This is a genomic window from Streptomyces sp. NPDC041796, from assembly GCF_055590785.1.
This window is the reverse complement of the sequence record NZ_JBVJAH010000020.1, coordinates 57,046-110,380: the sequence shown is the minus strand read 5'-3', so window position 1 is coordinate 110,380 and position 53,335 is coordinate 57,046. Positions and strand designations below refer to the sequence as shown.

At 70.7% G+C, this 53,335-nt stretch carries 67 protein-coding genes (1 of these 67 cut by a window edge); 58 read left to right on the top strand and 9 right to left on the bottom strand.

Features of this window, described 5'->3' with window-relative positions:
* From rplC to truA, 30 genes are all read left to right on the top strand, one after another.
* A protein-coding gene (gene rplC / locus ACZ6C1_RS31435) for a 50S ribosomal protein L3 (protein WP_361421414.1) crosses the window boundary here: on the top strand, positions 1–331 show its 3' portion. 314 nt of this gene lie to the left of the window's left edge; 331 of the gene's 645 nt are visible here — the last part of the coding sequence; its start codon lies beyond the left edge, outside the window; its stop codon occupies positions 329–331.
* Positions 332–339: 8 nt separating this feature from the next.
* A complete protein-coding gene (rplD, locus tag ACZ6C1_RS31430) occupies positions 340–990 on the top strand; it encodes a 50S ribosomal protein L4 (protein ID WP_031076661.1) in 651 nt (216 codons plus the stop codon).
* Positions 990–1,307 carry a 50S ribosomal protein L23 gene (gene rplW / locus ACZ6C1_RS31425; RefSeq protein ID WP_064069950.1) on the top strand — a complete coding sequence of 106 codons (318 nt, stop codon included), beginning with the start codon at positions 990–992 and terminating at the stop codon, positions 1,305–1,307. Before rplD ends, rplW begins: the two co-directional genes overlap by 1 nt.
* Before the next feature lie 41 nt (positions 1,308–1,348).
* Positions 1,349–2,185: a 50S ribosomal protein L2 gene (gene rplB / locus ACZ6C1_RS31420; RefSeq protein ID WP_018847502.1), complete on the top strand. Its 837-nt coding sequence runs from the start codon at positions 1,349–1,351 to the stop codon at positions 2,183–2,185.
* A 12-nt stretch (positions 2,186–2,197) separates the two neighbouring features.
* A complete protein-coding gene (gene rpsS, locus ACZ6C1_RS31415) occupies positions 2,198–2,479 on the top strand; it encodes a 30S ribosomal protein S19 (protein WP_041665437.1) in 282 nt (93 codons plus the stop codon).
* A 50-nt stretch (positions 2,480–2,529) separates the two neighbouring features.
* Positions 2,530–2,877: a 50S ribosomal protein L22 gene (rplV, locus tag ACZ6C1_RS31410; RefSeq protein WP_030685471.1), complete on the top strand. Its 348-nt coding sequence runs from the start codon at positions 2,530–2,532 to the stop codon at positions 2,875–2,877.
* The gene (rpsC, locus tag ACZ6C1_RS31405) at positions 2,877–3,707 is read left to right on the top strand and encodes a 30S ribosomal protein S3 (RefSeq protein WP_469245570.1); all 831 of its coding nucleotides are present in this window, start codon (positions 2,877–2,879) and stop codon (positions 3,705–3,707) included. Before rplV ends, rpsC begins: the two co-directional genes overlap by 1 nt.
* A 5-nt stretch (positions 3,708–3,712) precedes the next feature.
* Positions 3,713–4,132, top strand: a complete 420-nt coding sequence (rplP, locus tag ACZ6C1_RS31400) for a 50S ribosomal protein L16 (protein WP_030494257.1) — start codon at positions 3,713–3,715, stop codon at positions 4,130–4,132.
* Entirely contained in the window at positions 4,132–4,356 is a 225-nt protein-coding gene (gene rpmC / locus ACZ6C1_RS31395; RefSeq protein ID WP_031076670.1) for a 50S ribosomal protein L29, read from the top strand. Before rplP ends, rpmC begins: the two co-directional genes overlap by 1 nt.
* Positions 4,356–4,640 carry a 30S ribosomal protein S17 gene (rpsQ, locus tag ACZ6C1_RS31390; RefSeq protein ID WP_392223000.1) on the top strand — a complete coding sequence of 95 codons (285 nt, stop codon included), beginning with the start codon at positions 4,356–4,358 and terminating at the stop codon, positions 4,638–4,640. The genes rpmC and rpsQ overlap by 1 nt, the downstream gene beginning before the upstream one ends.
* A 103-nt stretch (positions 4,641–4,743) precedes the next feature.
* Positions 4,744–5,112, top strand: a complete 369-nt coding sequence (gene rplN, locus ACZ6C1_RS31385; RefSeq protein ID WP_003956455.1) for a 50S ribosomal protein L14 — start codon at positions 4,744–4,746, stop codon at positions 5,110–5,112.
* A 2-nt stretch (positions 5,113–5,114) separates the two neighbouring features.
* The gene (rplX, locus tag ACZ6C1_RS31380) at positions 5,115–5,438 is read left to right on the top strand and encodes a 50S ribosomal protein L24 (protein ID WP_019888758.1); all 324 of its coding nucleotides are present in this window, start codon (positions 5,115–5,117) and stop codon (positions 5,436–5,438) included.
* Positions 5,438–5,995 (top strand): 50S ribosomal protein L5, encoded by a 558-nt coding sequence (rplE, locus tag ACZ6C1_RS31375; protein ID WP_073753487.1) that lies wholly within the window; start codon positions 5,438–5,440, stop codon positions 5,993–5,995. Before rplX ends, rplE begins: the two co-directional genes overlap by 1 nt.
* Before the next feature lie 5 nt (positions 5,996–6,000).
* Positions 6,001–6,186, top strand: a complete 186-nt coding sequence (locus ACZ6C1_RS31370) for a type Z 30S ribosomal protein S14 (protein WP_003956452.1) — start codon at positions 6,001–6,003, stop codon at positions 6,184–6,186.
* 208 nt (positions 6,187–6,394) lie between these two features.
* Positions 6,395–6,793 (top strand): 30S ribosomal protein S8, encoded by a 399-nt coding sequence (gene rpsH, locus ACZ6C1_RS31365; protein ID WP_006347222.1) that lies wholly within the window; start codon positions 6,395–6,397, stop codon positions 6,791–6,793.
* 21 nt (positions 6,794–6,814) lie between these two features.
* On the top strand, positions 6,815–7,354 hold the full coding sequence (rplF, locus tag ACZ6C1_RS31360; protein WP_064069946.1) for a 50S ribosomal protein L6: 540 nt from the start codon (positions 6,815–6,817) through the stop codon (positions 7,352–7,354).
* Between the two features lie 3 nt (positions 7,355–7,357).
* Positions 7,358–7,741, top strand: a complete 384-nt coding sequence (rplR, locus tag ACZ6C1_RS31355) for a 50S ribosomal protein L18 (RefSeq protein ID WP_031076680.1) — start codon at positions 7,358–7,360, stop codon at positions 7,739–7,741.
* A 43-nt stretch (positions 7,742–7,784) separates the two neighbouring features.
* Positions 7,785–8,390, top strand: coding sequence for a 30S ribosomal protein S5 (rpsE, locus tag ACZ6C1_RS31350; RefSeq protein WP_006376045.1), 606 nt, complete (start codon positions 7,785–7,787; stop codon positions 8,388–8,390).
* Positions 8,390–8,572 carry a 50S ribosomal protein L30 gene (gene rpmD, locus ACZ6C1_RS31345; RefSeq protein ID WP_041130781.1) on the top strand — a complete coding sequence of 61 codons (183 nt, stop codon included), beginning with the start codon at positions 8,390–8,392 and terminating at the stop codon, positions 8,570–8,572. The genes rpsE and rpmD overlap by 1 nt, the downstream gene beginning before the upstream one ends.
* A 1-nt stretch (position 8,573) precedes the next feature.
* On the top strand, positions 8,574–9,029 hold the full coding sequence (rplO, locus tag ACZ6C1_RS31340) for a 50S ribosomal protein L15 (RefSeq protein WP_344363065.1): 456 nt from the start codon (positions 8,574–8,576) through the stop codon (positions 9,027–9,029).
* 459 nt (positions 9,030–9,488) lie between these two features.
* Complete coding sequence (secY, locus tag ACZ6C1_RS31335; protein ID WP_469245564.1) at positions 9,489–10,808, top strand: preprotein translocase subunit SecY; 1,320 nt, start codon at positions 9,489–9,491, stop codon at positions 10,806–10,808.
* Positions 10,808–11,467 carry an adenylate kinase gene (locus ACZ6C1_RS31330; RefSeq protein WP_469245562.1) on the top strand — a complete coding sequence of 220 codons (660 nt, stop codon included), beginning with the start codon at positions 10,808–10,810 and terminating at the stop codon, positions 11,465–11,467. Before secY ends, ACZ6C1_RS31330 begins: the two co-directional genes overlap by 1 nt.
* A 116-nt stretch (positions 11,468–11,583) precedes the next feature.
* The gene (gene map, locus ACZ6C1_RS31325; RefSeq protein WP_469245560.1) at positions 11,584–12,435 is read left to right on the top strand and encodes a type I methionyl aminopeptidase; all 852 of its coding nucleotides are present in this window, start codon (positions 11,584–11,586) and stop codon (positions 12,433–12,435) included.
* A gap of 175 nt (positions 12,436–12,610) precedes the next feature.
* On the top strand, positions 12,611–12,832 hold the full coding sequence (gene infA, locus ACZ6C1_RS31320) for a translation initiation factor IF-1 (protein ID WP_003956442.1): 222 nt from the start codon (positions 12,611–12,613) through the stop codon (positions 12,830–12,832).
* Positions 12,833–12,889: 57 nt separating this feature from the next.
* On the top strand, positions 12,890–13,003 hold the full coding sequence (rpmJ, locus tag ACZ6C1_RS31315) for a 50S ribosomal protein L36 (RefSeq protein ID WP_003956441.1): 114 nt from the start codon (positions 12,890–12,892) through the stop codon (positions 13,001–13,003).
* Positions 13,004–13,187: 184 nt separating this feature from the next.
* Positions 13,188–13,568, top strand: a complete 381-nt coding sequence (rpsM, locus tag ACZ6C1_RS31310) for a 30S ribosomal protein S13 (protein ID WP_064069941.1) — start codon at positions 13,188–13,190, stop codon at positions 13,566–13,568.
* Between the two features lie 64 nt (positions 13,569–13,632).
* Positions 13,633–14,037 carry a 30S ribosomal protein S11 gene (gene rpsK / locus ACZ6C1_RS31305; RefSeq protein WP_003956432.1) on the top strand — a complete coding sequence of 135 codons (405 nt, stop codon included), beginning with the start codon at positions 13,633–13,635 and terminating at the stop codon, positions 14,035–14,037.
* A gap of 222 nt (positions 14,038–14,259) precedes the next feature.
* Positions 14,260–15,282 (top strand): DNA-directed RNA polymerase subunit alpha, encoded by a 1,023-nt coding sequence (locus ACZ6C1_RS31300; RefSeq protein WP_003956430.1) that lies wholly within the window; start codon positions 14,260–14,262, stop codon positions 15,280–15,282.
* A gap of 80 nt (positions 15,283–15,362) precedes the next feature.
* Complete coding sequence (gene rplQ / locus ACZ6C1_RS31295) at positions 15,363–15,851, top strand: 50S ribosomal protein L17 (protein ID WP_064069940.1); 489 nt, start codon at positions 15,363–15,365, stop codon at positions 15,849–15,851.
* 90 nt (positions 15,852–15,941) lie between these two features.
* Complete coding sequence (gene truA, locus ACZ6C1_RS31290; RefSeq protein WP_469245557.1) at positions 15,942–16,808, top strand: tRNA pseudouridine(38-40) synthase TruA; 867 nt, start codon at positions 15,942–15,944, stop codon at positions 16,806–16,808.
* Here the strand turns inward: truA and ACZ6C1_RS31285 are convergent.
* Entirely contained in the window at positions 16,770–17,669 is a 900-nt protein-coding gene (locus tag ACZ6C1_RS31285; protein WP_469245556.1) for a hypothetical protein, read from the bottom strand. The genes truA and ACZ6C1_RS31285 overlap by 39 nt on opposite strands.
* 54 nt (positions 17,670–17,723) lie before the next feature.
* Here ACZ6C1_RS31285 and ACZ6C1_RS31280 point away from each other — a divergent pair, with 54 nt between their 5' ends.
* From ACZ6C1_RS31280 to glmM, 5 genes are all read left to right on the top strand, one after another.
* Positions 17,724–19,343, top strand: coding sequence for an ABC-F family ATP-binding cassette domain-containing protein (locus tag ACZ6C1_RS31280; RefSeq protein ID WP_469245554.1), 1,620 nt, complete (start codon positions 17,724–17,726; stop codon positions 19,341–19,343).
* 51 nt (positions 19,344–19,394) lie between these two features.
* On the top strand, positions 19,395–20,948 hold the full coding sequence (locus tag ACZ6C1_RS31275) for a serine/threonine-protein kinase (protein ID WP_469245552.1): 1,554 nt from the start codon (positions 19,395–19,397) through the stop codon (positions 20,946–20,948).
* A gap of 251 nt (positions 20,949–21,199) precedes the next feature.
* Positions 21,200–21,643: a 50S ribosomal protein L13 gene (gene rplM / locus ACZ6C1_RS31270; RefSeq protein ID WP_064069935.1), complete on the top strand. Its 444-nt coding sequence runs from the start codon at positions 21,200–21,202 to the stop codon at positions 21,641–21,643.
* 42 nt (positions 21,644–21,685) lie between these two features.
* Positions 21,686–22,204 (top strand): 30S ribosomal protein S9, encoded by a 519-nt coding sequence (gene rpsI / locus ACZ6C1_RS31265; RefSeq protein WP_031076704.1) that lies wholly within the window; start codon positions 21,686–21,688, stop codon positions 22,202–22,204.
* A 109-nt stretch (positions 22,205–22,313) separates the two neighbouring features.
* Complete coding sequence (glmM, locus tag ACZ6C1_RS31260; protein WP_469245549.1) at positions 22,314–23,672, top strand: phosphoglucosamine mutase; 1,359 nt, start codon at positions 22,314–22,316, stop codon at positions 23,670–23,672.
* Between the two features lie 67 nt (positions 23,673–23,739).
* Here glmM and ACZ6C1_RS31255 read toward each other — a convergent pair whose 3' ends face one another.
* Positions 23,740–24,678 (bottom strand): DUF389 domain-containing protein, encoded by a 939-nt coding sequence (locus ACZ6C1_RS31255; RefSeq protein ID WP_469245547.1) that lies wholly within the window; start codon positions 24,676–24,678, stop codon positions 23,740–23,742.
* Between the two features lie 30 nt (positions 24,679–24,708).
* Entirely contained in the window at positions 24,709–25,686 is a 978-nt protein-coding gene (gene coaA / locus ACZ6C1_RS31250; protein WP_469245545.1) for a type I pantothenate kinase, read from the bottom strand.
* A gap of 155 nt (positions 25,687–25,841) precedes the next feature.
* Here coaA and ACZ6C1_RS31245 point away from each other — a divergent pair, with 155 nt between their 5' ends.
* The 9 genes from ACZ6C1_RS31245 to ACZ6C1_RS31205 all read left to right on the top strand — a co-directional run bounded on the left by ACZ6C1_RS31245 (position 25,842) and on the right by ACZ6C1_RS31205 (position 34,914).
* Positions 25,842–26,843 carry an ATP-binding cassette domain-containing protein gene (locus ACZ6C1_RS31245; RefSeq protein WP_469245544.1) on the top strand — a complete coding sequence of 334 codons (1,002 nt, stop codon included), beginning with the start codon at positions 25,842–25,844 and terminating at the stop codon, positions 26,841–26,843.
* Complete coding sequence (locus ACZ6C1_RS31240; RefSeq protein ID WP_469245543.1) at positions 26,840–27,649, top strand: ABC transporter permease; 810 nt, start codon at positions 26,840–26,842, stop codon at positions 27,647–27,649. The genes ACZ6C1_RS31245 and ACZ6C1_RS31240 overlap by 4 nt, the downstream gene beginning before the upstream one ends.
* A gap of 308 nt (positions 27,650–27,957) precedes the next feature.
* Positions 27,958–29,805 (top strand): glutamine--fructose-6-phosphate transaminase (isomerizing), encoded by a 1,848-nt coding sequence (gene glmS / locus ACZ6C1_RS31235; RefSeq protein WP_469245542.1) that lies wholly within the window; start codon positions 27,958–27,960, stop codon positions 29,803–29,805.
* Positions 29,802–30,170 (top strand): holo-ACP synthase, encoded by a 369-nt coding sequence (locus ACZ6C1_RS31230; RefSeq protein ID WP_469245541.1) that lies wholly within the window; start codon positions 29,802–29,804, stop codon positions 30,168–30,170. Before glmS ends, ACZ6C1_RS31230 begins: the two co-directional genes overlap by 4 nt.
* Before the next feature lie 4 nt (positions 30,171–30,174).
* Positions 30,175–31,590, top strand: a complete 1,416-nt coding sequence (locus ACZ6C1_RS31225; protein WP_469245539.1) for an NAD(P)H-hydrate dehydratase — start codon at positions 30,175–30,177, stop codon at positions 31,588–31,590.
* Positions 31,591–31,647: 57 nt separating this feature from the next.
* Positions 31,648–32,793, top strand: a complete 1,146-nt coding sequence (alr, locus tag ACZ6C1_RS31220; protein WP_469245537.1) for an alanine racemase — start codon at positions 31,648–31,650, stop codon at positions 32,791–32,793.
* Between the two features lie 23 nt (positions 32,794–32,816).
* Complete coding sequence (locus ACZ6C1_RS31215) at positions 32,817–34,052, top strand: alpha/beta fold hydrolase (RefSeq protein ID WP_469245535.1); 1,236 nt, start codon at positions 32,817–32,819, stop codon at positions 34,050–34,052.
* Complete coding sequence (gene tsaE, locus ACZ6C1_RS31210; RefSeq protein WP_469245533.1) at positions 34,024–34,539, top strand: tRNA (adenosine(37)-N6)-threonylcarbamoyltransferase complex ATPase subunit type 1 TsaE; 516 nt, start codon at positions 34,024–34,026, stop codon at positions 34,537–34,539. The genes ACZ6C1_RS31215 and tsaE overlap by 29 nt, the downstream gene beginning before the upstream one ends.
* Before the next feature lie 174 nt (positions 34,540–34,713).
* A complete protein-coding gene (locus ACZ6C1_RS31205; protein WP_469245531.1) occupies positions 34,714–34,914 on the top strand; it encodes a hypothetical protein in 201 nt (66 codons plus the stop codon).
* Positions 34,915–35,320: 406 nt separating this feature from the next.
* Here the strand turns inward: ACZ6C1_RS31205 and ACZ6C1_RS31200 are convergent, their stop codons facing one another.
* Positions 35,321–35,884 (bottom strand): hypothetical protein, encoded by a 564-nt coding sequence (locus tag ACZ6C1_RS31200; RefSeq protein WP_469245529.1) that lies wholly within the window; start codon positions 35,882–35,884, stop codon positions 35,321–35,323.
* 105 nt (positions 35,885–35,989) lie between these two features.
* Between ACZ6C1_RS31200 and tsaB the strand changes: the two genes are divergently transcribed.
* The 7 genes from tsaB (at position 35,990) to ACZ6C1_RS31165 (ending at position 40,936) form a co-directional block, all read left to right on the top strand.
* Positions 35,990–36,646 (top strand): tRNA (adenosine(37)-N6)-threonylcarbamoyltransferase complex dimerization subunit type 1 TsaB, encoded by a 657-nt coding sequence (gene tsaB / locus ACZ6C1_RS31195; RefSeq protein ID WP_469245528.1) that lies wholly within the window; start codon positions 35,990–35,992, stop codon positions 36,644–36,646.
* Between the two features lie 26 nt (positions 36,647–36,672).
* A complete protein-coding gene (rimI, locus tag ACZ6C1_RS31190; RefSeq protein WP_469245589.1) occupies positions 36,673–37,158 on the top strand; it encodes a ribosomal protein S18-alanine N-acetyltransferase in 486 nt (161 codons plus the stop codon).
* Entirely contained in the window at positions 37,151–38,251 is a 1,101-nt protein-coding gene (tsaD, locus tag ACZ6C1_RS31185; RefSeq protein ID WP_469245526.1) for a tRNA (adenosine(37)-N6)-threonylcarbamoyltransferase complex transferase subunit TsaD, read from the top strand. Before rimI ends, tsaD begins: the two co-directional genes overlap by 8 nt.
* Positions 38,248–38,505, top strand: a complete 258-nt coding sequence (locus ACZ6C1_RS31180; protein ID WP_469245524.1) for a hypothetical protein — start codon at positions 38,248–38,250, stop codon at positions 38,503–38,505. Before tsaD ends, ACZ6C1_RS31180 begins: the two co-directional genes overlap by 4 nt.
* 191 nt (positions 38,506–38,696) lie before the next feature.
* Positions 38,697–39,053, top strand: coding sequence for a YciI family protein (locus ACZ6C1_RS31175; protein WP_469245523.1), 357 nt, complete (start codon positions 38,697–38,699; stop codon positions 39,051–39,053).
* A 43-nt stretch (positions 39,054–39,096) separates the two neighbouring features.
* Positions 39,097–40,335: an RNA polymerase sigma factor gene (locus ACZ6C1_RS31170; RefSeq protein ID WP_469245521.1), complete on the top strand. Its 1,239-nt coding sequence runs from the start codon at positions 39,097–39,099 to the stop codon at positions 40,333–40,335.
* A complete protein-coding gene (locus ACZ6C1_RS31165; protein WP_469245519.1) occupies positions 40,322–40,936 on the top strand; it encodes a hypothetical protein in 615 nt (204 codons plus the stop codon). Before ACZ6C1_RS31170 ends, ACZ6C1_RS31165 begins: the two co-directional genes overlap by 14 nt.
* On the opposite strand, the gene ACZ6C1_RS31160 is transcribed toward ACZ6C1_RS31165, so the two are convergent.
* Positions 40,933–42,108: a class I SAM-dependent methyltransferase gene (locus ACZ6C1_RS31160; protein WP_469245517.1), complete on the bottom strand. Its 1,176-nt coding sequence runs from the start codon at positions 42,106–42,108 to the stop codon at positions 40,933–40,935. The two genes, ACZ6C1_RS31165 and ACZ6C1_RS31160, sit on opposite strands and share 4 nt — an antisense overlap.
* 91 nt (positions 42,109–42,199) lie before the next feature.
* On the opposite strand from ACZ6C1_RS31160, the gene ACZ6C1_RS31155 reads away from it, so the two are divergent.
* The 3 genes from ACZ6C1_RS31155 (at position 42,200) to groL (ending at position 45,430) form a co-directional block, all read left to right on the top strand.
* A complete protein-coding gene (locus tag ACZ6C1_RS31155; protein WP_469245515.1) occupies positions 42,200–43,135 on the top strand; it encodes a polysaccharide deacetylase family protein in 936 nt (311 codons plus the stop codon).
* A gap of 239 nt (positions 43,136–43,374) precedes the next feature.
* Positions 43,375–43,683: a co-chaperone GroES gene (gene groES, locus ACZ6C1_RS31150; RefSeq protein ID WP_010471835.1), complete on the top strand. Its 309-nt coding sequence runs from the start codon at positions 43,375–43,377 to the stop codon at positions 43,681–43,683.
* 118 nt (positions 43,684–43,801) lie between these two features.
* Entirely contained in the window at positions 43,802–45,430 is a 1,629-nt protein-coding gene (gene groL / locus ACZ6C1_RS31145; RefSeq protein WP_469245513.1) for a chaperonin GroEL, read from the top strand.
* Between the two features lie 107 nt (positions 45,431–45,537).
* Here the strand turns inward: groL and ACZ6C1_RS31140 are convergent, their stop codons facing one another.
* The 3 genes from ACZ6C1_RS31140 to ACZ6C1_RS31130 all read right to left on the bottom strand — a co-directional run bounded on the left by ACZ6C1_RS31140 (position 45,538) and on the right by ACZ6C1_RS31130 (position 48,240).
* Positions 45,538–46,566 carry a hydroxyacid dehydrogenase gene (locus tag ACZ6C1_RS31140; protein WP_469245511.1) on the bottom strand — a complete coding sequence of 343 codons (1,029 nt, stop codon included), beginning with the start codon at positions 46,564–46,566 and terminating at the stop codon, positions 45,538–45,540.
* 111 nt (positions 46,567–46,677) lie between these two features.
* The gene (locus ACZ6C1_RS31135) at positions 46,678–47,451 is read right to left on the bottom strand and encodes an SDR family NAD(P)-dependent oxidoreductase (RefSeq protein ID WP_469245509.1); all 774 of its coding nucleotides are present in this window, start codon (positions 47,449–47,451) and stop codon (positions 46,678–46,680) included.
* Positions 47,452–47,571: 120 nt separating this feature from the next.
* Positions 47,572–48,240 carry an MOSC domain-containing protein gene (locus ACZ6C1_RS31130; protein WP_469245507.1) on the bottom strand — a complete coding sequence of 223 codons (669 nt, stop codon included), beginning with the start codon at positions 48,238–48,240 and terminating at the stop codon, positions 47,572–47,574.
* A gap of 80 nt (positions 48,241–48,320) precedes the next feature.
* On the opposite strand from ACZ6C1_RS31130, the gene ACZ6C1_RS31125 reads away from it, so the two are divergent.
* A complete protein-coding gene (locus ACZ6C1_RS31125; protein ID WP_469245506.1) occupies positions 48,321–49,214 on the top strand; it encodes a LysR family transcriptional regulator in 894 nt (297 codons plus the stop codon).
* Between the two features lie 176 nt (positions 49,215–49,390).
* On the opposite strand, the gene ACZ6C1_RS31120 is transcribed toward ACZ6C1_RS31125, so the two are convergent.
* Entirely contained in the window at positions 49,391–49,708 is a 318-nt protein-coding gene (locus tag ACZ6C1_RS31120; RefSeq protein WP_469245504.1) for a WhiB family transcriptional regulator, read from the bottom strand.
* Positions 49,709–50,098: 390 nt separating this feature from the next.
* Here ACZ6C1_RS31120 and ACZ6C1_RS31115 point away from each other — a divergent pair, with 390 nt between their 5' ends.
* The 3 genes from ACZ6C1_RS31115 (at position 50,099) to guaB (ending at position 53,197) form a co-directional block, all read left to right on the top strand.
* Positions 50,099–50,710, top strand: coding sequence for a response regulator transcription factor (locus ACZ6C1_RS31115; protein ID WP_003948568.1), 612 nt, complete (start codon positions 50,099–50,101; stop codon positions 50,708–50,710).
* Between the two features lie 233 nt (positions 50,711–50,943).
* Complete coding sequence (locus tag ACZ6C1_RS31110) at positions 50,944–51,531, top strand: sigma-70 family RNA polymerase sigma factor (RefSeq protein WP_064069910.1); 588 nt, start codon at positions 50,944–50,946, stop codon at positions 51,529–51,531.
* A 163-nt stretch (positions 51,532–51,694) separates the two neighbouring features.
* Complete coding sequence (gene guaB, locus ACZ6C1_RS31105; RefSeq protein WP_469245502.1) at positions 51,695–53,197, top strand: IMP dehydrogenase; 1,503 nt, start codon at positions 51,695–51,697, stop codon at positions 53,195–53,197.
* Positions 53,198–53,335: the final 138 nt, after the last annotated feature.

The window sequence follows — 53,335 nt, the reverse complement described above, 5'->3', positions numbered from 1 at the left end:
CGAGGCGGGCGTCAAGGTCGACGTCACCGGCAAGAGCAAGGGCAAGGGCTTCGCCGGTGTCATGAAGCGCCACAACTTCCGTGGCCTGGGCGCCGGACACGGTACCCAGCGCAAGCACCGCTCGCCCGGTTCCATCGGTGGCTGCGCCACCCCGGGCCGTGTGTTCAAGGGCCTCCGCATGGCGGGCCGCATGGGCAACGAGCGGGTCACCACCCAGAACCTGACCGTCCACGCCGTTGACGCGGAGAAGGGCCTGCTCCTGATCAAGGGTGCGGTTCCTGGTCCGAACGGCGGCCTCGTCCTGGTCCGTACCGCGGCCAAGGGGGCCTGAGGTAACCGATGAGCACCATTGACATCCTTTCGCCGGCAGGCGACAAGGCCGGGACCGTCGAGCTCCCCGCGGAGATCTTCGACGCGAAGACCAGCGTTCCGCTGATCCACCAGGTCGTCGTCGCACAGCTGGCCGCTGCCCGTCAGGGCACGCACAAGACCAAGACCCGTGGCGAAGTCCGCGGTGGTGGCAAGAAGCCGTACCGCCAGAAGGGCACCGGCCGCGCCCGTCAGGGTTCGACCCGTGCGCCGCAGTTCGCCGGCGGTGGCGTCGTCCACGGCCCCGTGCCGCGTGACTACTCGCAGCGCACCCCGAAGAAGATGAAGGCCGCCGCCCTGCGCGGTGCCCTCTCCGACCGGGCGCGTCACTCCCGCATCCACGTCGTCTCCGGCGTGGTCGAGGGCGCGGTGTCCACCAAGGCCGCCAAGACGCTGTTCGGCAAGATCTCGGAGCGCAAGAACCTGCTCCTGGTCGCCGAGCGCTCGGACGAGGCCGCGTGGCTGTCCGCCCGCAACCTGCCCCAGGTGCACATCCTGGAGCCGGGCCAGCTGAACACGTACGACGTGCTCGTCTCCGACGACGTGGTCTTCACCAAGGCCGCCTTCGAGTCCTTCGTGTCTGGCCCCAAGGCCGCTGACAACGAGGGGAGCGAGGCCTGATGGCCGAGATCACCAGCAAGACCTTCTCCGACCCGCGCGACGTTCTCGTCAAGCCGGTTGTCTCCGAGAAGAGCTACGCGCTGCTCGACGAGAACAAGTACACGTTCATCGTGGCGCCCACCGCGAACAAGACCCAGATCAAGCAGGCCGTCGAGGCGGTCTTCTCGGTCAAGGTCACGTCGGTGAACACGATCAACCGTCAGGGCAAGCGCAAGCGCACCCGCACCGGTTTCGGTAAGCGCGCGAACACCAAGCGCGCCATCGTGACCCTTGCTGAGGGCAACCGTATCGACATCTTCGGCGGTCCGACCGCCTAACGGCGGTCTGGATCGTCCGAATATCGGACGAGGACTGAGAAATGGGTATCCGCAAGTACAAGCCGACGACTCCGGGCCGTCGTGGCTCCAGCGTCGCCGACTTTGTCGAGATCACGCGGTCCACGCCGGAGAAGTCGCTGGTCCGCCCCCTGCACAGCAAGGGCGGCCGTAACAACACCGGTCGTGTGACCGTCCGTCACCAGGGCGGTGGCCACAAGCGCGCCTACCGCGTGATCGACTTCCGTCGTCACGACAAGGACGGCGTGCCGGCCAAGGTCGCTCACATCGAGTACGACCCGAACCGCACCGCGCGCATCGCGCTCCTCCACTACGTGGACGGCGAGAAGCGCTACATCATCGCCCCGCGTGGCCTGAACCAGGGCGACCGGGTCGAGAACGGCCCCGGCGCCGACATCAAGCCCGGCAACAACCTGGCGCTCCGCAACATCCCGGTCGGTACCACGATCCACGCGATCGAGCTCCGTCCCGGCGGTGGCGCCAAGTTCGCCCGCTCCGCGGGTGCCTCCGTGCAGCTGCTCGCGAAGGAGGGCCAGATGGCCCACCTGCGCATGCCGTCCGGTGAGATCCGCCTGGTCGACGTCCGCTGCCGCGCCACCATCGGCGAGGTCGGCAACGCCGAGCAGTCGAACATCAACTGGGGCAAGGCCGGCCGCAAGCGCTGGCTGGGCGTTCGCCCGACCGTCCGCGGTGTGGCCATGAACCCGGTCGACCACCCGCACGGTGGTGGTGAGGGCAAGACCTCCGGTGGTCGCCACCCGGTCTCCCCCTGGGGTCAGAAGGAGGGTCGTACTCGTTCTCCCAAGAAGGCGAGCAACAAGTACATCGTCCGCCGCCGCAAGACGAACAAGAAGCGCTAGGAGCGGGTTTAGATGCCGCGCAGTCTCAAGAAGGGGCCCTTCGTCGACGACCACCTGATCAAGAAGGTGGATTCTCAGAACGAAGCAGGCACCAAGAACGTCATCAAGACCTGGTCCCGTCGCTCGATGATCGTCCCGGCCATGCTCGGCCACACGATCGCGGTGCACAACGGCAAGACCCACATCCCGGTGTTCGTCACCGAGTCGATGGTCGGCCACAAGCTCGGCGAGTTCTCGCCGACGCGCACCTTCCGGGGTCACGTCAAGGAAGACCGGAAGTCGAAGCGCCGCTAGTAGCGGGGTGAAAGACCATGACGAACGTGTCAGACACTGAAGGGACAACCATGGAAGCCAGGGCCCAGGCGCGGTACATCCGCGTCACGCCCATGAAGGCCCGCCGCGTGGTGGACCTCATCCGTGGCATGGACGCCACGGAGGCTCAGGCGGTCCTGCGTTTCGCCCCGCAGGCCGCGAGCGTGCCGGTGGGCAAGGTGCTGGACAGCGCCATTGCCAACGCCGCGCACAACTACGACCACACGGACGCCTCTTCGCTGTACATCAGCGAGGCGTACGTCGACGAGGGCCCGACCCTGAAGCGGTTCCGTCCGCGTGCCCAGGGCCGTGCCTACCGGATCCGCAAGCGGACCAGCCACATCACCGTGGTCGTCAGCAGCAAGGAAGGAACCCGGTAATGGGCCAGAAGGTAAACCCGCACGGGTTCCGGCTCGGCATCACCACCGACTTCAAGTCGCGCTGGTACGCCGACAAGCTGTACAAGGACTACGTCAAGGAAGACGTCGCCATCCGTCGGATGATGACGTCCGGCATGGAGCGCGCCGGCATCTCGAAGGTTGAGATCGAGCGCACCCGTGACCGCGTGCGGGTGGACATCCACACCGCGCGTCCCGGCATCGTCATCGGCCGCCGTGGCGCCGAGGCCGACCGCATCCGCGGTGACCTCGAGAAGCTCACGGGCAAGCAGGTCCAGCTGAACATCCTCGAGGTCAAGAACCCCGAGGTCGACGCTCAGCTGGTCGCCCAGGCCGTTGCCGAGCAGCTGTCCTCCCGCGTCTCCTTCCGCCGCGCCATGCGTAAGAGCATGCAGTCGGCCATGAAGGCGGGCGCCAAGGGCATCAAGATCCAGTGTGGTGGCCGTCTCGGCGGTGCCGAGATGTCCCGCTCGGAGTTCTACCGCGAGGGTCGTGTGCCGCTGCACACGCTGCGCGCGAACGTCGAGTACGGCTTCTTCGAGGCCAAGACCACCTTCGGCCGCATCGGCGTGAAGGTCTGGATCTACAAGGGCGACGTCAAGAACATCGCCGAGGTCCGCGCCGAGAACGCCGCTGCCCGCGCCGGCAACCGCCCGGCCCGTGGTGGCGCTGACCGCCCCGCCGGCCGTGGTGGCCGCGGTGGCGAGCGTGGCGGTCGCGGTCGCAAGCCGCAGCAGGCTGCCGGCGCCGAGGCCCCCAAGGCCGAGGCCGCCGCTGCCGCTCCGGCTGAGAGCACCGGAACGGAGGCCTGACCGAAATGCTGATCCCCCGTAGGGTCAAGCACCGCAAGCAGCACCACCCCAAGCGCAACGGTATGTCCAAGGGTGGCACGCAGGTTGCGTTCGGCGAGTACGGCATTCAGGCCCTCACCCCGGCCTATGTGACCAACCGCCAGATCGAGGCCGCGCGTATCGCGATGACCCGTCACATCAAGCGTGGCGGCAAGGTCTGGATCAACATTTACCCGGACCGTCCGCTCACGAAGAAGCCTGCCGAGACCCGCATGGGTTCCGGTAAGGGTTCTCCGGAGTGGTGGATCGCGAACGTCAAGCCCGGTCGGGTGATGTTCGAGCTGTCCTACCCGAACGAGAAGATCGCGCGTGAGGCCCTGACTCGTGCCGCCCACAAGCTGCCGATGAAGTGCAAGATCGTCAAGCGCGAGGCAGGTGAGCTGTGATGTCGGCCGGTACCAAGGCGTCCGAGCTGCGCGAGCTGGGCAACGAGGAGCTTGTCGCCAAGCTCCGCGAGGCCAAGGAAGAGCTGTTCAACCTCCGTTTCCAGGCGGCGACCGGGCAGCTCGAGAACCACGGTCGGCTCAAGTCCGTCCGTAAGGACATCGCCCGGATCTACACCCTGATGCGCGAGCGCGAGCTGGGCATCGAGACGGTGGAGAGCGCCTGATGAGCGAGAGCAACGTGACTGAGAACAAGGAAGCGCGCGGTTTCCGCAAGACCCGTGAGGGTCTGGTCGTCAGCGACAAGATGGACAAGACCGTCGTCGTCGCCGTCGAGGACCGTGTCAAGCACGCGCTGTACGGCAAGGTCATCCGCCGTACGAACAAGCTCAAGGCGCACGACGAGCAGAACGCCGCGGGTGTCGGCGACCGTGTCCTCCTCATGGAGACCCGGCCGCTGTCCGCGAGCAAGCGCTGGCGCGTCGTCGAGATCCTCGAGAAGGCCAAGTAATCGCTTGGGGGGTTTCCCCCAAGTTCGTTCCGCCAGGCTCGGCAGGGGCTGACCTCGTCAGAGGCGCCCCTGCCGGGAACCGGCAGACAATCAGGAGATAGACGTGATCCAGCAGGAGTCGCGACTGCGTGTCGCCGACAACACTGGTGCCAAGGAGATCCTTTGCATCCGTGTTCTCGGTGGTTCCGGTCGCCGCTACGCGGGCATCGGTGACGTCATCGTCGCCACCGTCAAGGATGCGATCCCCGGTGGCAACGTGAAGAAGGGTGACGTCGTCAAGGCGGTCATCGTTCGCACCGTCAAGGAGCGCCGCCGCCAGGACGGCTCGTACATCCGCTTCGACGAGAACGCCGCCGTCATTCTGAAGAACGACGGCGACCCTCGCGGCACCCGTATCTTCGGCCCGGTGGGCCGTGAGCTGCGCGAGAAGAAGTTCATGAAGATCATCTCGCTCGCGCCGGAGGTGCTGTAAGCATGAAGATCAAGAAGGGCGACCTGGTCCAGGTCATCACCGGTAAGGACAAGGGCAAGCAGGGCAAGGTCATCGCGGCCTTCCCCCGCGAGGACCGTGTCCTGGTCGAGGGTGTCAACCGGGTCAAGAAGCACACCAAGGCCGGTCAGACCGCTCGCGGTTCCCAGACCGGTGGCATCGTGACCACCGAGGCCCCCATCCACGTGAGCAACGTTCAGCTCGTCGTGGAGAAGGACGGCAACAAGGTCGTCACGCGCGTCGGTTACCGCTTCGACGACGAGGGCAACAAGATCCGCGTTGCCAAGCGGACGGGTGAGGACATCTGATGGCTACCACCACCACTCCGCGTCTCAAGACGAAGTACCGCGAGGAGATCGCGGGCAAGCTGCGTGAGGAGTTCTCGTACGAGAACGTCATGCAGGTTCCCGGCCTCGTGAAGATCGTGGTCAACATGGGTGTGGGCGACGCCGCCCGCGACTCCAAGCTGATCGAGGGCGCCATCAAGGACCTCACCACGATCACCGGTCAGAAGCCGGCCGTCACGAAGGCCCGCAAGTCCATCGCGCAGTTCAAGCTGCGTGAGGGCCAGCCGATCGGTGCCCACGTCACGCTCCGTGGCGACCGCATGTGGGAGTTCCTGGACCGCACCCTGTCGCTCGCGCTCCCGCGCATCCGCGACTTCCGCGGCCTGTCCCCCAAGCAGTTCGACGGCCGTGGCAACTACACCTTCGGTCTCACGGAGCAGGTCATGTTCCACGAGATCGACCAGGACAAGATCGACCGTGTCCGGGGTATGGACATCACCGTGGTGACCACGGCGACCAACGACGAAGAGGGCCGTGCGCTCCTCCGTCACCTCGGCTTCCCGTTCAAGGAGGCGTAAGCGAGATGGCGAAGAAGGCTCTCATCGCGAAGGCTGCCCGCAAGCCCAAGTTCGGCGTGCGCGCGTACACCCGTTGCCAGCGCTGCGGTCGTCCGCACTCCGTCTACCGCAAGTTCGGCCTGTGCCGCGTGTGCCTCCGTGAGATGGCTCACCGTGGCGAGCTGCCGGGCGTGACCAAGAGCTCCTGGTAACAGCCCTTTCGGGTTGATCCAGGACTCTCGGTAAGCATCTGGTCGGCAGGAGCCCCGCCCCGCATGTCGTAGGCTTGTGGGGTTGGGCGCCTGCCGCCCGTACGACTTACTACGCCGTAGGTCCCCGCACCGCACCCGTCCCGCCCATGAGTGGGGAGAGGGATGGCGCATACAGGAAACCCCGGCGAGAGAGGCCGAAGGCCAATTCATGACCATGACTGATCCCATCGCAGACATGCTTACGCGTCTGCGGAACGCGAACTCGGCGTACCACGACTCCGTGACGATGCCGCACAGCAAGATCAAGTCTCACATCGCGGAAATCCTCCAGCAGGAGGGCTTCATCACGGGCTGGAAGGTCGAGGACGCCGAGGTCGGCAAGAACCTCGTCCTCGAGCTGAAGTTCGGTCCGAACCGTGAGCGCTCCATCGCGGGCATCAAGCGGATCTCGAAGCCCGGTCTGCGGGTTTACGCGAAGTCCACCAACCTGCCGAAGGTCCTCGGCGGTCTGGGCGTGGCGATCATCTCCACGTCCCACGGCCTCCTGACCGGCCAGCAGGCGCAGAAGAAGGGCGTGGGTGGGGAAGTCCTCGCCTACGTCTGGTAGTCGGGAACGGAGGAAAAGCTAATGTCGCGTATTGGCAAGCTCCCCATCACGGTTCCCGCCGGCGTGGACGTCACCATCGAGGGCCGCACGGTCACGGTGAAGGGTTCCAAGGGCACCCTGAGCCACACCGTCGCCGCGCCGATCGAGATCGTTAAGGGCGAGGACGGCGTTCTCAACGTCACCCGTCCGAACGACGAGCGTCAGAACAAGGCCCTCCACGGCCTGTCCCGCACGCTGGTGGCCAACATGATCACCGGTGTGACCCAGGGGTACACGAAGGCGCTCGAGATCAGCGGTGTCGGTTACCGCGTGGCCGCGAAGGGCTCCAACCTGGAGTTCCAGCTCGGCTACAGCCACCCGATCCTGGTGGAGGCCCCCGAGGGCATCTCCTTCAAGGTCGAGTCGCCGACCAAGTTCTCGGTCGAGGGCATCGACAAGCAGAAGGTCGGCGAGGTCGCCGCGAACATCCGCAAGCTTCGCAAGCCCGACCCCTACAAGGCCAAGGGCGTGAAGTACGCGGGTGAGGTCATCCGCCGCAAGGTCGGAAAGGCTGGTAAGTAAGCCATGGCATACGGCGTAAAGATTGCCAAGGGCAAGGCCTACAAGGGCGCTGCTCTGAAGCGTCGCCACATCCGCATCCGCAAGAAGATCGCGGGTACGACCGAGCGTCCGCGCCTGGTCGTCACGCGCTCCAACCGCGGGATCACCGCTCAGGTCATCGACGACATCGCGGGTCACACCCTCGCGTCGGCGTCCACCCTGGACGCGTCCATCCGCGGCGGCGAAGGCGACAAGTCGGCGAAGGCGAAGCAGGTCGGCCAGCTCGTGGCCGAGCGTGCCAAGGCCGCCGGCATCGAGGCTGTCGTGTTCGACCGTGGCGGCAACCAGTACGCCGGGCGCATCGCTGCCCTGGCGGACGCCGCCCGCGAAGCCGGGCTCAAGTTCTGAGCCGGTTCCGTAGCTCAGCGGAAAACGAAGAGAGGTAATTCCAATGGCTGGACCCCAGCGCCGCGGAAGCGGTGCCGGTGGCGGCGAGCGGCGGGACCGGAAGGGCCGTGACGGCGGCGCTGCTGCCGCCGAGAAGACCGCGTACGTTGAGCGCGTCGTCGCGATCAACCGCGTCGCCAAGGTTGTGAAGGGTGGTCGTCGCTTCAGCTTCACCGCGCTGGTCGTGGTGGGCGACGGTGACGGCACCGTGGGTGTCGGTTACGGCAAGGCCAAGGAGGTGCCGGCCGCCATCGCCAAGGGTGTTGAGGAGGCCAAGAAGCACTTCTTCAAGGTCCCCCGTATCCAGGGCACCATCCCGCACCCGATCACGGGCGAGAAGGCCGCGGGCGTCGTCCTGCTCAAGCCTGCTTCCCCCGGTACCGGTGTTATCGCCGGTGGCCCGGTGCGTGCCGTGCTCGAGTGCGCCGGCGTTCACGACATCCTGTCGAAGTCGCTCGGCTCGTCCAACGCGATCAACATCGTGCACGCGACCGTGGCGGCCCTCAAGGGCCTGCAGCGTCCCGAGGAGATCGCGGCTCGCCGTGGTCTGCCCCTCGAGGACGTCGCCCCCGCGGCTCTCCTCCGTGCGCGTGCAGGGGCGGGTGCGTAATGGCTCGCCTCAAGGTCACGCAGACGAAGTCGTACATCGGCAGCAAGCAGAACCACCGCGACACCCTGCGTTCCCTGGGCCTCAAGCGCCTGGGCGACGTGGTTGTCAAGGAGGACCGCCCCGAGTTCCGCGGAATGGTGCACACCGTCCGCCACCTCGTGACGGTCGAGGAGGTCGACTGACATGGCGGAGCAGAACCCGCTGAAGGTCCACAACCTCCGTCCCGCCCCGGGCGCCAAGACCGCCAAGACCCGTGTGGGTCGTGGTGAGGCGTCGAAGGGTAAGACGGCCGGTCGTGGTACCAAGGGCACGAAGGCCCGTTACCAGGTTCCGGAGCGCTTCGAGGGTGGGCAGATGCCCCTCCACATGCGCCTTCCGAAGCTGAAGGGCTTCAAGAACCCGTTCCGCACCGAGTACCAGGTCGTGAACCTGGACAAGCTCGCCTCCCTCTACCCCGAGGGTGGCGAGGTCACGGTGGCCGACCTGGTCGCCAAGGGCGCGGTGCGCAAGAACAGCCTCGTCAAGGTCCTGGGCCAGGGCGAGATCTCCGTGGCGCTGCAGGTTTCGGTTGACGCCGTCTCCGGCTCCGCCAAGGAGAAGATCACCGCCGCTGGCGGTACCGTCACCGAGCTCGTCTGAGCTCTGTCCTGACGGACACTGACGGAAAAGAGCCTGGCCGGCACCCCCTCGTGGGGCGTCGGCCAGGCTCTTTCGCGTTCCCGTGCCCGGTCGGCTCCCCCCGGGGGCGTGAGGGCGGGGCCGCGGCGCGTACGAACCGGCGTCCGGGGCGGCCGATCGGAGGGCGGCAGGGGCGGGTTTCGGACATGTTGGCCACCTGCGGCGCGAGCCGGGTGTCAATCCGGGCCGCTCGGTCGTTGCCCCGGGAGGGGCCGGTCGACCGGTTGCCCGAGGGGTTTCGCCCAACCCGCGGTTGACGTGCCTCAGCGACGTTTCACGCGGGCGTGGCGGCCGGGTATGGTAGCCGCTGTTAGTGTCCCGGCAGTCTGCCCCCGTGGCGTAAGGCTGCCGTGTTTGTATCTACTCACTTACTAAAACCGTCACCCTCACGCGCGTAACGCGGGGGTCGCAGGAGGCACCGTGCTCACCGCGTTCGCCCGGGCGTTCAAGACGCCCGACCTGCGCAAGAAGCTGCTCTTCACGCTGGGCATCATCGTGATCTACCGGCTCGGGGCCCACATCCCCGTACCCGGTGTCGACTACCAGTCCGTCCAGCAGTGCGTGGACGAGGCCAGCAAGGGCGGCAACAGCCTGCTCGGCCTGGTGAACCTGTTCAGCGGCGGGGCGCTTCTGCAGATCACCATCTTCGCGCTCGGCATCATGCCGTACATCACGGCGAGCATCATCCTGCAGCTGCTGACCGTCGTCATTCCGCGCCTCGAGGCCCTCAAGAAGGAGGGACAGGCGGGCACGGCCAAGATCACGCAGTACACGCGTTACCTGACGATCGCCCTCGCGATCCTCCAGGGCACCGGCCTGGTGGCCACCGCCCGTACCGGCGCCCTCTTCAGCGGCTGCACGGTGGCGGGTCAGGTCGTCCCGGACCGGTCGATCTTCGTGACGATCCTGATGGTCATCACCATGACCGCCGGCACCGCCGTCGTGATGTGGCTCGGCGAGCTCGTCACCGACCGCGGCATCGGCAACGGCATGTCGATCCTGATGTTCATCTCGATCGCCGCCGGCTTCCCGGGCGCCCTGTGGGCCATCAAGGTGAGCGGCAAGCTCGCCCAGGGCTGGATCGAGTTCGGCACCGTCATCCTGATCGGCTTCGTGATGGTGGCCCTGGTCGTCTTCGTCGAGCAGGCCCAGCGCCGCATCCCGGTGCAGTACGCGAAGCGCATGATCGGCCGCAGGTCCTACGGCGGTACGTCCACTTACATCCCGCTCAAGGTGAACCAGGCAGGTGTGATTCCTGTCATCTTCGCCTCGTCGCTGCTCTACATCCCGGCCTTGATCGCCCAGTTCTCGAACTCGACGTCCGGCTGGAAGACCTGGATCGAAGCCCACTTCGTCAAGGGTGACCACCCCTACTACATCACCGTGTACTTCCTGTTGATCGTGTTCTTCGCCTTCTTCTACGTGGCGATCTCGTTCAACCCCGAGGAAGTCGCGGACAACATGAAGAAGTATGGTGGCTTCATCCCGGGTATCCGGGCTGGTCGACCTACTGCCGAGTACCTGAGCTACGTGCTCAACCGGATCACTTGGCCGGGCTCGCTGTATCTGGGTCTGATCGCTCTTGTGCCGACGATGGCGTTGGCAGGCTTCGGTGGCGCCAATGCCAACTTCCCGTTCGGCGGGACGAGCATCCTCATCATCGTGGGTGTGGGGCTGGAGACCGTGAAGCAGATCGAGAGCCAGCTCCAGCAGCGCAATTACGAAGGGTTCCTCCGCTGATGCGTATCGTCCTCGTCGGACCGCCCGGTGCGGGCAAGGGAACGCAGGCCGCGTTCCTTGCCAAGAACCTGTCGATCCCGCACATCTCCACGGGCGACCTGTTCCGCGCCAACATCAGTCAGGGCACGGAGCTGGGCAAGCAGGCCAAGGCGTACATGGACGCCGGCAACCTCGTACCCGACGAGGTCACCATCGGTATGGCCAAGGACCGCATGGAGCAGCCGGACGCCGTGAACGGCTTCCTGCTGGACGGCTTCCCGCGGAACGTGGCCCAGGCCGAGGCGCTGGACGCCATGCTCGACGGCGAGGGCATGAAGCTGGACGCCGTCCTCGACCTGGAGGTCGAGGAGGACGAGGTCGTGAAGCGGATCGCGGGCCGCCGCATCTGCCGCAACGACAGCGCCCACGTCTTCCACGTGACGTACGCGCCGCCGAAGACCGAAGGTGTCTGCGACGTCTGCGGTGGCGAGCTGTACCAGCGCGACGACGACTCCGAGGGGACCGTCCGCAAGCGGCTGGAGGTCTACCACACGCAGACCGAGCCGATCATCGACTACTACCGGGCCCAGGGCCTGGTGGTCACCATCTCCGCGCTCGGCAAGGTCGACGAGGTCACCGGGCGGGCGATGGAGGCACTGCGGGGCGAGAAGGCCGCGTAGTACCACGTTGCTGCCGTACTTCGGCCGCGGTGCCCCTCGGGGCGCCGCGGCCGCTGTCGTACCGCCGTATCGTTGTGAGGTCACCCCGTTCTCCCTTTGGAAAGGCGTCAGCCGTCATGGTGCAGATCAAGACTCCCGAGCAGATCGCGAAGATGCGCGAGGCGGGGCTGGTCGTCGCCGCCATCCACGCGGCTACGCGTGAGGCCGCGGTGCCGGGCGCGACGACCAAGGACCTGGACGAGGTCGCGCGGAAGGTGATCGCCGACCACGGGGCGAAGTCGAACTTCCTGGGGTACGGCGGGTTCCCCGCGACGATCTGCACGTCGGTGAACGAGGTCGTCGTCCACGGCATCCCGAGCGACGACGTCGTCCTGAAGGACGGCGACATCATCTCCATCGACTGCGGGGCGATCGTCGACGGCTGGCACGGTGACGCCGCCTACACGGCCTTCGTGGGCTCGGGCCACGCCCCGGAGCTGATCGAGCTCTCCCGGGTGACCGAGGAGTCCATGTGGGCCGGCATCGCCGCCATGAAGAACGGCAACCGGCTGGTGGACATCTCCAAGGCGATCGAGTCCTACATCCGCCGCCAGCCGCGCCCGGCCACGGGTGAGCACAGCCTGGGCAAGTTCGGGATCATCGAGGACTACGGCGGCCACGGCATCGGCACCGAGATGCACATGGACCCGCACCTGCTGAACTACGTCTCGCGCAAGCGCGGCAAGGGCCCGAAGCTGGTGCCCGGCTTCTGCCTCGCGATCGAGCCCATGGTGTCGCTCGGTACGCCTCGCACGGAGGTCCTGGAGGACGACTGGACCGTCATCACGACGGACGGCACCTGGTCCTCCCACTGGGAGCACTCGGTCGCCCTCACGGAGGAGGGCCCGCTCGTCCTGACGGCCCCGGACGGCGGCAGGGCGAAGCTCGCGGAGCTGGGTGTCACGGCGGCCCCGGACCCGCTGGCCTGACGGTCGCGTCGGCCCGGGCCGCCGGGATGGGGTAACGATCTCCGGCGGTGGGCAAGCTCTCCGGATTCGTGTTTTCCAGGGGCCTGACGTAGACTGATGCGTCGGCTCTCGTGTACCCGTGTGTCCGCACACGGCGACGAGAGTCGATCAAGGTAGCCGATTCGAAGGGCGAAGCGTGGCCAAGAAGCAAGGTGCCATCGAAATTGAGGGCACCGTGATCGAGTCCCTGCCGAACGCCATGTTCAAGGTGGAGCTCCAGAACGGTCACAAGGTCCTCGCGCACATCTCCGGCAAGATGCGGATGCACTACATCCGTATCCTCCCGGACGACCGGGTCGTCGTGGAGCTGTCTCCGTACGACCTGACGCGTGGGCGGATCGTCTACCGATACAAGTAGATCTTGTCGCGCCCCACCTGTGGGGCGGTGGCACTGACCCGGAGAACCTCACATCCCATGAAGGTCAAGCCGAGCGTCAAGAAGATCTGCGACAAGTGCAAGGTGATCCGCCGTCACGGCCGGGTCATGGTCATCTGCGACAACCTGCGCCACAAGCAGCGCCAGGGCTGACGCACGCCGACCTGCACCTCCGCAGTTCTTCGCGCGACGCGAGCAAATTCGTACATACGCAGTGCCCGCCAAGCCCTGACAGGGCCGGCGACACCTCCGGCGGGGGCCGGGGACCCGGAACGTACCTCGTACGGCGGCCGGGAACGGCACTGCGGAAGACCCCCGAACACACAGGAGCCATTGAATGGCACGCGTTTCCGGTGTTGACATCCCGCGCGACAAGCGCGTGGAGGTCGCACTCACCTACGTCTTCGGTATCGGCCGCACCCTGGCGAAGGAGACCCTCGCCTCCACCGGTGTGAACCCGAACACCCGCGTTCGTGACCTGTCCGAGGAGGACCTGGTCAAGATCCGCGAGTACGTGGACGCCAACCTCAAGACCGAGGGTGACCTCCGCCGCGAGATCCAGGCCGACATCCGCCGCAAGGTCGAGATCGGCTGCTACCAGGGTCTGCGCCACCGTCGCGGTCTGCCGGTCCACGGCCAGCGCACCAGCACGAACGCTCGTACCCGCAAGGGCCCGCGTCGCGCCATCGCCGGCAAGAAGAAGCCGGGCAAGAAGTAGTCCGCAGCGGACGACTGTCCACGGTCTTCGCTGTAGGACCGACCACCTCCCGTAGGAGTAAGACATGCCCCCCAAGGGTCGTCAGGGCGCTGCCAAGAAGGTGCGCCGCAAGGAAAAGAAGAACGTCGCTCACGGGCACGCCCACATCAAGAGCACGTTCAACAACACCATCGTTTCGATCACCGACCCCTCGGGCAACGTGATCTCCTGGGCCTCCGCCGGCCACGTCGGCTTCAAGGGCTCGCGCAAGTCCACCCCCTTCGCCGCGCAGATGGCCGCCGAGTCGGCCGCCCGCCGCGCGCAGGAGCACGGCATGCGCAAGGTCGACGTCTTCGTCAAGGGTCCCGGCTCCGGCCGTGAGACCGCGATCCGCTCCCTCCAGGCCACCGGCCTCGAGGTGGGTTCGATCCAGGACGTCACCCCCACGCCGCACAACGGCTGCCGTCCGCCGAAGCGCCGCCGCGTCTGACGCACGGCTGCGGACGGGCCGGCAGTCTGCTGGGGGTCCGGGGGTCGTCCCCCGGGAATTCGCAGCACGGCTGCCGTCCGCCGAAGCGCCGCCGCGTCTGACGCACGGCTGCTTTTCGCAGGGATTCTCGGGCGGTACGGCTCTTCGGGGGCGTGCCGCCCGTACCCTTGCACTATCCGAGGACGTCAAATAGCGGGCGTCCACGACTGAAGGAAACACACCATGCTTATCGCTCAGCGTCCCTCGCTGACCGAAGAGGTTGTTGACGAGTACCGCTCGCGGTTCGTCATCGAGCCGCTGGAGCCGGGCTTCGGCTACACGCTCGGCAACTCGCTTCGCCGTACGCTCCTCTCCTCGATCCCGGGTGCGGCCGTCACGTCCATCCGCATCGACGGTGTCCTGCACGAGTTCACCACCGTGCCGGGCGTCAAGGAGGACGTCACCGACCTCATCCTCAACATCAAGCAGCTGGTCGTGTCCAGCGAGCACGACGAGCCGGTCGTGATGTACCTGCGCAAGCAGGGCCCGGGCCTCGTGACCGCGGCCGACATCGCCCCGCCGGCCGGTGTCGAGGTGCACAACCCCGACCTGGTGCTCGCCACGCTGAACGGCAAGGGCAAGCTGGAGATGGAGCTGACCGTCGAGCGCGGTCGCGGCTACGTCTCCGCCGTCCAGAACAAGCAGGTGGGTCAGGAGATCGGCCGCATCCCGGTCGACTCGATCTACTCGCCGGTCCTGAAGGTCACGTACAAGGTCGAGGCCACGCGTGTCGAGCAGCGCACCGACTTCGACAAGCTGATCGTCGACGTCGAGACCAAGCAGGCCATGCGTCCCCGCGACGCCATGGCGTCGGCCGGTAAGACCCTGGTCGAGCTGTTCGGTCTGGCCCGCGAGCTCAACATCGACGCCGAGGGCATCGACATGGGCCCGTCCCCCACGGACGCCGCCCTGGCCGCCGACCTGGCGCTGCCGATCGAGGAGCTCGAGCTCACCGTTCGTTCGTACAACTGCCTCAAGCGCGAGGGCATCCACTCCGTGGGTGAGCTCGTGGCGCGTTCCGAGGCCGACCTGCTCGACATCCGCAACTTCGGTGCGAAGTCGATCGACGAGGTCAAGGCGAAGCTGGCCGGCATGGGCCTGGCCCTCAAGGACAGCCCGCCCGGATTCGACCCGACCGCCGCCGCCGACGCCTTCGGCGCCGACGACGACGCGGACGCGGGCTTCGTCGAGACCGAGCAGTACTGATTGCTGCCCGTAGGCGACCGCCTGCGGGGCCCTGACCCCGGTACCTGATACGGCCGGGGCAGATCACAAGGAGAAACACCATGCCGAAGCCCGCCAAGGGTGCCCGTCTGGGCGGCAGCGCCGCGCACGAGAAGCTGCTCCTCGCGAACCTCGCGAAGTCGCTCTTCGAGCACGGCCGCATCACCACGACCGAGGCCAAGGCCCGCCGCCTGCGTCCGGTCGCCGAGCGCCTGATCACCAAGGCGAAGAAGGGCGACATCCACAACCGTCGCCTGGTGCTGCAGACGATCACGGACAAGGGCATCGTCCACACGCTCTTCACCGAGATCGCTCCGCGCTACGCCGAGCGCCCGGGTGGCTACACCCGCATCACCAAGATCGGCAACCGTCGTGGCGACAACGCCCCGATGGCTGTGATCGAGCTGGTCGAGGGCGAGATCGCCAAGAAGGCGACCGTCGCCGAGGCCGAGGCCGCCACCAAGCGCGCCGTCAAGGAGTCCGACGAGGCCGCCAAGGCCGAGGACACCAAGGCCGACGAGGCTCCGGCCGAAGAGTCCAAGGACGCCTGAACCGCGTTCTGAAGGCGTAACCACGGGCCCGTCCCCCTCGCGGGGGGCGGGCCCGTTCGGCTTGAGAGGCCACTTGAGAGGATGGGTCGCGTGAGCGATGAGGTGAAGCCCGGCTTCGTACGGGTGCGGCTGGATCTGTCGTACGACGGCAAGGACTTCCACGGCTGGGCCAAGCAGGCCGGCGGGCAGCGGACCGTGCAGGGGGAGATCGAGGACGCGCTGCGCACGGTGACACGGTCGTCCGAGACGTACGAGCTGACCGTCGCGGGGCGGACGGACGCGGGCGTGCACGCGCGCGGGCAGGTCGCCCATGTCGATCTGCCGGAGGGCGTGTGGGCCGAGCACCGGGACAAGCTGCTGCGGCGGCTGGCCGGGCGGCTGGGGCACGACGTACGGGTGTGGAAGGTCGAAGAGGCGCCGAGCGGGTTCAACGCGCGGTTCTCGGCGATCTGGCGGCGGTACGCCTACCGGGTCACCGATGAGCCGGGCGGCGTCGACCCGCTGCTGCGCGGGCACATCCTGTGGCACGACTGGCCGCTGGACGTGGACGCCATGAACGCGGCCGCCGAGCGGCTGGTGGGCGAGCACGACTTCGCCGCGTACTGCAAGAAGCGGGACGGGGCGACGACCATCCGCACGCTCCAGGAGCTGCGGTGGGAGCGGCTGCCGTCCGGCGTGCTGGAGGCCACGGTGAAGGCGGACGCCTTCTGCCACAACATGGTCCGCTCGCTGGTCGGCGCGCTGCTGTTCGTCGGGGACGGGCACCGGCCGGTGGACTGGCCCGGGAAGGTGCTGGCGGCGGGCGTGCGGGACTCGGCCGTCCACGTCGTACGGCCGCACGGGCTCACGCTCGAGGAGGTCGGCTACCCGGCCGACGAGCTGCTCGCCGCCAGGAACCTGGAGGCCCGCAACAAGCGGTCACTCACCGCCCGCGGCGGGAGCGGTGGCTGCTGCTGAGGCCTGGGCGCGGCCACGGGCGTAGATCTGGTTGAAGGCGAACGTCCCGAGGTCGTCGCTGCTCTTGAACACCGCCCCGTCGCTCTTCGTGACCTTCTTGCCGTTGGTGAAACCGGCCTGCGTGAAGTAGGCGTACCGGCCGATGGAGTTCGCGCGGCGCAGGCACACCGTCTGCGCCTGGCAGAAGCCGTTGACCCCCGCGCCGGCGAGCGGGGTGACACCGCCCACCGCCTGCTCCTTCGCCTTGAGGGCGGCCGCCTTGGTGTCGAAGAGCGCGACGCCGACCGTGATGGCGACGCCGTCCCTCTCGTACGTGGCACGGATCACACGCGTGCAGCCGTTCCGCTCCAGGACCGCGCCGAGGCCGTCCTCCGCCGCCGCCGCGCAGTCGGTGGTGGAGGTGGTGGCGCCCTTCTTGTAGACGCGATCGCCCACCGTGAGCTTCTTGCCGGGGAAGAGGGACTCCGCGCTGAGCGGCGCCTTGTCCTTCTCGGCGCTGGAGATGAAGTCCATCGGGTTCGGCGGGGGCGGGGGAGCGACCGAGGAGAAGGACGGCTGCGGCTTCGCCGTGTCGGTGGGCAGCTCCGGAGCTCCGCTGGTGGTGTCGGCGAGGTTGGCGCCGTCGTCGTCCTTCTTGTTGGTGGAGACGATCGCCGCCGCGATCACGGTGCCCACGAGCGCGGTGGCGAGCGCGGCGCCGCCGATGAGCAGCAGGCGCTTACGGCGCGTGCGGGCGGCCGAGGCCTCCGCGAGGGCGCTCCAGTCCGGCGTCTGCGCCGTGTACGGCTGGTTCTGCCGGTACGGGTCCTGCTGGTACGGATCGTGCGGCTGCTGCGGCCACTGGGGTCCCCCAAAGCTCATGCCGCGCATCCTAAACCGGTTGGGGCGGGGGCGGCCCCCGGAGACAATGCGGCCATGGGACATGTAGAGGTCGCGCATCTGGAGTACTACCTGCCGGACGGGCGGGTGCTGCTCGGCGACGTGTCGTTCCGGGTCGGCGAGGGTGCGGTCGTGGCGCTCGTCGGCGCGAACGGGGCCGGCAAGACCACGCTGCTGCGGCTGATCTCGGGGGACCTGCAGCCGCACGGGGGCACGGTGACCGTGTCGGGCGGGCTGGGCGTGATGCCGCAGTTCGTCGGGTCGGTACGGGACGAGCGGAGCGTGCGGGACCTGCTGGTGTCGGTCTCCCCGGCGCGGATCCGGGAGGCGGCGGCCGCGGTGGACGCCGCCGAGCACCTGATCCTGACGGTCGACGACGAGGCCGCGCAGATGGCGTACGCGCAGGCACTGAGCGACTGGGCGGAGGCGCGGGGGTACGAGGCCGAGACCGCCTGGGACATGTGCACCATGGCGGCGCTGGGCGTGCCGTACGACAAGGCGCAGTTCCGTGAGGTGCGCACGCTCAGCGGCGGGGAGCAGAAGCGGCTGGTGCTGGAGGCGCTGCTGCGCGGCCCGGAGGAGGTGCTGCTGCTCGACGAGCCGGACAACTACCTCGACGTGCCCGGCAAGCGCTGGCTGGAGGAGCGGCTGGCCGAGACCCGCAAGACCGTGCTGTTCGTGTCGCACGACCGGGAGCTGCTGGCGCGGGCCGCCGAGAAGATCGTGGCCGTGGAGCCGGGCCCGGCCGGGTCGGACGTGTGGGTGCACGGTGGTGGCTTCGGGACGTTCCACGAGGCGCGGCGGGAGCGGTTCGCCCGGTTCGAGGAGTTGCAGCGGCGCTGGGAGGAGAAGCACGCGCAGCTCAAGCAGCTGGTCCACACCCTGAAGAACAAGGCCGCGTACAACGACGGGCTGGCCTCCCGCTACCAGGCCGCCCAGACCCGGCTGCGGAAGTTCGAGGAGGCCGGTCCGCCGCCGGAGCCGCCGCGCGAGCAGGACATCCGGATGCGGCTGCGGGGCGGGCGCACGGGCGTGCGGGCCGTCACCTGCGCGGATCTGGAGCTCACGGGCCTGATGAAGCCCTTCTCCCTGGAGGTCTTCTACGGGGAGCGGGTCGCCGTGCTCGGCTCGAACGGCTCCGGGAAGTCCCACTTCCTGCGGCTGCTGGCCGGGGAGGACGTCGCGCACAGCGGGTCGTGGAAGCTGGGCGCGCGGGTGGTGCCCGGGCACTTCGCCCAGACGCACGCCCACCCGGAGCTGCTGGGCCGCACCCTGGTCGACATCCTGTGGACCGAGCACGCCAAGGACCGGGGCGGGGCGATGTCGGCGCTGCGGCGGTACGAGCTGGAGCGGCAGGGCGACCAGGTCTTCGACCGGCTGTCGGGCGGGCAGCAGGCCCGGTTCCAGATCCTGCTGCTGGAGCTGGCGGGGACCACCGCGCTGCTGCTGGACGAGCCGACGGACAACCTGGACCTGGAGTCGGCGGAGGCCCTCCAGGTGGGGCTGGAGGCGTACGAGGGGACGGTGCTGGCGGTCACGCACGACCGCTGGTTCGCGCGCTCGTTCGACCGCTACCTGGTCTTCGGCTCCGACGGGGTCGTGCGGGAGACGCCGGAGCCGGTGTGGGACGAGCGTCGCGTGGAACGGGCGCGATAGCCGGGTGCGGCGGGGCGAGCCCGGGTAGGGTGCCGCCCGGGGGTGGGGCCGATGCGTCCGGGGTACAGATTCGGGCCGTTCACCGTGCTCGCGGAGCTCGCCAGTGGCGGGATGGGGCGGATCTATCTCGCCCGCTCTCCGGGCGGGCGGCTGGTGGCGGTCAAGACGCTGCTCAACGTGGGCGAGGACGACCGGCGGCGGTTCGCCCGGGAGGTGGGCCTCGCCCAGCGGGTACGGGGCGTCTACACCGCGAGTGTGGTGGAGGCGGACGCCGCAGCCGAGGTCCCGTGGATGGCGACGGAGTACGTCCCCGCGCCCTCGCTGAAGGACCTCGTGGAGCGCTGTGGACCGCTCGACCCAGTGGCCCTGTACTGGGTCGCGGCCGGTATGGCGGAGGCGCTGGTCTCCCTGCACACGGCGGGCCTGGTGCACCGCGACGTCAAACCGTCCAACGTGCTGCTGCCGCTGGACGGCCCCCGGGTGATCGACTTCGGTATCTCGCAGGCCCATGACGTGACCCGGACCGAGGTGGCCCTGGGCACCGTCGCCTACGCGGCGCCCGAGCAGGCGCGCGGCGAGCCGACGACCACGGCGTCGGACGTCTTCTCGCTGGGCGCGACCCTGTTCCACCTCGCCGTCGGCCGGGCGCCCTACCGCGACGGCGGCGTGGGCCCGGCGCTGGAACAGCTGGTACGGGCCGCCACCGGCGACCTGGACGTGTCGGGGCTGCCGGGCGAGCTGGAGCCCCTGGTGCTGCCCTGCCTGGCCCTGGACCCGGCGGACCGGCCCGCCCCGGCCGACCTCCTGGCGTACTGCTCGGCCCGGCTGGACGGAGGAGCGGAGGCGCGCCGCGAGTGGCTGAGCCCGGCGTGGACGGCGGAGATCGAACGCCACCGGGCGGAGCGGCTCCGGGCGGTCGAGGAGGCCCGGCGCCAGGTGGACCCGGACGCGCCGACAGGCCCGGTGCCGGCACCGGCGCGGACGGCCGCGCTGGCCACGGCCGGGGACGGCCGGGAGGCCCGGCCCGGCCCGTGGGCGCGGCGCCCCCGGCTGCCGTGGGCGGTCGCGGCGGCGGTAGTGGGCGTGACGGGGGCGCTGCTCGCGGTCGTACGGCCCTGGGAGGCGGACGCCCGGACGATCGGCGCGCCGGTCGAGCCGCTGCGGATCCTGGAGGTGGAGAGCGTCCGGCAGGGACTGTGCTACCCGGACAAGGAGTGGGCGCAGCTGCCCGTCGGTGAGTCTCCGCCCCCGGAGGGACGGTCCTTCACCTCCGACAACCGGGACGAGTGCGTCGTGGCCAAGGAATCGGGCGGCATGTCCGTCGCGCGTTTCCAGGACGTGCGGGTCGTGGAGGCCGAGGGAGGCGGCGGCTGGAAGGTGGCCGTCACCTTCCGGGACGCCGACCGGGCCGCTTTCGCGAAGCTGACCGGAAAGGTCGCCGCCCAGCCGGAGCCGGAGAACCAGCTGGCCTTCGTGCTCGGCGAGGACCGGCTGGTCAGCAGCTTCCTCATCATGAGTCCGCTGACCGGCGGGAACGCCGAGATCACCGGGAAGTTCACCCGCAACCAGGCGCTGGCCCTCGCCCGTGCCCTGGGCGCACCCTGACCGGTTACGGCCGGTCCACGTGCCGTGCGGGACGGACCCGGTTTTGACCCGTCGGGGGCGGCGCGGGTACTGTTGCGGTTTGTTATGCGTATTGGCTTCGTCGTTCTTGCGCGAAGAGCCCTTACGCAAGTTCCCTGGAGCAGTTACCAGTGGCTCGCATACGGGCGGTGTTCCCGGCAGTGTGGGCCCCAGCTGCATGATCGCTTCAGGTGTGTCTGGACTCCATCCACTGAAGAAGCGAAGGCTACGAAGTGCGTACGTACAGCCCCAAGCCCGGCGACGTGACTCGCCAGTGGCACATCATCGACGCGCGGGACGTTGTCCTGGGCCGTCTGGCGACGACGGCTGCGAACCTCCTGCGAGGCAAGCACAAGCCCGTCTACGCGCCGCACATGGACATGGGCGACTTCGTCATCATCATCAACGCTGACAAGGTCCACCTGTCCGGCAACAAGAAGACCCAGAAGATGGCCTACCGCCACTCCGGCTACCCGGGTGGTCTGCGCTCCGTCCGTTACGACGAGCTGCTGGACAAGAACCCCGAGAAGGCCGTCGAGAAGGCCATCAAGGGCATGATCCCCAAGAACTCCCTCGGCCGTCAGATGCTCTCGAAGCTGAAGGTGTACGCGGGCGAGAACCACCCGCACGCTGCCCAGCAGCCGGTCCCGTTCGAGATCACCCAGGTCGCGCAGTAGTTCCGGCCACCCCCTAAGAACGAAAGAAATCTGAGGAGCATCGTGGCCGAGACCACTGTTGAGAACCCCATCGAGGGCGAGGAGACCTACGCCGAGGTCACCACCTTCGAGTCCGAGGTCCCCGTCGAGGGTGAGTACACCTCGGAGTCCCTCGCGTCCCGCTTCGGCGAGCCGCAGCCGGCCGCCGGCCTGGGCCGCCGCAAGAACGCCATCGCCCGCGTCCGGATCGTTCCGGGCACCGGCAAGTGGAAGATCAACGGGCGTACGCTCGAGGACTACTTCCCGAACAAGGTCCACCAGCAGGAAGTCAACGAGCCCTTCAAGGTGCTCGAGCTCGACAACCGCTACGACGTCATCGCCCGCATCTCGGGTGGCGGCGTCTCCGGCCAGGCCGGCGCCCTGCGCCTCGGTGTGGCCCGCGCCCTGAACGAGGCGGACGTGGACAACAACCGCGGCCCGCTGAAGAAGGCCGGCTTCCTGAGCCGCGACGACCGTGCCGTCGAGCGCAAGAAGGCCGGTCTCAAGAAGGCCCGTAAGGCCCCGCAGTACAGCAAGCGTTAATCACGCCTGCTCGGTCTGCTCAACGTACGCCCCGGCGGCACCTCCGTGCTGCCGGGGCGTACGTCTATACGCTTCACCTTGCTTTTTCGGAGTAACTCGGAGGACAGCTGTGGGACGACTCTTCGGCACGGACGGTGTGCGCGGTGTCGCCAACGCGGATCTGACGGCGGAGCTGGCGCTCGGTCTGTCGGTCGCGGCGGCGCACGTGCTCGCCGAAGCGGGGACCTTTGCAGGACACCGGCCGACCGCCGTGGTCGGGCGTGACCCCCGTGCGTCGGGAGAGTTCCTGGAGGCCGCCGTCGTGGCGGGCCTCGCGAGCGCCGGTGTGGACGTCATGCGGGTCGGCGTGCTGCCGACGCCGGCCGTGGCGTACCTGACGGGCGCGCTCGGCGCCGACCTGGGCGTGATGCTCTCCGCCAGCCACAACGCCATGCCGGACAACGGCATCAAGTTCTTCGCGCGCGGCGGCCACAAGCTGGCCGACGAGCTGGAAGACCGCATCGAGGCCGTGTACGACCAGCACCGCACCGGTGAGCCGTGGGACCGGCCGACCGGCGCCGGTGTCGGCCGGATCGCCGACTACCACGAGGGCTTCGACCAGTACGTCGCCCACCTGCTGAGCGTCCTGCCGAACCGGCTCGACGGGCTGAAGATCGTGCTCGACGAGGCGCACGGCGCCGCGTCCGGCGTGTCGCCCGCCGCCTTCCAGCAGGCCGGGGCCGAGGTCGTCACCATCGGCGCCACCCCCGACGGGCTCAACATCAACGACGGCTGCGGCTCCACCCACCTGGAGATGCTGAAGGCCGCCGTCGTCGAGCACGGCGCGGACCTCGGCATCGCCCACGACGGTGACGCCGACCGCTGCCTGGCAGTGGACCACACGGGTGCCGAGGTCGACGGCGACCAGATCCTGGCCGTGCTCGCCCTCGCCATGCGCGAGGCCGGCACCCTGCGCGGCGACACCGTCGTCGCGACCGTCATGTCGAACCTGGGCTTCAAGCTCGCCATGGAGCGCGAGGGCCTCCAGCTCGTCCAGACGGCGGTCGGCGACCGTTACGTACTGGAGTCGATGAAGGAGCACGACTACGCCCTGGGCGGCGAGCAGTCCGGGCACGTCATCGTCCTGGACCACGCCACCACCGGCGACGGCACCCTGACCGGTCTGATGCTCGCCGCGCGTGTCGCGGCGACCGGACGGTCGCTGGCCGACCTCGCCGGGGTCATGGAGCGGCTGCCGCAGGTCCTGATCAACGTCAAGGACGTCGACAAGGCCCGTGTGAAGTCCTCCGCGGAGCTGCGCACCGCCGTCGCGGACGCCGAGCGCCGGCTGGGCAGCACCGGCCGTGTCCTGCTCCGTCCCTCGGGCACCGAGCCGCTGGTGCGCGTCATGGTCGAGGCCGCCGACATCGAGCAGGCCCGCTCGGTCGCCGGTGAGCTCGCCGACGTGGTGAAGTCCGCGCTGGGCTGACCACTGACGCGACAGGGGCGCCCCACCGTTCGCCGGTGGGGCGCCCCTGTCGCGTACGTACGTACCGTCAGGCCTTCCGCGTACGGCGGCGCCGGCGCGCCCAGAAGTACTTCTGAGCCAGCAGTGTCAGCGTGCCGGCGAGCACGATCGCCAGCAGGTTCAGCAGGAGCTGCTCGACGGAGCCCCGGGTCTGGCCGAGGTCGCCGTACCCGAGGGCGACCGCCGCGTTGGCCGCCGCGGGGACGGTGGTGACGGAGATGGCCACGCCGACCAGCGCGCCGGACTTCGCGGAGGTGAGCGACAGCGTTCCGGCGGCGCCCGCGAGCAGGCCGACGACGAACGAGAACCAGTCCGGCGCGTAGATGAACCCGGTGTTGGGGCGGTCACCGTGCAGCAGGTCCTCGGTGAACAGCCCCGTGGCGTCCATGCCCAGGCTGAACAGCACCGTCAGTGCCATGGCCGCCGCGAAGCCCACGAGCAGGGCGACCAGCGACCGCACGGCCAGCCGCGGCCGGCGCTGCACCAGCGCCGTGCAGATACCGGCGAGCGGGCCGAACTCCGGGCCCACCGCCATGGCGCCCACGATCAGGATGGCGTTGTCGAGGACCACGCCACAGGCCGCGATCATGGTGGCGAGCGTCAGGAACGCCACGTACGTGACGCTGAGGGTGGACTCCTCGTGCGTGGCGTCCTGGAGGTGCTCCCACAGCACCGCGTCCGCGCCCTCGCCCGGGGCGTCCTCCTCGGCCCGCTCCGCGCGCTTCGACAGGGACAGGCCGATGTCGTCGACGGCGATCGAACCGGTCCTGTCGAGGCCCAGGGCGCGCAGGTCGGCGATCAGCTCGTCGCCCGCCTCGCGCGCCACGTCGCACAGCACCAGGTCACCGGCCGGGTCGCGGGCCGCGCCGGGGATGACGGCGAGGTGGGTCGTACCGACCGTCTTCTCGATGGTGCCGACCACCTCCTCGGTGCGGTCGGCCGGGACGATCATGCGCAGGTGCAGCACGGACGCGGTCCCTTCAGAGCTTCGGAGGTGTCAGAGCTTGCGCAGGGAGAGGCGCTGGACCTTGTGGTCCGGGCCCTTGCGTACGACGAGGGTGGCACGCCCGCGCGTCGGCGCCACGTTCTCCAGGAGATTGACCTTGTTGATGGTCCGCCACATGGTACGGGCGTACTCCAGCGCCTCGTCCTCGCTGACCTGGGTGTACTTCTGGAAGTACGAGGAGGGGTTCTGGAACGCGGTGGCGCGCAGCTTGCGGAAACGATTCAGGTACCAGGCCTCGATGTCCTCGGGGCGCGCGTCCACGTACACCGAGAAGTCGAAGTAGTCGGCGAGTCCGACGCGTGTGCGGCCGTCCTTGCCGGGCATCGCGGGCTGCAGGACGTTGAGGCCCTCGACGATCAGGATGTCGGGGCGCCGGACCGTGAGGCGCTGGCCGGGGACGATGTCGTAGATCAGGTGGGAGTAGACGGGGGCGGTGACCTCGTCCTTGCCGGCCTTGATGTCGGCGACGAACCGGGTCAGAGCGCGCCGGTCGTACGACTCGGGGAAGCCCTTCCTGGACATCAGGCCGCGCGCCTGGAGCTCCTTCATGGGGAGCAGGAACCCGTCGGTGGTCACCAGCTCCACCCGCGGGTGCTCGGGCCAGCGGGCGAGCAGCGCCTGAAGAAGGCGGGCGACGGTGGACTTGCCGACGGCGACGGAGCCGGCGACCCCTATGACGAACGGGGTGCCGCGCTGGGCGCTCTTCTCGCCGAGGAACGTGTTCAGCGCGCCGCGCAGATTGGCGGTGGCGCCGACGTACAGGTTGAGGAGGCGCGAGAGCGGCAGGTAGATGTCCCGGACCTCGTCGAGGTCGATGACGTCGCCGAGACCACGCAGCCGCTCCACCTCCTCGGCGGTGAGGGGCAGCGGCGTCTTGTCGCGCAGCGCGCTCCACTCGGCGCGGGTGAGGTCGACGTACGGAGTGTCCGCACGGCGGTGGGCGGCGCTTCGTGGCGGCGAAGTGATCACACGGCCATTGTCGTGCTTGCGGGAGCGTTGTGGGCCGTGTGCTCGGTCACCCTCGCCGGACCGGAATGTCAGTGGCGTGCGTCACAGTTGTGGGGAAGGTGGGCGTCGGGGCTCCGGCGTTCGCTGGTACGACCCGAGCCGAGGGGATCAGTCCCATGACGTATGCCATCCAGGCGGAAGGCCTGGCCAAGCGGTTCAAGGAGACCCAGGCGCTCGACGGCGTGGACCTGGCCGCCCGCACCGGGACGGTGCTGGGCCTGCTGGGGCCGAACGGGGCGGGGAAGACGACGGCCGTCCGGATCTTCGCCACGCTGCTGGAGCCCGACGCCGGCCGGGCACTCGTCGCCGGGCACGACGTGGTGCGGGAGGCCGGGGTCGTGCGCTCCCTCGTGGGCCTCACCGGGCAGTACGCGGCGGTCGACGAGAACCTGACGGGCACGGAGAACCTGCTGCTGATCGGGCGCCTGCTGGGGATGCCGAGGCGGGAGGCCAGGGCGCGGGCGGCGGAGCTGCTGGACCGCTTCGGGCTGAGCGACGCGGCGGGGCGCGCGGTGAAGACGTACTCCGGCGGTATGCGGCGCAGACTGGACCTGGCCGCGAGCCTGGTGGGGCGGCCGCGGATCCTGTTCCTCGACGAGCCGACCACGGGCCTGGACCCGCGCAGCCGCGGTGAGCTGTGGGACATGCTGCGCGGCCTGGTCGCCGAGGGCGTCACCGCCCTGCTGACCACGCAGTATCTGAACGAGGCGGACAGGCTCGCCGACGACATCGTGGTGATCGACAGGGGCCGCGTCATCGCCGAGGGCAGCCCCGACGAGCTCAAGTCGCAGGTGGGCGGCCAGGTCCTCCAGGTGCGGCCGGTGCGGGCGCACGACCTGGCCGGGGCGCACGCGCTGGTGACCGAGGCGGCCGGGCGGCAGACGCAGATCGAGGGTGATGTGATCACCGCCCCGGTGAACGGCCCGGAGCTGATGCCCGCCGTCGTGCGGCGGCTGGACGGCGCGGGGATCGCGGTGGGTGAGCTGACCCTGCGCCGCTCGTCCCTCGACGAGGTCTTCCTGGCGCTCACCGGGCACCGGGCGGAGAGCGACACCGGCGACGGCGGGGAGCCGGAGCCCGACGACAGCGACATCGAGAAGGTGGTGAGTTCGGCATGACCGCCACGACGGTGGACGCGCAACTGACCCCGAGCGGCCGGGTGCGGGCCGGAGCGAGCCTGCGGCAGACCGCCACGATGGCGTGGCGGAGCCTGGTGGCCGTCAAGCACAACCCCTTGGAACTGGTCGACTACAGCATCACGCCGATCATGTTCGTGTTCCTCTTCACGTATGTGATGGGCGGGCAGATGGCCGGGTCGCCCGACGCGTACCTGAAGTACGCACTGCCGGGCATCATCGTCCAGAACATGTTCTTCATGACCATCTACACGGCGATGGCCCTCAACACCGACCTGACGAAAGGGGTGTTCGACCGGCTGCGGAGCCTGCCGATAGCCCGGTCCGCGCCGCTCATCGGCCGGATCTCCGCCGACCTGGTCAAGCACCTGTGGGCGACGCTGCTGATGATCGGCCTCGGTCTGGCGCTGGGCTTCCGCGTCACCGGAGGCTTCGGCGGGTTCCTGGCGGGCGTCCTGCTGCTGATCGCCTTCGCGGCGGCGGTGTCGTGGTGCGCGGTGCTCATCGGGATGCTGGCGGGTGACGCGGAGAAGGTGCAGGCCTTCGGCTTCACGCTGATCTTCCCGATCACCTTCACCAGCAGCGCGTTCGTCCTGGTCGAGACGATGCCGGGCTGGCTCCAGGCATGGGTGCACGTCAACCCGGTGACGCACCTGTCGGACGCGTTCCGCGGGCTGCTGCTGGGCGGCGAGGTGGGCCGGCCGCTGATGTGGACGCTGGTCTGGGCGGCGGGCATAGCCGTCGTCTTCTACCCGCTGGCGATGCGGGCGTACCGGGCGAAGGCCTGACCCGTCGGCCTCGCCGCGCCGCGCTGGGCCCGGCCGGGCTGCGCCGCGCTGCGTTGGGCGGGGCCGGGCCGCGGGCGCGCGGTGGCGTGCGGGGCGCAGGCCCGACCCGGCGGGCGCCCGGCCGTGTGCGGGGCGGACGCTTGGGGTGGGGGCGGGCTCGGTGGCGGGTGGGGGCGCCCCGGTCGTGTGAGGACGGGCTTGGTGGCGGGTCGGGCGCGGCCGGGCCGCAGGCGCGTGGTGGCGGGTGGGGGCGCCGGGCGGGTGGCGTCGGCGGACGTGCGGGGGCGGGCGGCTTTAGGCTGCTCGGCATGTGCGGAATCGTGGGTTACGTCGGCGGGCAGTCGGCGCTTGATGTGGTGATCGCGGGCCTCAAGCGGCTCGAGTACCGGGGCTACGACTCGGCCGGTGTCGCGGTCCTCGCCGACGGCTCGATGGCCGCGGCGAAGAAGGCGGGCAAGCTCCTCAACCTGGAGAAGGAGCTCGACAGCCGGCCGCTGCCGACCGGCAACGCGGGGATCGGGCACACCCGGTGGGCCACCCACGGCGGGCCCACCGACGCCAACGCGCACCCGCACCTCGACAACGCGGGGCGGGTCGCCGTCGTCCACAACGGCATCATCGAGAACTTCGCGCCGTTGCGCGCCGAGCTGGCCGAGCGGGGGCACTTTCTGGAGTCCGAGACGGACACCGAGGTCGTCTCGCACCTGCTGGCCGAGGAATTCTCGTCCTGCGGCGACCTGCCGGAGGCGATGCGGCTGGTGTGCCGGCGGCTGGAGGGCGCCTTCACCCTCGTCGCCGTGCACGCCGACCAGCCCGACGTGGTCGTCGGCGCGCGGCGCAATTCGCCGCTGGTGGTGGGGGTCGGCCAGGGTGAGGCGTTCCTCGCCTCCGACGTGGCCGCGTTCATCGCCCACACGCGCTCGGCGATCGAACTCGGCCAGGACCAGGTCGTGGAGCTGCGCCGGGACGGGGTGACGGTCACCGACTTCGACGGCGCGCCCGCCGAGGTGCGCTCGTACCACGTCGACTGGGACGCCTCGGCGGCCGAGAAGGGCGGATACGACTACTTCATGCTGAAGGAGATCGCCGAGCAGCCGAAGGCGGTCGCCGACACCCTGCTGGGCCGTATCGACGCCGTTGGTTCGCTGACACTGGACGAGCTGCGGATCCCCGACACGGTCCTGCGCGAGGCGCACAAGGTGGTCGTCGTGGCGTGCGGGACGGCCTTCCACGCCGGACTGATCGCCAAGTACGCCATCGAGCACTGGACGCGCATCCCGTGCGAGGTGGAACTGGCGAGCGAGTTCCGCTACCGGGACCCGATCCTGGACCAGCGGACGCTGGTGATCGCGATCTCGCAGTCCGGCGAGACCATGGACACCCTGATGGCACTGCGGCACGCCCGGGCGCAGGGGGCGCGGGTGCTGGCGATCTGCAACACCAACGGTTCGACGATCCCGCGCGAGTCGGACGGCGTGCTCTACACGCACGCCGGACCGGAGGTGGCGGTGGCGTCCACCAAGGCTTTCCTGACGCAGCTCGTGGCCGTGTACCTGCTGGCCCTGTACCTGGGGCAGGTGCGCGGGACCAAGTGGGGCGACGAGATCCGTGCGGTCGTCAAGGACCTGGCGCGGATCGCGGAAGACGTCGACCGGGTGCTCGAGACCATGGAACCGGTGCGGGAGCTGGCGCGGTCGCTGGCGGACAAGGACACCGTGCTGTTCCTCGGGCGGCACGTGGGCTACCCGGTGGCCCTGGAAGGCGCGTTGAAGCTCAAGGAGCTCGCGTACATGCACGCCGAGGGCTTCGCCGCCGGTGAGCTCAAGCACGGGCCGATCGCTCTGATCGAGAAGGACCTGCCGGTCGTGGTCGTGGTCCCGTCGCCACGCGGCCGGTCGGTCCTGCACGACAAGATCGTGTCGAACATCCAGGAGATCAGGGCCCGTGGCGCGCGCACGATCGTGATCGCGGAGGAGGGCGACGAGGCGGTGACGCCGTACGCCGACCACCTGATCCGCGTCCCGGCGACGCCGGTGCTGCTCCAGCCGATGGTGTCGACGGTGCCGCTCCAGGTGTTCGCGTGCGAGCTGGCGACGGCCCGCGGCAACGAGGTGGACCAGCCGCGCAACCTGGCGAAGTCGGTCACCGTCGAATGATCATCGGGGTGGGGATCGACGTGGCGGAGATCGACCGGTTCGCGGCGGCGCTGGAGCGTACGCCGCACATGGCGGAGCGGCTGTTCGTGGAGCGGGAGTTGCGGCTGCCGAGCGGGGAGCGGCGCGGCATCGCCTCACTCGCGGCGCGGTTCGCGGCGAAGGAGGCGATCGCCAAGGCCCTCGGCGCGCCGGCCGGGCTGCAGTGGACGGACGCCGAGGTGTACGTCGAGGACAGCGGGCAGCCACGGCTGCGGGTGCGCGGCACGGTCGCCGCGCGCGCCGCCGAGCTGGGCGTACGGCAGTGGCATGTGTCGCTCAGCCATGACGCGGGGGTGGCATCGGCCGTGGTGATCGCGGAGGGTTGAGCCCATGCGTACCGCTTACCGGGTGGAGACAGTACGGGCCGCCGAGGCCGAGTTGATGGCGAGGCTGCCGGACGGCGCGCTGATGCAGCGGGCGGCGGCGGGGCTGGCCGCCGCGTGCGCCGGGCTGCTCGGCCGGGTGTACGGGGCCCGCGTGGTGCTGCTGGTCGGCAGCGGCGACAACGGGGGCGACGCGCTGTACGCGGGCGCCCGGCTGGCGCGCCGGGGCGCGGGCGTCTCGGCGGTGCTGATGGGCTCACGCGCCCACGAGGCCGGGCTGGCCGCCCTGACCGGTGCGGGCGGGCGGGTCGCCGACAACCCGTACGACGCGCTGCGCCGGGCCGACCTGGTGGTGGACGGCATCACCGGGATCGGCGGACGCGGCGGGCTGCGGCCGGAGGCGGTCCCGGTGGTGCGGGCGGCGCGCGACTCCGGAGCCGTTCTGGTGGCCGTCGACCTGCCGAGCGGCGTGGACGCCGATACCGGCGAGGTGCACGGCGAGGCGGTACGGGCGGACGCCACGGTGACGTTCGGGACGTACAAGCCGGGGTTGCTGGTCGACCCGGCACGGGAGCACGCGGGCGCGCTGCGGCTCGTCGGCATCGGGCTCGCCCTGCCGCCGGTGCCGGACGCCGAGGCGCTGCAGCACGAGGACGTGGCCCGGCTGCTGCCCGTCCCGGTGGGGGAGAGCGACAAGTACCGGCGCGGCGTCGTCGGGGTCGTCGCCGGGTCGGCGCGCTACCCGGGCGCGGCCGTCCTCGCGGTGTCGGGCGCGCTGCGGGGCGGCGCCGGGGCGGTGCGGTACGTCGGGCCGGCCGGCGAGGCGGTGCTCGCCCGCCATCCGGAGACCCTGGTCCACGCCGGGCCGCCCGCCAAGGCGGGCCGCGTCCAGGCGTGGGTCGTCGGCCCGGGCCTGGGCGACACACCGGGCGTGGACGACGTCCTGGCGTCGGACGTCCCGGTCCTGCTGGACGCCGACGGACTGCGGAACCTGGACCCCTCGGCGGTGCGCTCCCGCCCGGCGCCCACGGTCCTCACCCCGCACGCCGGCGAGGCGGCCGCCCTCCTGGGAACCGCCCGGCAGGACGTGGAGTCGCGGCGCCTGGAGGCGGTCCGGGAGCTGGCCGGGCGGTACGGCGCGACGGTGCTGCTCAAGGGCTCGACGACCCTGGTCGCCTCCGCCGACGGGCCGGTCCGGGTCAATCCGACCGGCACGCCCTGGCTCGCCACCGCCGGCAGCGGCGACGTCCTGTCGGGCCTCGCGGGTTCGCTGCTGGCCGCGGGCCTCGCCCCGCGTGACGCCGCCTCGGTCGCCGCCTACCTCCACGGCCTGGCGGCCCGCCGCGCCTCCCGGGACGCCCCCGTCGCCGCGTACGACGTGGCGGAGGCGCTGCCCGGGGCGTGGCGGGACGTGCGGGCGTGATCGGGACGACAGCCCGGGTCGGCCGGGCCGGGGCGCGCACCTGAGAGACTGGGCGCGATGAGTGAGACACCGCAGACCCTTCGCGCCCGCGCCGAGATCGACCTCGGGGCGTTGCGCGCCAATGTGCGTGCCCTGCGGGGGCGCGTGGGGACGGACGTTCAGGTCATGGGCGTCGTGAAGGCCGACGCGTACGGGCACGGGGCCGTGCCCTGTGCCCGGGCGGCGCTCCAGGCCGGGGCCACCTGGCTCGGCACCGCCACACCGCACGAGGCGCTCGCCCTGCGGGCGGCCGGGATCGATGCTCCGATCCTGTGCTGGCTGTGGACCCCCGGCGACCCGTGGGACGCGGGCATCCGGGCCGGCCTGGACATGACCGTGAGCGGGATGTGGGCCCTGGACGAGGTCATCGAGGCGGCGCGCCGGACCGCACAGCCGGCGCGCGTGCAGCTCAAGGCCGACACGGGGCTCGGGCGCAACGGCTGCCAGCCCGCCGACTGGCCCCGCCTCGTCGGCGAGGCCCTCACCGCCCAGGCCGAGGGCCTGCTGAAGGTCACCGGCGTCTGGTCGCACTTCGCGTGCGCCGACGAGCCCGGCCACCCCTCCATCCGTGCCCAGCTCGACACGTTCCACGAGATGCTGGCGTACGCCGAGAAGACGGGCGTCGAACCCGAGGTGCGGCACATGGCCAATTCCCCGGCCACGCTCACCCTTCCCGAGACGCACTTCGACCTCGTACGGCCCGGGATCGCGATGTACGGCGTCTCACCGAGTCCGGAGGTCGGCACTCCCGCCGACTTCGGGCTGCGCCCCGTCATGCGGCTGGTGGGGAGCGTCGCACTCGTCAAGGACGTGCCTGCCGGGCACGGCGTCAGCTACGGGCACCACTACGTCACCGAGGGCGCCACCACCCTCGGTCTCGTCCCCCTCGGGTACGCCGACGGCATCCCGCGCCACGCCTCCGGCCGGGGCCCCGTACTGGTCGGCGGCACGGTGCGGACGGTGGCCGGACGGGTCGCGATGGACCAGTTCGTCGTCGACCTTCAGGGGGACACCGTCGAGCCCGGTGCACAAGCGGTGCTGTTCGGGGCAGGCGATGAGGGTGAACCGACCGCCGAGGACTGGGCGCGCGCCGCGGACACGATCGCGTACGAGATCGTGACGCGCATCGGTTCGCGGGTACCACGCGTCTACCTGAACGAGTAGCGGGAGCTTGAGGAGCAGCCGTAGTGAGTGAGACCAGTTCGGTGGACGTGGCGGTGGAAGCGGCGTCGGCCGCGTCCGCCGCCGCGGCCGGCAATTGGCGCCGCGCCGGTTTCGCCGGTGCCGCGATAGGGGTGATCGCGGCGGGCGCGGCGGCCGGTGTCGCCATCGAGCGGCTCACCGTCGGGCGCGGCATGCGCCGCAAGGCGCGCCTCGCGCTGGACGCCGCGGGACCGTACGGCTCGCTGCGCGGCATCCCCGGCCGGGCCGCGGCGGACGACGGCACCGAGCTGTACTACGAGGTCGACGAGGTGGAGGCGGACAGCAGCGCGCCGCGCCGCCGTCGGCTCTTCGGGCGGAGGACGCCCGCCCCCGTCACGGTCGTCTTCAGCCACGGGTACTGCCTCAACCAGGACTCCTGGCACTTCCAGCGCGCCGCGCTGCGCGGCCTCGTCCGCACGGTCCACTGGGACCAGCGCAGTCACGGCCGCTCCGGGCGGGGTGCCGCCCAGCAGGGGCCGGACCGGGTGCCGGTCTCCATCGACCAGCTCGGCCGCGACCTGAAGGCGGTGATCGACGCCGCCGCCCCCGAGGGGCCTCTGGTGCTGGTGGGGCATTCGATGGGCGGCATGACGGTGATGGCGCTGGCCGAGCAGTATCCGGAGCTGATCCGCGAGCGGGTCGTCGGCGTGGCGTTCGTCGGTACGTCATGCGGCAACCTGGGCGAGGTCAACTACGGGCTGCCGGTCGCGGGCGTGAACGCCGTACGACGGGTGCTCCCGGGTGTGCTGCGGGCGCTGGGCTCGCAGGCGGAGCTGGTGGAGCGGGGGCGGCGGGCCACCGCGGACCTGTTCGCGGGGCTCATCAAGCGCTACTCGTTCTCGTCGAGGGACGTGGACCCCGCCGTGGCCCGGTTCGCCGAGCGGATGATCGAGGGGACGCCCATCGACGTGGTCGCCGAGTTCTACCCGGCGTTCACCGAGCACGACAAGGCGGAGGCGCTGAGCATCTTCGCCGAGGTGCCGGTGCTGGCCCTCTCCGGAGACCAGGACCTGGTCACGCCCAGCTCGCACACGGAGGCGATCGCCGGCCTGCTGCCGGACGCCGAGCTGGTCATAGTCCCCGACGGCGGGCACCTGGTGATGCTGGAGCACCCGGAGGTGGTCACGGACCGGCTCGCGGACCTGCTGGTACGGGTCGGTGCCGTATCGGCAGCGACTAACGTTGGCACGTATGGAAGCACCGCACAGCCCGGCCCCTGAGGGGGCCACCGCCACCGCCCGTCTGACCCTCCACGCCCCCGAGCAGACCCAGGAGCTGGGCCGTACGCTCGCCAAGCTGCTGCGCCCCGGTGACCTCGTCATGCTCACCGGCGAACTCGGCGCCGGCAAGACGACCCTGACGCGCGGGCTCGGCGAGGGCCTGGGGGTACGCGGCGCGGTGACGTCTCCGACGTTCGTCATCGCCCGCGTCCACCCGTCCCTGGTGGGCGGCCCCGCCCTCGTACACGTCGACGCCTACCGCCTGGGCGGCGGGCTCGACGAGATGGAGGACCTCGACCTGGACGTCTCGCTGCCCGAGTCCGTGGTGGTCGTGGAGTGGGGCGAGGGGAAGGTCGAGGACCTCACCGAGGACCGGCTGCACGTCGTCATCCACCGGGTGGTCGGCTCCACGGACGACGAGCGGCGGGTGGTGACGCTGACCGGATACGGGGCGCGCTGGGCGGGAGTGGATCTGGCGCTGGGGTGACCGGGCGCCGGGCTGGATCCGGCCATGCGGTCACCGGGGGCCGACCGGTACCCCGTAGTTTCCGACAAGACGTCGGCATGATGTTGCGCCGTACCTCCGAGGCGTGGTCACATGGGTACCAGGACCTGGTTAGGTCTACCTAACTGTGCCTGCCCGCAGCCCGAGGAGGCGACCATGCCGACGTCGAAGCAGGATGTCTCGATGCGCGATCTGCTGGCGTCGTGCGCGGCGGCGAACGCCGTCTCCACGCCGCCCAGGGCCACCGACGCCGACGCGGACCCCGAGCCCGACGCCCTTGTCCGGGACGCCCGGGAGGCGAAGCCCGCCGCGGAGGAGGACCGGCAGTCCGCGACCGAACGGCGCAGGGCCGCGTAGGGCCACTCCGCCGCGGCGCGTATGGCGGAGCGGCCCCGCGTACCGCAAGATCCGGTGACCGGCGCGCGGGGGCGCGACCGGCGTGGGCCGTCATTGCCGCACAACGTTCCGCGCGGCGCACGCGCCCTGCGGGGCGTGCGGGCGGCTGACGCCGCGCACCGGCGGGGTCCGTGGGCCACTCACGCCGGGGGTCGGCGGGCCGCTCCAACCGGGTCGGAAACGCCAGGGGCCTGGTCTTTCGGCCACGGGCCCGAACGGTCAGGGTCGGAAGGCGACGGGCCGGGCGGGTCGGTGGGCCGGCCACGGGCCCGAACGGTCAGGCCAGGGTCAGGAGATGGCAGGCCGGGCGGGTCGGCCACGGGCCCGAACAGCCAGGGGCGGGAGACGGCAGGCCGGGCGGGTCCGGTCAGGGAACGACGACGACCTTCGAGTTGACCGTCGCGAACGTCCACATCGCGTCGCCGTCCGCCCGCTTCATCCGGATGCCGCCCGTCCGACGCGTCGGGTCCGGGCTGGCCAGCGAGCCGTCGACGGCCGCGCTGAAGCCGATGGTCACGCCGTCGACGCTGGTGAACCGCACGACGTGCTCGATCCGCACCCCGTCCGAGCCCGGCACGCTGCCCGAACGGGACGTCACCGCGTACGTCCCCGGAGCCGGGCCGACCGTGCTCGGCATCACCGCGAAGGTGCGCGTGACCACGTCCTTCTCACCCACCAGCCACACCCGCCGTTCACCGAGCGAGTACACCACCCGCACGCCCGAGCCCGACTGCTTCGGCAGCGCCAGCGCGGGGTCGGCGGGCTGCTTCGGGGCGCCGGGCAAGGGGGCCGACGGCGAGGCGGCGGGGGCGGGCGACCCGGCCGACAGGTCGACGGGGACATTGGCCGACGCCTGGTAGGCGAGGAAGCCGACCGCGGCCAGAGCCGCCGCGGTGAGCCCGGCCACGAATCCCGAGCTGCTCCTTGCCACGTTGCTGCCCACCTCTCCCACGTACGTATGCGGTGTGACCGTAGCAGGATCACGCCCGCGACCCGGGGCTCCGTGCCCGCCGCCACGGAGCCGTAGGCTGTTTGCGTGCTCTTGCTCGCCATGGATACCGCCACGCCCGCCGTCACCGTCGCCCTCCACGACGGGGAGTCCCTCGTCGCCCAGTCGACGCAGGTCGACGCGCGCCGCCACGGGGAACTGCTGCTGCCCGCCGTCCACCGGGTGCTCCGCGAAGCCGGTCTGAAGCTCGACGCCGTGACCGGCATCGTCGTCGGCGTCGGCCCCGGCCCGTACACCGGACTGAGGGTCGGGCTGGTGACCGCGGCGACGTTCGCGTCGGCGCTCGACGGCGTACCGGTGCACGGGCTGTGCACGCTGGACGGGCTCGCGTACGCCTCCGGCATCGAGGAGCCGTTCGTCGTGGCGACGGACGCCCGCCGCAAGGAGGTCTACTGGGCGCGGTACGACGACTGCCGTACGCGCGTGACCGAGCCCGCCGTCGACCGGCCCGCCGACATCGCCGAAGAGGTCGCCGGTCTTCCGGCGGTCGGGGCGGGCGCGCGGCTGTACGGCGAGGTGTTCCCCGACGCCCGTGACCCCGAGCACCAGTCGGCCGCCGCGCTCGCGGCCCTGGCGGCCGAGCGGCTGAGGACGGGCGGGGCCTTCCTGGAGCCGCGGCCGCTGTACCTGCGGCGCCCCGACGCCCAGGTGCCGAAGAACTACAAGGTGGTCACCCCGAAGTGACCGGAGTGAGCGCGGTCCTGCGCGAGATGCGCTGGTGGGACATCGCGCCCGTGCTGGAACTGGAACGGGAACTGTTCCCCGACGACGCCTGGTCGGAGGGCATGTTCTGGTCCGAGCTCGCCCACGCGCGCGGCCCGCACGCCACCCGCCGCTATGTCGTGGCCGAGACCGACGGCAGGCTCGTGGGGTACGCCGGGCTGGCGGCGGCCGGGGGACTCGGCGACGTACAGACGATCGCCGTAGCCCGTGACCAGTGGGGCACCGGGCTCGGCGCCCGGCTGCTGACCGACCTGCTCCAGCACGCCACCGCCTTCGAGTGCGACGAGGTCCTGCTCGAGGTGCGCGTGGACAACACCCGTGCCCAGAAGCTGTACGAGCGCTTCGGCTTCGAACCGATCGGCTTCCGCCGCGGCTACTACCAGCCGGGCAACATCGACGCGCTCGTCATGCGCCTGCGCGTACAAGACGCACCCGACGCACCTGACGTACAAGGAACTGAGAGTCATGGCTGACGAACCCCTCGTCCTCGGCATCGAGACCTCCTGCGACGAGACCGGCGTCGGCATCGTCCGCGGCACGACCCTGCTCGCCGACGCCGTCGCGTCGAGCGTGGACACGCACGCCCGGTTCGGCGGCGTGGTGCCCGAGATCGCCAGCCGCGCGCACCTGGAGGCGATGGTCCCGACCATCGAACGCGCCCTGAAGCAGGCCGGTGTCTCCGCCCGCGACCTGGACGGCATCGCGGTCACCGCCGGCCCCGGCCTGGCGGGCGCGCTCCTCGTCGGCGTCTCGGCGGCCAAGGCGTACGCGTTCGCGCTGGACAAGCCGCTGTACGGGGTGAACCACCTGGCCTCGCACATCTGCGTCGACCAGCTCGAGCACGGGCCGCTGCCGGAGCCGACGATGGCGCTGCTGGTGTCCGGTGGCCACTCGTCGCTGCTCCTCGCGCCGGACATCACCTCGGACGTGCGCCCCATGGGCTCGACGATCGACGACGCGGCGGGCGAGGCGTTCGACAAGATCGCCCGCGTGCTGGACCTGGGCTTCCCCGGCGGGCCGGTGATCGACCGGCTGGCGAAGGAGGGCGACCCGTCCGCGATCGCGTTCCCGCGCGGACTGAGCGGTCCCCGGGACCCCGCGTACGACTTCTCCTTCTCGGGCCTGAAGACGGCCGTGGCCCGCTGGATCGAGGCCAAGCGCGCGGCGGGCGAGGAGGTTCCGGTCCGGGACGTGGCGGCGTCCTTCCAGGAAGCGGTGGTCGACGTGCTGACCCGCAAGGCGGTGCGGGCCTGCAAGGACGAGGGCGTCGACCATCTGATGATCGGCGGCGGTGTGGCCGCGAACTCGCGGCTGAGGGCCCTGGCGGAGGAGCGGTGCGAGCGCGCCGGTATCCGGCTGCGGGTGCCGCGCCCCGGGCTGTGCACCGACAACGGCGCGATGGTCGCGGCCCTGGGCGCCGAGATGGTGGCCCGCAACCGTCCGGCCTCGGACCTGGAACTGTCGGCGGACTCGTCCCTCCCGGTGACGGACCCGCATGTCCCCGGGAACCACGCGCACGACCACGACCACGTCCACGAGATCAGCAAGGACAACCTCTACTCATGACCGTGGTCACCCTGATGTGGGAGGCCCGCGCGGCGGACGGCCGCGGCGCGGAGCTCCTGGAGTGGGCCCGCGCGCAGGAGCTGCCCACCGATCCGGTCCGCCGCGAGACCTTCACGGCCCCCGGCGACCGGGTCCTGGTCCTCACCTGGTGGGACGCCGCCCTCGACGCGGACCTCCCCGAACTCCCGGAACCCGCCCCCGACCTGGTCACCCGCCCGGTGCACCGCTGGCGCTTCGAGTCCCACGGAACGTGATTCGCCCGTTCCGCCGCCACCGGGCCCGGCGGCCCGCCGCCGAGGCCGGGCGGGGGTCCCGGACGAGGCGCGTGCCGCGCCGTCCGGGCCCGGAAGTTTCTTCGCGCCGCGTGTCGATCCGGCCCCCGCCCGTTCGACGTAAAGGGTGAGAGGCGGGGAACAGCCCCGCCGCACACACCGAGGAGACGGCCGTGCCGCGCTACCTGACGATGATTCGTGTCGACGAGAAGAACGCCCCCGCCGAGGGCCCGAGCCCCGAGCTGCAGGAGCGGATGGGCAAGCTGCTGGAGGAGATCACCAAGGCGGGGGTCATGCTGGAGACCGCCGGGCTCATGCCCTCCTCCCAGGGCACCCGCGTCACCTGGTCGGGCGGACGGCTGTCGGTCACCGACGGCCCGTTCGCCGAGGCCAAGGAGGTCATCGGCGGGTACTCGATCAGCCAGTGCAAGGACATGGCCGAGGCGGTCGAGTGGACCAAGCGCTTCCTCGCCCTCCACGAGGAGTACTGGACCATCACCGCCGAAGTGCGGGAGATCGCCGAAGGCTGACGCTCCGCGGGCGGCACCGGCCGATGCGGCACCATGGGGAGGCGTGAGCGCACCCCACGCCGTGGAGACGGTGTTCAGGATGGAATCGGCGCGGATCATCGCGGCCGTCGCCCGGATCGTCCATGACGTGGGCATCGCGGAGGAGCTGGCGCAGGACGCTCTGGTCGCCGCGCTGGAGCAGTGGCCGGAGTCGGGCGTCCCGGAGCGGCCGGGCGCCTGGCTCACGGCCACGGCCAGGAACCGCGCCATCGATCTCGTACGCCGCCGGGAGACGTACGCGCGCAAGCTCGCCGAGGTCGGACGCGACCTGGACGTGGCGTACGAACCCGACACGACCGAGCCGGACGACATCGACGACGACCTGTTGCGGCTCGTCTTCACCGCCTGCCACCCGGTGCTCTCCGCCGACGCGCGCGTGGCGCTCACGCTGCGGCTGCTCGGCGGGCTGACGACGGAGGAGATCGCCCGCGCATTCCTGGTGCCGGAGCCGACGGTCGCCCAGCGGATCGTCCGCGCGAAACGGACCCTGGCCCGGGCGGGAGTGCCCTTCGAGGTGCCGTACGGGGAGGACCGGGCGGCCCGGCTCGCCTCCGTGCTGGAGGTCATCTACCTCATTTTCAACGAGGGGTACGCGGCGACCGCCGGCGACCACTGGCTGCGGCCCGGTCTGTGCGAGGACGCGCTGCGGCTGGCGCGCGTGCTGGCCGGGCTGATGCCCGAGGAGCCCGAGGTGCACGGCCTGGCCGCGCTGCTGGAGCTCCAGGCCTCCCGCACGGCCGCGCGCACCGGACCGGACGGGGAGCCGGTGCTGCTGGCCGACCAGAACCGGGCGCGCTGGGACCGGTTGCTGATCCGGCGCGGCTTCGCGGCGCTGGAGAAGGCCGGCACGGGGCCGTACGCGCTCCAGGCGGCGATCGCGGCCTGCCACGCGCGGGCGACGCGGTACGAGGAGACCGACTGGGCGACCATCGCGACGCTGTACGGGCGGCTCGCCGTGCTCGCCCCCTCGCCGGTCGTCGAGCTCAACCGCGCGGTGGCCGTCTCGATGACCGAGGGCCCGGCGGCCGGGCTCTCGATCGTGGACGCGCTCGCCGCGGAACCGGCCCTGGCGGGTTACCACTTGCTGCCGAGCGTACGGGGCGACCTGCTGGCCCGGCTGGGGCGTACGGCCGAGGCCCGGGCCGAGTTCGAGCGGGCGGCGTCGCTGGCCCGTAACGCCCGCGAGAGGGCCCTGCTGCTCCGGCGATCACGGGCGCTAGCCTCGGACCATGCCCAGCCGTAGCCTCCTGCCCCCGCCTCCGCCGCCCGTTCACCTCCGCACCTGGCCGGACCGCGGCGCGCTACTGGCGGACCGGGCCATGGCGGTCTGCGAACTGAACCGGCGGATGCTGGGCGGGAAGCGGCTGACGCTCTTTCTGCTCGCGCTGCTCGGCCTGCAGTTCGGGTGGGGTTTCATCGGCGCCGGGATCCTCTCGCTCGACGGACTGGTGGACCCGCTGACGGCGATGGCCGGTGCCGTGGCCGCCTGCCTGGGACTGGCCGTCATGGTTCCGCTGGTCGTCGTCGTCACGTTCGGCCTGCGCCGCGACCGCGAGCTGCGCGCCCGGTTGCTGGAGTGGGCGGCCCTGGACCCCGCCCCGGTCCGGGACGCCCGTTTCCGGACACCGGGGATGAACCTGGCGTGGCTGCTGCTGGCGTTCGCGCAGTGCGCGGCCGGGCTGTGGCTCTCGTTCGCCGTCCCGGCGCTCGCCCGCGCCGGCAGCACGACCTACGGGGAGGTGGCCTACGCCATGGGCGCGGGCGTCATCCTCTGGGTCCACGGCCTGATCAGCGGTGCCAAGGCGGTCGGCCACCGCCGTCTGGTGCTGCGGCTGGCCGCTTAGACCGGCCGCCCGATCAGCATGGTCGGAGCCCCCGCCACCCGGGTGAGGAAGACCGTGGCCGCGTGCGGTCCCTTCGGCTTGAGCTTGCGGCGCAGCTCCTCCGGCTCGACCGCCGAGCCGCGCTTCTTCACCGTCAGGGTGCCGACTTCCCGTTCGCGCAGCAGGGCCTTGAGCTTCTTCAGGTTGAAGGGAAGCTCGTCGGTGATCTCGTAGGCGGTGGCGTACGGGGTGGGGCGCAGCGTGTCCGCCGTGATGTACGCGATCGTCTCGTCGAGCAGGCCGCCGCCGAGGTCCTCGGCGGCCTCCGCGACCAGGTGTGCGCGGATGACGGCGCCGTCCGGCTCGTACAGGAACCGGCCGACGGGGCGCACCGGTGGGTCCGGCAGGCCCCGCCCGGTGAGGGTGTGCCCGCCGGGCAGGAGGGTTGCGGTGACCGTGCCGGGACGGGTGCCGAACCACAGCACCGCCTCCTTCACGTCGCCGCCGTCCGAGACCCATTCGGCCTCCGCCTCCGGCGGGACCGTCTCGTGCGGGATGCCCGGGGCGATCTTCAGCGCCGCGTGCGGGGCCTTGCGGGCCGCGTCGACGGCCCAGGACAGGGGCGGGGAGTACGCCTCCGGGTCGAAGATCCGGCCGCCTCCCCGGCCGCCGCGGCGGGCCGGGTCGACGAAGACGGCGTCGTACGGGGAGGTGTCGACCTCCGTGACGTCGGCGCACCGCACCTCGATCAGGTCGGCCAGGCCCAGCGCGGCGGCGTTCGCGCGCGCGGCCTCGGCCGTCAGCGGGTCGCGGTCGACGGCGAGGACCCGGATGCCGGCGCGGGCCAGCGCGATCGCGTCGCCGCCGATCCCGCTGCACAGGTCGGCGACGCCGCGTACGCCGAGGCGGGCGAAGGCGGCCGCGCGGTGTTCGGCGACCGTCCTGCGGGTGGACTGTTCGACGCCGCCGGGCGTGAAGTACATGCGGTGCGCGTCCTGCTCGCCGAACTTCGCCACCGCCCGCTGCCGCAGCCGCGCCTGTGCGATCGCCGCCGTGACCAGGTCGGCCGGGTGTTCGCGGCGCAGCCGGGAGGCGATCGCCAGTTCCTGGGAGGGCGTGTAGTCGCGCAGGGCGGTGAGCAGGGCCTGGCCCTCGTCGGTGAGGAGCGCGGAGAAGGCGGCGAGATCGGTCACCCGGCCCATTGTGGGCCAGGCGGGGGATGGTGCGCGTCAGGCGGCGGTGTCGGCCGGTGGCCGGGGCGGTGCGCTGACAGGATGCGGCGCCATGCAGCTAGTACGACAAAAAGGTCAAAGGGTAAGTAAGCGTGCACGGGTCCTGCTCGCCGCACTGCTGACGGCGGCGCTCGGATCCGCCTGTGCGGCGGAAACCGGTGCCGGGACGGGCGGCGGCGAGGCCGAGCCCGCCGCCGGGCAGCAGGCCCAGCAGCGGCCGGACGCGGCCGGCGCCCTCACCGCGTACGTGGAGAAGGTCAGGCGCGCCCAGGCCGCCCGCGCCCTCGCCGCCAGGAAGTGGGGCCTGAGGGCCACACCCCTGGCCGCACCCCCGCCCCCGGCGGCCGCCGACAAGCCGCACCTCACCTTCCGCAAGGGCTTCGGGGTCGGCGACCCCACCCTGCCGCCGGTCTTCACCACCGTGCCGACCACGGAACGGATCGTGTTCCTGACGATCGACGACGGCGCCGAGAAGGACCCCGAACTGCTGCGGATGATGGACGAACTGGACATCCCCTACAGCGCCTTCCTCAGCGACTACCTGGTCAAGGAGGACTACGGCTACTTCAAGCGCATGCAGGACCGGGGCGTGGCCCTGCACAACCACACCCTGAACCACCGCTACATGCCCGCCCTTTCGTACGCGGAGCAGAAGCGCGAGATCTGCGGACAGCAGGACACCATCGAGCGGCGGTACGGCAAACGGCCGTCACTCTTCCGCCCGCCCTACGGCAACTACAACGCCGACACCTTGCGTGCCGCCCGGTCGTGCGGCGTCAAAGCCGTGCCCCTGTGGGCGGCCGAAGCCTTCCCCGACCACATGGAGTGGCGCGAATGGGACCGGGACCTCCACCCGGGAGACATCATCCTCACCCATTTCCGGGGGCGCGGGGATTGGAACGGCACCATGCCGGACATGATCCGGCAGGTGATGGGCGTCGTCACGGCCAAGGGGTACGCGGTGGCCAGGCTGGAGGACTACGTCTGAGCCCCCCGCCCGCCGCCGCGCGCCACGCCGCCGGACGGCCGGTGTACGCCACGACCGGGCGGTGAATTGGCACTCCGCTTGACCGAGTGCTAATCGCGGTCATAGTCTCGGCTCTGGCACTCCCCACTGGAGAGTGCCAACACAGCGACGGGCAGGTCCGGCACCCGCGACGACGGATCCACCTGGTCGCCACCTCAGACAGTTAACCCCGTGAGATCTCCGAAGGGGGAGGTCGGATCGTGACGACCACCAGCTCCAAGGTTGCCATCAAGCCGCTCGAGGACCGCATCGTGGTCCAGCCGCTCGACGCCGAGCAGACCACCGCCTCTGGCCTGGTCATCCCGGACACCGCCAAGGAGAAGCCCCAGGAGGGCGTCGTCCTGGCCGTTGGCCCGGGCCGCTTCGAGAACGGCGAGCGCCTGCCGCTCGACGTCAAGACCGGCGACATCGTGCTGTACAGCAAGTACGGCGGCACCGAGGTGAAGTACAGCGGCGAGGAGTACCTCGTCCTCTCGGCTCGCGACGTGCTCGCGATCGTCGAGAAGTAATTCACCTGAGCAAGATTTGCTTTTGAGCTGCGCCCCTGGCCCCCGCTGATGACACATTGCCGGGCGGCGAGGGGCGCGGTTCGTCAACCAGAGTTTTCGAGAGGGCTGAATCGCTCCCATGGCGAAGATCCTGAAGTTCGACGAGGACGCCCGTCGCGCCCTTGAGCGCGGCGTCAACAAGCTTGCCGACACGGTCAAGGTGACGATCGGCCCCAAGGGCCGCAACGTCGTCATCGACAAGAAGTTCGGCGCGCCGACCATCACCAACGACGGTGTCACGATCGCCCGCGAGGTCGAGATCGAGGACCCGTACGAGAACCTCGGCGCCCAGCTGGTGAAGGAGGTGGCGACCAAGACCAACGACATCGCGGGTGACGGCACCACCACCGCCACCGTCCTGGCCCAGGCGCTGGTCCGCGAGGGCCTGCGCAACGTCGCCGCGGGTGCCTCCCCGGCCGCCCTGAAGAAGGGCATCGACGCCGCGGTCAAGGCCGTCTCCGACGAGCTGCTCGCCTCGGCCCGCCCGATCGACGACAAGGCCGACATCGCCGCCGTGGCCGCGCTCTCCGCGCAGGACCAGCAGGTCGGCGAGCTCATCGCCGAGGCGATGGACAAGGTCGGCAAGGACGGTGTCATCACCGTCGAGGAGTCCAACACCTTCGGCCTGGAGCTCGACTTCACCGAGGGCATGGCCTTCGACAAGGGCTACCTGTCCCCGTACATGGTCACCGACCAGGAGCGTATGGAGGCCGTCCTCGACGACCCGTACATCCTGATCCACCAGGGCAAGATCTCCGCGATCACCGACCTGCTCCCGCTGCTGGAGAAGGTCATCCAGGCCGGCTCCTCCAAGCCGCTGCTGATCATCGCCGAGGACGTCGAGGGCGAGGCCCTGTCGACCCTGGTCGTCAACAAGATCCGCGGCACGTTCAACGCCGTCGCGGTCAAGGCCCCCGGCTTCGGCGACCGCCGCAAGGCGATGCTCGGCGACATGGCCGCCCTCACCGGCGCCACCGTCATCGCCGAGGAGGTCGGCCTCAAGCTCGACCAGGCCGGTCTGGACGTGCTGGGCACCGCCCGCCGCGTCACCGTCACCAAGGACGACACCACGATCGTCGACGGCGGCGGCAAGTCCGAGGACGTCACCGGCCGTGTCGCGCAGATCAAGGCCGAGATCGAGACCACGGACTCCGACTGGGACCGCGAGAAGCTCCAGGAGCGCCTCGCGAAGCTGGCCGGCGGCGTGTGCGTGATCAAGGTCGGCGCCGCCACCGAGGTGGAGCTGAAGGAGAAGAAGCACCGCCTGGAGGACGCCATCTCCGCGACCCGCGCCGCGGTCGAGGAGGGCATCGTCTCCGGTGGTGGCTCCGCGCTCGTCCACGCCGTCAAGGTGCTGGACGGCAACCTCGGAAAGGACGGCGACGAGGCCACCGGTGTCGCGGTCGTCCGCCGCGCCGCCGTCGAGCCGCTGCGCTGGATCGCCGAGAACGCGGGCCTCGAGGGCTACGTCATCACCTCCAAGGTCTCCGAGCTCGACAAGGGCCAGGGCTTCAACGCCGCCACCGGCGAGTACGGCGACCTGATCAAGGCCGGCGTGATCGACCCGGTCAAGGTCACCCGCTCGGCCCTGGAGAACGCCGCCTCCATCGCCTCCCTGCTGCTCACGACCGAGACCCTGGTCGTCGAGAAGAAGGAAGAGGAGCCGGCGGACGCGGGCCACGGCCACGGTCACGGCCACTCCCACTGACGTCCTGACGTCTTCCGACGCCTGACGCCACTTGAGGGTTTCGAGGCCCGGTGCCCCCGTCGCGGGGGCACCGGGCCTCGGTGTTTCCGGCTGCCCTTCACACGGCTCTACGCCGAGCGGCCCAAGTCCGAGGGCCGCACCGGATCCTGGAACGGCGTGCCCTTCGCGTACCGCTCCAGTTCGTCCAGCGCCTGGTCCGCCATGCGGTGCAGCTCGTTGCCGAGCGAGCCCGCGATGTGCGGGGTGAGCAGCACGTTGGGGAGGGTGTAGAGAGGGGAGTCGGGCGGCGGGAGTTCGGGGTCGGTGACGTCGAGTACGGCGCTGAGGCGGCCCGTGGTGAGGTGCGGGAGCAGGGCGGTCCCGTCGACGAGCGAGCCACGTGCGGTGTTGATGAGCGTCGCCCCGTCCGGCATCAGGGCCAGCTGTGCGGCGCCGATCAGGTGGTACGTGGACGGCAGTTGGGGGGCGTGGACGGAGACGATGTCGGCGCGGGCGCACAGCTCGTCCAGCGCGGCCGGGGCGACGCCGAGCGCGGCGGCCTCGTCGGGGGAGACGTACGGGTCGTGGAGCAGCACCTGTACGTCGAAGGGGCGCAGCAGCTCGATCACGCGGCGGCCGATGCGGGAGGCGCCCACGATGCCGACCGTGCGGCGGTGGTTGCCGCTGTCGGCGAGTTCCCGCAGCCAGTCGTGGTCGGCGCGCAGCTCCGCGTACCGCCGTGCGGCGCGCAGGACGCGCTTGCCGGCCAGCAGGATCGTGGCGAGCGTGTACTCGGCGACCGGCAGGGCGTTGGCCGCGGCCGCCGAGGTCACCGTGATGCCACGCTCCCAACAGGCGGCGGTGACGTGATGCTTGACGGACCCGGCGGCGTGGACGACGGCGCGCAGGCGTGGGGCCCGGTCCAGGACGGCCGCGGTGAGCGGCGTCGCCCCCCAGCAGGTGAACAGCACCTCCGCCTCGGCGAGCGCGGACGCGACCAGGGGCGTGGGCGCGGCCAGGTCGTGGGCCACCAGGTGCGGGTCCGTGCGGGTGAGGGAGGTCAGGCGGGCGAGGTGGGCGTCGGTGAGCAGGCGGCCGGCGATGCCGGGGCCCATCGCCAGCAGGAGCGTGGGCCGGTTGTCAGTGGTGGGGTGCATGGTGGGAAGTCAGCTCCTCGTGTTGATTCCGGAACGCCGCACGACGCGCCGCAGTGGCCATGGGGGCCACCGCGGCCCGTACTCGCGGCCCGTACCCACCGCGACTTGTCCCTACCGCGGCCCGTACTTGCGGCCCGCGCGGGAGCTCACGCCCCCGAGCAGGCCACGCGGCGCCAGCTTCACCACACCCATCAGGGCCTTGTAGCGCGGGTCCGGAACCGACAGCGTCCTGCCCCGCGCCAGATCCGCCAGCGCGGCGGCCACCAGCTTGTCGGCGTCCAGCCACAACCAGCCGGGGATGTTGTCCGTGCCCATCCCGGCCCGCTCGTGGAACTCCGTCCGCACGAAACCCGGACACAGGGCCATCAGCCGCACCCCGCTCCCCGCCAGGTCACGCGCCGCGCCCTGGGTGAACTGCACGACCCACGCCTTCGACGCCCCGTACGTGCCGCGCGGGACGAACGCGGCCACCGACGCGACGTTCACCACGCCGCCCCGGCCGCGGTCCCGCATCGACGCCGACGCGGCCGACGTCAGCCGCAGCACCGCCTCGCAGTGCACCTTCAGCATCCGCAGCTCGTCGGCCATGGACACATCGAGGAACCGGCCCTTGTTGCCGAACCCGGCATTGTTGATCAACAGGTCCACCGGCCGCTTCGGGTCGGACAGCCGGGCCTCCACGGCCGCGATGCCGTCGTCCTCGGCCAGGTCGGCCGCCAGGACCTCCGCCTCGATCCCGTGGCGGTCGTGGAGCTCGGTCGCCTGCTCCCGGAGCCGCTTCACATCCCGGGCGACCAGCACCACGTCGTGGCCGTCCGCCGCCAGCCGCCGCGCGAAGGCGGCCCCGATTCCCGCCGTCGCGCCCGTAATCAGTGCAGTCGTCATACGCGGCACGTTAGTGCCCCGCGCGGACAGCGTGGCGCTCGGTCCCACGGGCCTGTGGACGGACCGCCGTACATGTACGGAGTGTCGGGATCCGCGCCCCTGGAACGCCCGCCCCGGTCCCTACGAACCGTGCTTCGCCACGTACGCGAGCGCCGCCTCGCGCACCCCCGGGTCCAGCGCCTCGCCCGCCGCGAGCGTGCGCGGCAGCAACTCCCGCTGAAGAGTGGACGCCCGGAAGACCAGGCCGACCGTCACGTCGTGGTCGGGCCGGTGCACGATCTCGATCGCGTCCCCCGCGCTGATCTCCCCCGGTTCGACGACTCTGAGGTACGGGCCCGGCGCGGCGCGCTGCGTGAACCGCTTGACCCAGCCCCTCTCGTCCAGCCAGCTCGCGAACGTCCGGCACGGGATGCGCCCGGACGCCACTTCCAGGACCACCGAGCCGCCGATCCGCCAACGCTCCCCGATGAGCGCGGCATTGACGTCCAGGCCCGCGGTGGTGAGGTTCTCCCCGAACGCGCCGTTCGCCAGGGGGCGCCCCAACTCGCCCTCCCAGTGGTCCAGGTCCTCGCGCGCGAACGCGTACACCGCCTGATGGGTCCCGCCGTGGAAGCGGAGGTCGCAGACCGTGTCCCCGGCCACGCCGCTCGCACCCTCACCCTTGGGACCCGGATCGGTCACCCGTACGGCCCCCTGGGCCGGACGCTTGTCGATCCCGGTCATGCCACTCGGGGCGTCCGTGTACCCCACGGCCTTGGGCCGCCCCACATTGACGGTGAGAACTCTCATGGCCCCACGCTAATCGGCGCGGCCTCAAAGTGGCGAGCGGATATTTCGCGGGCGATCCAAGCGAGCCTTATATTCAAGAGGTGATCGAAGCCCGTCATCTGCGTGTCCTCCGCGCCGTCGCCACCACCGGATCCTTCTCGGCGGCCGCGCGCGAACTGGGCTGCACCCAGCCCGCCGTCAGCCAGCAGATGAAGGCGCTCGAAGCGTCCGCCGGCACGCCCCTGCTGGTCCGCACGGGCCGGGAGATGCGCCTCACCCAGGCCGGTGAGGCGCTCGTGCGCCACGCCTCCGGGATCCTGGCCGGCCTCACCGCCGCCGAGGAGGAGATCGCCGCCATCGCCGGCCTGCGCGCCGGACGGGTCCGGCTGGTCTCCTTCTCCAGCGGCAGCTCCACCCTCGTCCCGACCGCTCTCGCCGCTCTGCGCGCCGCCCACCCCGGCACCCGGGTCTCCCTCGTGGAGGCCGAACCGCCCCGCTCGGTCGAGATGCTCCGCGACGGCGACTGCGACGTGGCGCTCGCCTTCCGCTACCGCCCGGCCGTCGCGGAGTGGGACGACCTCGTCGTCCGCCCGCTCCTCGCCGACCGCCTGGTCGGCCTGGTCCCGGACGGCCACCGTCTCGCGGACGCCGACACGGTGTCCATCGGGGAGCTGGCCGAGGAGTCGTGGATCGCGGGCTGCCCGCGCTGCCGCCGTCAGCTCGTGGACGTGTGCGAGGGGGCGGGGTTCACCCCGCGCATCGACTTCGCGACCGACGACTACCCCGCGGTGGTCGGCCTGGTCGGCGCGGGCCTCGGGGTCGCGGTCCTGCCCGAACTGGCCATCCGCTCGGTACGCCCCCGGGGCGCCAGGACGGTCGTGGTGGAACCGGCCGTCGAGCGGGAGATCGTCGCCCTCACCCTTCCGGACCTGGCCAAGGTACCGGCGGTCGCCGCCACCCTCGACGAGCTGACCCGCGCGGCCGCCCTGGCCTAGAACCGCGCGCACCTCACCCCGTACCGGGCACGCGCACTCACCCGGGTCGGTCGCGCACCTCACCCCGTGCCGGCCGTGCGCCCCTCACCCGTACCGAAGGGGCGGCCTTGGGGGGCCGCCCCTGGGGGTGCCTGATGGGGAGATGCCTTACCGGTAGTTGTTGGAGAAACGTTCCTTCAGGCGCGGGCAGCAGTTCCCGACGCCGTGATGAGACGGTTGCGGGCTCGTCCCATGAGTTCCTCGCGCTCGTCCTCGGTGAGGCCACCCCATACGCCGTAGGGCTCCCGCACGGCCAGCGCGTGGGCCGCGCACTCCGCGCGGACCGGGCACCGCATGCAGACCTCTTTCGCCGAGTTCTCGCGCGCACTCCGCGCCGCGCCACGCTCCCCCTCGGGGTGGAAGAAGAGCGAACTGTCGACCCCCCGGCAGGCCGCGAGCAGCTGCCAGTCCCACAGGTCGGCGTTGGGTCCGGGAAGGCGGGAGAAATCTGCCATAGCGCATGTCCCCTTGGTTCCGGTACTGAGCGGGTGAGTGGGCTGATACAGCCACGACCGTACAACTACTGTCTAAGTAGATGTAAATATGACTCATTGCGAATCTAGCCACAGACACCAACAAAGTGAAGGAAAAGCCGCTAAATGGGGCATAGCTCTGGGTGAAGGAACGGTGACCTGCGTCGCTCTCCTCCGTACGCGCTCCCTCACGTAGAGTGCCGAAGGGGGAGGGCGTACCCGTAACTCTTTCGAGTGACCGTCGTTGAGAGTGCGGAGGCGGTTGAAAGAACAAGCGCTCGGGCAGATGTCCGGGGGCGTCAACCGCACAGGTGACGATTCGTAACCAGCCTGGAGGCTCAAGGTGACGCGCATCAGCTGCGGAGGACGGCCATGACATCCGTCCTCGTCTGCGACGACTCCCCGCTTGCCCGAGAAGCGCTCCGCCGCGCCGTCGCGACGGTGCCCGGCGTCGAGCGCGTGACGACCGCGGCCAACGGCGAGGAAGTCCTCCGCCGCTGGGGCGCGGACCGCTCGGACCTGATTCTGATGGACGTACGCATGCCCGGTCTGGGCGGCGTGGAGACCGTCCGCCGGCTGCTCTCCGCGGACCCCGGCGCCCGCATCATCATGCTCACCGTCGCCGAGGACCTGGACGGCGTGGCGCTCGCCGTCGCCGCCGGTGCCCGTGGATACCTGCACAAGGACGCCTCGCGCGCCGAGTTGCGGGCCACGGTCACCCAGGCCCTCGCCGACCCGACCTGGCGGCTGGCCCCGCGCCGGCTGCGCTCGGCCGAGATGGGTGCCGCGCCCACCCTCACCGCGCGGGAGATCCAGGTGCTGGAGGGCATGAGCCACGGCCGCTCCAACGCGGAGATCGGCCGCGAGCTCTTCCTCTCCGAGGACACGGTCAAGACGCACGCCAGAAGGCTCTTCAAGAAGCTGGGCGCATCGGACCGGGCGCACGCCGTCGCGCTCGGTTTCCGCTGGGGCCTGGTGCGCTAGGGCGTGACCGTTTCGATCCCCGTCCGCCGCCCGGCGGACGGGGCGGCGGAGGTCCGATATCCGTTTCCGGCCCGATGCCGCATCCTTGAAGGGTGGAGTTCCTCGGGGACGAGTCGATCGAGCGGGAGGGGAGGGCGCAGGAGATGACGTCCGGCGCACCTGCTCATAACGCTTCGGTGCACAACAGTGGACGCGGTGCCGCGGAAGAACGACCGCCAAGGCACCATGGACCGATGCGCGACGACGAGGCGGCCCATGCCCACGGGGCCATCGGTGCACTCGTACACCGTGCGGTCGACGGCGACGAGCAGGCCACGCACGACCTCCTGGCCCATGTCCACCCACTGGCCCTGCGCTACTGCCGTACGCGGTTGAACCGCCTGCCCGGTGACGCGCGCCACTTCGTCGAGGACCTCGCCCAGGAAGTCTGCGTCGCGGTGCTGATGGCCCTGCCGCGCTACAAGGACACGGGACGCCCCTTCGAGGCGTTCGTCTTCGCCATCGCCGGCCACAAGGTCGCCGATCTCCAGCGGGCCGCCATGCGGCACCCCGGTTCCACCGCCGTGCCCTCCGACGAGATGCCGGAGCGGCCCGACGACTCCCTCGGCCCGGAGGAGCGGGCGCTGCTCAGCGACGACGCCGAGTGGGCCAAGCGCCTGCTCGCCAACCTCCCGGAGAACCAGCGCGAGCTGCTGGTGCTGCGTGTCGCGGTGGGCCTGACCGCCGAGGAGACCGGCCAGATGCTGGGCATGTCCCCCGGGGCGGTACGAGTGGCGCAGCACCGCGCCCTCAGCCGGCTGCGGGCACTCGCCGAACAGTGAGCGTACGGACCACGCGCGCGTGCACGTGGTCCGTTTCCCTGCCTCCTGGTCCGTACGTGTGAACGTACAAACCTTCTGGGTGATCTTGCTCGTGGAATGAGACACGGCCGCAGGCCGTTAGCATGGACATCCGCACCGATCAAGGCCATTTGGGGAAGGTGTCATGACTGCCAACGTCGACGGAGTGCCCGAGAAATTCGCGACACTCGGGCTGACCTACGACGACGTGCTGCTGCTGCCGGGAGCCTCCGAGGTGCTCCCCAACGCGGTCGACACCTCGTCCCGCATCTCCCGCAACGTCCAGGTGAACATCCCGCTGCTCTCCGCGGCGATGGACAAGGTCACCGAGTCCCGCATGGCGATCGCGATGGCCCGCCTCGGCGGCGTCGGCGTGCTGCACCGGAACCTCTCCGTGGAGGACCAGGTCAACCAGGTCGACCTGGTCAAGCGCTCCGAGTCCGGCATGGTGACCGACCCCATCACCGTGCACCCGGAGGCGACGCTCGCCGAGGCGGACGCCCTGTGCGCCAAGTTCCGCATCAGCGGCGTCCCGGTCACCAACCCGGACGGCAAGCTCCTCGGCATCGTGACCAACCGCGACATGGCCTTCGAGAGCGACCGCAGCCGTCAGGTCCGCGAGGTCATGACGCCGATGCCGCTGGTCACCGGCAAGGTGGGCATCTCCGGCGTCGACGCCATGGAGCTGCTGCGCCGCCACAAGATCGAGAAGCTGCCGCTGGTCGACGACGAGGGCGTGCTCAAGGGCCTGATCACCGTCAAGGACTTCGTCAAGGCGGAGAAGTACCCGAACGCCGCCAAGGACGCCGAGGGCCGCCTGCTCGTCGGTGCCGCCGTGGGCGCCAGCCCCGAGGCGCTGGAGCGCGCCCAGGCGCTCGCCGCCGCCGGCGTCGACTTCCTGGTCGTCGACACCTCGCACGGCCACAACAGCAACGCCCTCAGCTGGATGGCGAAGATCAAGTCGAGCGTCAACGTCGACGTGATCGGCGGCAACGTCGCCACGCGTGACGGCGCGCAGGCGCTGATCGACGCCGGTGTCGACGGAATCAAGGTCGGCGTGGGCCCCGGCTCGATCTGCACCACCCGCGTGGTCGCCGGCATCGGCGTCCCGCAGGTCACCGCCATCTACGAGGCCTCGCTGGCGGCCCGTCCCGCCGGTGTCCCGCTGATCGGTGACGGCGGCCTGCAGTACTCCGGCGACATCGGCAAGGCGCTGGCCGCCGGTGCCGACACCGTGATGCTCGGCAGCCTCCTCGCGGGCTGCGAGGAGTCGCCCGGCGAGCTGCTCTTCATCAACGGCAAGCAGTTCAAGTCGTACCGGGGCATGGGCTCGCTCGGCGCCATGCAGTCCCGCGGCCAGGGCCGGTCGTACTCGAAGGACCGCTACTTCCAGGCCGAGGTCGCCTCCGACGACAAGCTCGTGCCCGAGGGCGTCGAGGGCCAGGTTCCCTACCGCGGCCCGCTCTCCAACGTCCTGCACCAGCTCGTCGGCGGCCTCCGCCAGACCATGGGGTACGTGGGCGCCGCCACCGTCGCGGAGATGGAGTCCAAGGGCCGGTTCGTCCGGATCACCTCGGCGGGCCTCAAGGAGAGCCACCCGCACGACATCCAGATGACGGTCGAGGCCCCGAACTACAGCAGGAAGTAATCCGCGCCCGCGATGGGGGGGGGGGGGGGGGGGGGGGGGGGGGGGGGGGGAGGAGGAAGGGGGGGGGGGGGGGGGGGGTCCCCCCGCCGCCCGGGTCAGCGCGCCCGTCGACGTTAGCTCACCGACCGGCCACGCCCT

Excerpts from the sequence above, each read along its gene's own strand:
- rpsM (WP_064069941.1), top strand. The coding sequence starts at position 13,188 with ATGGCACGCGTTTCCGGTGTTGACATCCCGCGCGACAAGCGCGTGGAG.
- ACZ6C1_RS31120 (WP_469245504.1), bottom strand. The coding sequence starts at position 49,708 with ATGGCAGATTTCTCCCGCCTTCCCGGACCCAACGCCGACCTGTGGGAC.
- ACZ6C1_RS31330 (WP_469245562.1), top strand. The coding sequence starts at position 10,808 with ATGCGTATCGTCCTCGTCGGACCGCCCGGTGCGGGCAAGGGAACGCAG.
- rpsS (WP_041665437.1), top strand. The coding sequence starts at position 2,198 with ATGCCGCGCAGTCTCAAGAAGGGGCCCTTCGTCGACGACCACCTGATC.
- rplR (WP_031076680.1), top strand. The coding sequence starts at position 7,358 with ATGGCATACGGCGTAAAGATTGCCAAGGGCAAGGCCTACAAGGGCGCT.
- ACZ6C1_RS31155 (WP_469245515.1), top strand. The coding sequence starts at position 42,200 with ATGCAGCTAGTACGACAAAAAGGTCAAAGGGTAAGTAAGCGTGCACGG.
- ACZ6C1_RS31110 (WP_064069910.1), top strand. The coding sequence starts at position 50,944 with ATGCGCGACGACGAGGCGGCCCATGCCCACGGGGCCATCGGTGCACTC.
- rplX (WP_019888758.1), top strand. The coding sequence starts at position 5,115 with ATGAAGATCAAGAAGGGCGACCTGGTCCAGGTCATCACCGGTAAGGAC.
- rplB (WP_018847502.1), top strand. The coding sequence starts at position 1,349 with ATGGGTATCCGCAAGTACAAGCCGACGACTCCGGGCCGTCGTGGCTCC.
- ACZ6C1_RS31115 (WP_003948568.1), top strand. The coding sequence starts at position 50,099 with ATGACATCCGTCCTCGTCTGCGACGACTCCCCGCTTGCCCGAGAAGCG.
- rpsH (WP_006347222.1), top strand. The coding sequence starts at position 6,395 with ATGACCATGACTGATCCCATCGCAGACATGCTTACGCGTCTGCGGAAC.
- rpsE (WP_006376045.1), top strand. The coding sequence starts at position 7,785 with ATGGCTGGACCCCAGCGCCGCGGAAGCGGTGCCGGTGGCGGCGAGCGG.
- ACZ6C1_RS31180 (WP_469245524.1), top strand. The coding sequence starts at position 38,248 with ATGACCGTGGTCACCCTGATGTGGGAGGCCCGCGCGGCGGACGGCCGC.
- ACZ6C1_RS31280 (WP_469245554.1), top strand. The coding sequence starts at position 17,724 with ATGGGACATGTAGAGGTCGCGCATCTGGAGTACTACCTGCCGGACGGG.
- ACZ6C1_RS31130 (WP_469245507.1), bottom strand. The coding sequence starts at position 48,240 with ATGAGAGTTCTCACCGTCAATGTGGGGCGGCCCAAGGCCGTGGGGTAC.
- rplF (WP_064069946.1), top strand. The coding sequence starts at position 6,815 with ATGTCGCGTATTGGCAAGCTCCCCATCACGGTTCCCGCCGGCGTGGAC.
- rplO (WP_344363065.1), top strand. The coding sequence starts at position 8,574 with ATGGCGGAGCAGAACCCGCTGAAGGTCCACAACCTCCGTCCCGCCCCG.
- guaB (WP_469245502.1), top strand. The coding sequence starts at position 51,695 with ATGACTGCCAACGTCGACGGAGTGCCCGAGAAATTCGCGACACTCGGG.
- rimI (WP_469245589.1), top strand. The coding sequence starts at position 36,673 with ATGCGCTGGTGGGACATCGCGCCCGTGCTGGAACTGGAACGGGAACTG.
- rplP (WP_030494257.1), top strand. The coding sequence starts at position 3,713 with ATGCTGATCCCCCGTAGGGTCAAGCACCGCAAGCAGCACCACCCCAAG.
- rplD (WP_031076661.1), top strand. The coding sequence starts at position 340 with ATGAGCACCATTGACATCCTTTCGCCGGCAGGCGACAAGGCCGGGACC.
- rplW (WP_064069950.1), top strand. The coding sequence starts at position 990 with ATGGCCGAGATCACCAGCAAGACCTTCTCCGACCCGCGCGACGTTCTC.
- map (WP_469245560.1), top strand. The coding sequence starts at position 11,584 with ATGGTGCAGATCAAGACTCCCGAGCAGATCGCGAAGATGCGCGAGGCG.
- ACZ6C1_RS31370 (WP_003956452.1), top strand. The coding sequence starts at position 6,001 with ATGGCGAAGAAGGCTCTCATCGCGAAGGCTGCCCGCAAGCCCAAGTTC.
- ACZ6C1_RS31205 (WP_469245531.1), top strand. The coding sequence starts at position 34,714 with ATGCCGACGTCGAAGCAGGATGTCTCGATGCGCGATCTGCTGGCGTCG.
- ACZ6C1_RS31240 (WP_469245543.1), top strand. The coding sequence starts at position 26,840 with ATGACCGCCACGACGGTGGACGCGCAACTGACCCCGAGCGGCCGGGTG.
- ACZ6C1_RS31230 (WP_469245541.1), top strand. The coding sequence starts at position 29,802 with ATGATCATCGGGGTGGGGATCGACGTGGCGGAGATCGACCGGTTCGCG.
- ACZ6C1_RS31285 (WP_469245556.1), bottom strand. The coding sequence starts at position 17,669 with ATGAGCTTTGGGGGACCCCAGTGGCCGCAGCAGCCGCACGATCCGTAC.
- rpsK (WP_003956432.1), top strand. The coding sequence starts at position 13,633 with ATGCCCCCCAAGGGTCGTCAGGGCGCTGCCAAGAAGGTGCGCCGCAAG.
- ACZ6C1_RS31300 (WP_003956430.1), top strand. The coding sequence starts at position 14,260 with ATGCTTATCGCTCAGCGTCCCTCGCTGACCGAAGAGGTTGTTGACGAG.
- rpsC (WP_469245570.1), top strand. The coding sequence starts at position 2,877 with ATGGGCCAGAAGGTAAACCCGCACGGGTTCCGGCTCGGCATCACCACC.
- rpmD (WP_041130781.1), top strand. The coding sequence starts at position 8,390 with ATGGCTCGCCTCAAGGTCACGCAGACGAAGTCGTACATCGGCAGCAAG.
- groL (WP_469245513.1), top strand. The coding sequence starts at position 43,802 with ATGGCGAAGATCCTGAAGTTCGACGAGGACGCCCGTCGCGCCCTTGAG.
- rpmJ (WP_003956441.1), top strand. The coding sequence starts at position 12,890 with ATGAAGGTCAAGCCGAGCGTCAAGAAGATCTGCGACAAGTGCAAGGTG.
- rplQ (WP_064069940.1), top strand. The coding sequence starts at position 15,363 with ATGCCGAAGCCCGCCAAGGGTGCCCGTCTGGGCGGCAGCGCCGCGCAC.
- ACZ6C1_RS31225 (WP_469245539.1), top strand. The coding sequence starts at position 30,175 with ATGCGTACCGCTTACCGGGTGGAGACAGTACGGGCCGCCGAGGCCGAG.
- rpsQ (WP_392223000.1), top strand. The coding sequence starts at position 4,356 with ATGAGCGAGAGCAACGTGACTGAGAACAAGGAAGCGCGCGGTTTCCGC.
- glmS (WP_469245542.1), top strand. The coding sequence starts at position 27,958 with ATGTGCGGAATCGTGGGTTACGTCGGCGGGCAGTCGGCGCTTGATGTG.
- ACZ6C1_RS31165 (WP_469245519.1), top strand. The coding sequence starts at position 40,322 with ATGCCCAGCCGTAGCCTCCTGCCCCCGCCTCCGCCGCCCGTTCACCTC.
- tsaD (WP_469245526.1), top strand. The coding sequence starts at position 37,151 with ATGGCTGACGAACCCCTCGTCCTCGGCATCGAGACCTCCTGCGACGAG.
- ACZ6C1_RS31135 (WP_469245509.1), bottom strand. The coding sequence starts at position 47,451 with ATGACGACTGCACTGATTACGGGCGCGACGGCGGGAATCGGGGCCGCC.
- rplV (WP_030685471.1), top strand. The coding sequence starts at position 2,530 with ATGGAAGCCAGGGCCCAGGCGCGGTACATCCGCGTCACGCCCATGAAG.
- alr (WP_469245537.1), top strand. The coding sequence starts at position 31,648 with ATGAGTGAGACACCGCAGACCCTTCGCGCCCGCGCCGAGATCGACCTC.
- ACZ6C1_RS31245 (WP_469245544.1), top strand. The coding sequence starts at position 25,842 with ATGACGTATGCCATCCAGGCGGAAGGCCTGGCCAAGCGGTTCAAGGAG.
- rpmC (WP_031076670.1), top strand. The coding sequence starts at position 4,132 with ATGTCGGCCGGTACCAAGGCGTCCGAGCTGCGCGAGCTGGGCAACGAG.
- ACZ6C1_RS31140 (WP_469245511.1), bottom strand. The coding sequence starts at position 46,566 with ATGCACCCCACCACTGACAACCGGCCCACGCTCCTGCTGGCGATGGGC.
- ACZ6C1_RS31275 (WP_469245552.1), top strand. The coding sequence starts at position 19,395 with ATGCGTCCGGGGTACAGATTCGGGCCGTTCACCGTGCTCGCGGAGCTC.
- tsaE (WP_469245533.1), top strand. The coding sequence starts at position 34,024 with ATGGAAGCACCGCACAGCCCGGCCCCTGAGGGGGCCACCGCCACCGCC.
- rplE (WP_073753487.1), top strand. The coding sequence starts at position 5,438 with ATGGCTACCACCACCACTCCGCGTCTCAAGACGAAGTACCGCGAGGAG.